This window comes from Pseudomonas idahonensis (assembly GCF_037903935.1).
Lineage (GTDB): Bacteria > Pseudomonadota > Gammaproteobacteria > Pseudomonadales > Pseudomonadaceae > Aquipseudomonas > Aquipseudomonas danubii.
The window spans coordinates 1,779,393-1,837,063 of the sequence record NZ_CP149586.1 but is presented as its reverse complement, the minus strand read 5'-3'; the positions used below and the strand labels follow the sequence as shown (position 1 = coordinate 1,837,063).

Annotated in this window: 48 protein-coding genes; 29 read left to right on the top strand and 19 right to left on the bottom strand. The window is 62.1% G+C overall.

Features of this window, described 5'->3' with window-relative positions; all coding sequences use genetic code 11:
* Positions 1-2: 2 nt before the first annotated feature.
* Together flgG and WIN67_RS08325 are read right to left on the bottom strand one after the other, a co-directional pair.
* Positions 3-788, bottom strand: a complete 786-nt coding sequence (flgG, locus tag WIN67_RS08330; protein ID WP_102864053.1) for a flagellar basal-body rod protein FlgG — start codon at positions 786-788, stop codon at positions 3-5.
* 45 nt (positions 789-833) lie between these two features.
* Positions 834-1,574 (bottom strand): flagellar basal body rod protein FlgF, encoded by a 741-nt coding sequence (locus WIN67_RS08325; protein WP_102864054.1) that lies wholly within the window; start codon positions 1,572-1,574, stop codon positions 834-836.
* A 332-nt stretch (positions 1,575-1,906) separates the two neighbouring features.
* On the opposite strand from WIN67_RS08325, the gene WIN67_RS08320 reads away from it, so the two are divergent.
* Together WIN67_RS08320 and WIN67_RS08315 are read left to right on the top strand one after the other, a co-directional pair.
* Entirely contained in the window at positions 1,907-2,773 is an 867-nt protein-coding gene (locus WIN67_RS08320; RefSeq protein WP_102878839.1) for a hypothetical protein, read from the top strand.
* The gene (locus WIN67_RS08315) at positions 2,770-3,492 is read left to right on the top strand and encodes a TylF/MycF/NovP-related O-methyltransferase (RefSeq protein WP_047302638.1); all 723 of its coding nucleotides are present in this window, start codon (positions 2,770-2,772) and stop codon (positions 3,490-3,492) included. Before WIN67_RS08320 ends, WIN67_RS08315 begins: the two co-directional genes overlap by 4 nt.
* A 54-nt stretch (positions 3,493-3,546) precedes the next feature.
* Here WIN67_RS08315 and WIN67_RS08310 read toward each other — a convergent pair whose 3' ends face one another.
* Positions 3,547-5,109 carry a sigma-54-dependent transcriptional regulator gene (locus tag WIN67_RS08310; protein ID WP_306398678.1) on the bottom strand — a complete coding sequence of 521 codons (1,563 nt, stop codon included), beginning with the start codon at positions 5,107-5,109 and terminating at the stop codon, positions 3,547-3,549.
* On the opposite strand from WIN67_RS08310, the gene WIN67_RS08305 reads away from it, so the two are divergent.
* The 7 genes from WIN67_RS08305 to WIN67_RS08275 all read left to right on the top strand — a co-directional run bounded on the left by WIN67_RS08305 (position 5,092) and on the right by WIN67_RS08275 (position 9,746).
* Positions 5,092-5,418: a hypothetical protein gene (locus WIN67_RS08305; protein WP_339070919.1), complete on the top strand. Its 327-nt coding sequence runs from the start codon at positions 5,092-5,094 to the stop codon at positions 5,416-5,418. The two genes, WIN67_RS08310 and WIN67_RS08305, sit on opposite strands and share 18 nt — an antisense overlap.
* The gene (gene phhA / locus WIN67_RS08300; protein WP_102864057.1) at positions 5,415-6,206 is read left to right on the top strand and encodes a phenylalanine 4-monooxygenase; all 792 of its coding nucleotides are present in this window, start codon (positions 5,415-5,417) and stop codon (positions 6,204-6,206) included. The genes WIN67_RS08305 and phhA overlap by 4 nt, the downstream gene beginning before the upstream one ends.
* A 69-nt stretch (positions 6,207-6,275) precedes the next feature.
* Entirely contained in the window at positions 6,276-6,632 is a 357-nt protein-coding gene (locus WIN67_RS08295; protein WP_007930096.1) for a 4a-hydroxytetrahydrobiopterin dehydratase, read from the top strand.
* Positions 6,632-7,822 (top strand): amino acid aminotransferase, encoded by a 1,191-nt coding sequence (locus WIN67_RS08290; RefSeq protein WP_102864059.1) that lies wholly within the window; start codon positions 6,632-6,634, stop codon positions 7,820-7,822. The genes WIN67_RS08295 and WIN67_RS08290 overlap by 1 nt, the downstream gene beginning before the upstream one ends.
* Positions 7,823-8,024: 202 nt before the next feature.
* Positions 8,025-8,156, top strand: coding sequence for a hypothetical protein (locus tag WIN67_RS08285; RefSeq protein ID WP_258009278.1), 132 nt, complete (start codon positions 8,025-8,027; stop codon positions 8,154-8,156).
* Between the two features lie 90 nt (positions 8,157-8,246).
* On the top strand, positions 8,247-8,429 hold the full coding sequence (locus WIN67_RS08280; RefSeq protein ID WP_102864060.1) for a hypothetical protein: 183 nt from the start codon (positions 8,247-8,249) through the stop codon (positions 8,427-8,429).
* A gap of 117 nt (positions 8,430-8,546) precedes the next feature.
* Complete coding sequence (locus WIN67_RS08275; protein ID WP_123392026.1) at positions 8,547-9,746, top strand: MFS transporter; 1,200 nt, start codon at positions 8,547-8,549, stop codon at positions 9,744-9,746.
* Here the strand turns inward: WIN67_RS08275 and arfB are convergent.
* On the bottom strand, positions 9,743-10,156 hold the full coding sequence (gene arfB, locus WIN67_RS08270; RefSeq protein WP_170001285.1) for an alternative ribosome rescue aminoacyl-tRNA hydrolase ArfB: 414 nt from the start codon (positions 10,154-10,156) through the stop codon (positions 9,743-9,745). The genes WIN67_RS08275 and arfB overlap by 4 nt on opposite strands.
* A gap of 201 nt (positions 10,157-10,357) precedes the next feature.
* Entirely contained in the window at positions 10,358-11,779 is a 1,422-nt protein-coding gene (locus tag WIN67_RS08265; protein ID WP_102864062.1) for an amino acid permease, read from the bottom strand.
* 1,027 nt (positions 11,780-12,806) lie between these two features.
* Here WIN67_RS08265 and WIN67_RS08260 point away from each other — a divergent pair.
* Together WIN67_RS08260 and WIN67_RS08255 are read left to right on the top strand one after the other, a co-directional pair.
* Positions 12,807-12,944 carry a hypothetical protein gene (locus WIN67_RS08260; protein WP_162884115.1) on the top strand — a complete coding sequence of 46 codons (138 nt, stop codon included), beginning with the start codon at positions 12,807-12,809 and terminating at the stop codon, positions 12,942-12,944.
* Between the two features lie 63 nt (positions 12,945-13,007).
* Positions 13,008-13,973, top strand: coding sequence for a leucyl aminopeptidase (locus tag WIN67_RS08255; RefSeq protein WP_102878834.1), 966 nt, complete (start codon positions 13,008-13,010; stop codon positions 13,971-13,973).
* A 156-nt stretch (positions 13,974-14,129) separates the two neighbouring features.
* Here the strand turns inward: WIN67_RS08255 and rluB are convergent, their stop codons facing one another.
* The 5 genes from rluB to WIN67_RS08230 form a co-directional block, all read right to left on the bottom strand.
* Positions 14,130-15,320, bottom strand: coding sequence for a 23S rRNA pseudouridine(2605) synthase RluB (gene rluB / locus WIN67_RS08250; protein WP_102878833.1), 1,191 nt, complete (start codon positions 15,318-15,320; stop codon positions 14,130-14,132).
* Between the two features lie 259 nt (positions 15,321-15,579).
* Positions 15,580-16,587, bottom strand: a complete 1,008-nt coding sequence (scpB, locus tag WIN67_RS08245) for an SMC-Scp complex subunit ScpB (RefSeq protein ID WP_265074364.1) — start codon at positions 16,585-16,587, stop codon at positions 15,580-15,582.
* 12 nt (positions 16,588-16,599) lie between these two features.
* Positions 16,600-17,298, bottom strand: a complete 699-nt coding sequence (locus WIN67_RS08240; protein WP_170001339.1) for a segregation and condensation protein A — start codon at positions 17,296-17,298, stop codon at positions 16,600-16,602.
* 120 nt (positions 17,299-17,418) lie between these two features.
* The gene (locus WIN67_RS08235; RefSeq protein ID WP_102864113.1) at positions 17,419-18,048 is read right to left on the bottom strand and encodes an L-threonylcarbamoyladenylate synthase; all 630 of its coding nucleotides are present in this window, start codon (positions 18,046-18,048) and stop codon (positions 17,419-17,421) included.
* Positions 18,049-18,061: 13 nt separating this feature from the next.
* The gene (locus WIN67_RS08230; protein WP_102864067.1) at positions 18,062-18,922 is read right to left on the bottom strand and encodes a PHP domain-containing protein; all 861 of its coding nucleotides are present in this window, start codon (positions 18,920-18,922) and stop codon (positions 18,062-18,064) included.
* Between the two features lie 87 nt (positions 18,923-19,009).
* Here WIN67_RS08230 and WIN67_RS08225 point away from each other — a divergent pair, with 87 nt between their 5' ends.
* The 6 genes from WIN67_RS08225 (at position 19,010) to WIN67_RS08200 (ending at position 23,102) form a co-directional block, all read left to right on the top strand.
* Positions 19,010-19,606, top strand: coding sequence for a septation protein A (locus WIN67_RS08225; RefSeq protein ID WP_102864068.1), 597 nt, complete (start codon positions 19,010-19,012; stop codon positions 19,604-19,606).
* Position 19,607: 1 nt separating this feature from the next.
* On the top strand, positions 19,608-19,907 hold the full coding sequence (locus tag WIN67_RS08220) for a YciI family protein (RefSeq protein WP_102864069.1): 300 nt from the start codon (positions 19,608-19,610) through the stop codon (positions 19,905-19,907).
* A 110-nt stretch (positions 19,908-20,017) separates the two neighbouring features.
* The gene (locus WIN67_RS08215) at positions 20,018-20,428 is read left to right on the top strand and encodes a translation initiation factor 2 (protein ID WP_102864070.1); all 411 of its coding nucleotides are present in this window, start codon (positions 20,018-20,020) and stop codon (positions 20,426-20,428) included.
* Positions 20,429-20,435: 7 nt separating this feature from the next.
* The gene (locus tag WIN67_RS08210) at positions 20,436-21,113 is read left to right on the top strand and encodes a response regulator transcription factor (RefSeq protein WP_110652182.1); all 678 of its coding nucleotides are present in this window, start codon (positions 20,436-20,438) and stop codon (positions 21,111-21,113) included.
* Positions 21,114-21,256: 143 nt separating this feature from the next.
* Positions 21,257-21,694, top strand: a complete 438-nt coding sequence (locus WIN67_RS08205) for a Spy/CpxP family protein refolding chaperone (protein WP_102864072.1) — start codon at positions 21,257-21,259, stop codon at positions 21,692-21,694.
* A gap of 67 nt (positions 21,695-21,761) precedes the next feature.
* On the top strand, positions 21,762-23,102 hold the full coding sequence (locus WIN67_RS08200; RefSeq protein ID WP_213664921.1) for a sensor histidine kinase: 1,341 nt from the start codon (positions 21,762-21,764) through the stop codon (positions 23,100-23,102).
* A gap of 81 nt (positions 23,103-23,183) precedes the next feature.
* Here WIN67_RS08200 and WIN67_RS08195 read toward each other — a convergent pair whose 3' ends face one another.
* A complete protein-coding gene (locus WIN67_RS08195; RefSeq protein WP_102864074.1) occupies positions 23,184-23,750 on the bottom strand; it encodes a nitroreductase family protein in 567 nt (188 codons plus the stop codon).
* A gap of 122 nt (positions 23,751-23,872) precedes the next feature.
* On the opposite strand from WIN67_RS08195, the gene WIN67_RS08190 reads away from it, so the two are divergent.
* The gene (locus WIN67_RS08190; RefSeq protein ID WP_102864075.1) at positions 23,873-25,327 is read left to right on the top strand and encodes a TrkH family potassium uptake protein; all 1,455 of its coding nucleotides are present in this window, start codon (positions 23,873-23,875) and stop codon (positions 25,325-25,327) included.
* On the opposite strand, the gene WIN67_RS08185 is transcribed toward WIN67_RS08190, so the two are convergent.
* Entirely contained in the window at positions 25,284-26,345 is a 1,062-nt protein-coding gene (locus tag WIN67_RS08185; RefSeq protein ID WP_339070917.1) for an AraC family transcriptional regulator, read from the bottom strand. The two genes, WIN67_RS08190 and WIN67_RS08185, sit on opposite strands and share 44 nt — an antisense overlap.
* Positions 26,346-26,503: 158 nt before the next feature.
* Here WIN67_RS08185 and WIN67_RS08180 point away from each other — a divergent pair, with 158 nt between their 5' ends.
* Positions 26,504-26,815: a DUF962 domain-containing protein gene (locus WIN67_RS08180; protein ID WP_102878828.1), complete on the top strand. Its 312-nt coding sequence runs from the start codon at positions 26,504-26,506 to the stop codon at positions 26,813-26,815.
* Positions 26,816-26,954: 139 nt separating this feature from the next.
* On the opposite strand, the gene WIN67_RS08175 is transcribed toward WIN67_RS08180, so the two are convergent.
* The gene (locus tag WIN67_RS08175; protein ID WP_102878827.1) at positions 26,955-27,776 is read right to left on the bottom strand and encodes a UDP-2,3-diacylglucosamine diphosphatase; all 822 of its coding nucleotides are present in this window, start codon (positions 27,774-27,776) and stop codon (positions 26,955-26,957) included.
* Between the two features lie 132 nt (positions 27,777-27,908).
* Here WIN67_RS08175 and WIN67_RS08170 point away from each other — a divergent pair, with 132 nt between their 5' ends.
* Complete coding sequence (locus tag WIN67_RS08170; RefSeq protein ID WP_339070916.1) at positions 27,909-28,718, top strand: AraC family transcriptional regulator; 810 nt, start codon at positions 27,909-27,911, stop codon at positions 28,716-28,718.
* 229 nt (positions 28,719-28,947) lie between these two features.
* Positions 28,948-29,841 (top strand): DMT family transporter, encoded by an 894-nt coding sequence (locus WIN67_RS08165; RefSeq protein WP_110595137.1) that lies wholly within the window; start codon positions 28,948-28,950, stop codon positions 29,839-29,841.
* Here the strand turns inward: WIN67_RS08165 and WIN67_RS08160 are convergent.
* The gene (locus WIN67_RS08160; protein ID WP_102864080.1) at positions 29,835-30,122 is read right to left on the bottom strand and encodes a SelT/SelW/SelH family protein; all 288 of its coding nucleotides are present in this window, start codon (positions 30,120-30,122) and stop codon (positions 29,835-29,837) included. The two genes, WIN67_RS08165 and WIN67_RS08160, sit on opposite strands and share 7 nt — an antisense overlap.
* 72 nt (positions 30,123-30,194) lie before the next feature.
* On the opposite strand from WIN67_RS08160, the gene WIN67_RS08155 reads away from it, so the two are divergent.
* Positions 30,195-32,384, top strand: coding sequence for a patatin-like phospholipase family protein (locus WIN67_RS08155; RefSeq protein WP_102864081.1), 2,190 nt, complete (start codon positions 30,195-30,197; stop codon positions 32,382-32,384).
* 96 nt (positions 32,385-32,480) lie between these two features.
* On the opposite strand, the gene WIN67_RS08150 is transcribed toward WIN67_RS08155, so the two are convergent.
* Positions 32,481-32,915: a MarR family transcriptional regulator gene (locus tag WIN67_RS08150; RefSeq protein ID WP_102864082.1), complete on the bottom strand. Its 435-nt coding sequence runs from the start codon at positions 32,913-32,915 to the stop codon at positions 32,481-32,483.
* Between the two features lie 119 nt (positions 32,916-33,034).
* On the bottom strand, positions 33,035-35,161 hold the full coding sequence (gene recQ / locus WIN67_RS08145) for a DNA helicase RecQ (RefSeq protein ID WP_102878823.1): 2,127 nt from the start codon (positions 35,159-35,161) through the stop codon (positions 33,035-33,037).
* Between the two features lie 274 nt (positions 35,162-35,435).
* On the opposite strand from recQ, the gene WIN67_RS08140 reads away from it, so the two are divergent.
* Both WIN67_RS08140 and WIN67_RS08135 read left to right on the top strand, forming a co-directional pair.
* On the top strand, positions 35,436-36,023 hold the full coding sequence (locus tag WIN67_RS08140) for a YecA family protein (protein ID WP_102864084.1): 588 nt from the start codon (positions 35,436-35,438) through the stop codon (positions 36,021-36,023).
* A gap of 10 nt (positions 36,024-36,033) precedes the next feature.
* On the top strand, positions 36,034-36,429 hold the full coding sequence (locus WIN67_RS08135) for a YbaN family protein (RefSeq protein ID WP_102864085.1): 396 nt from the start codon (positions 36,034-36,036) through the stop codon (positions 36,427-36,429).
* A 52-nt stretch (positions 36,430-36,481) separates the two neighbouring features.
* On the opposite strand, the gene WIN67_RS08130 is transcribed toward WIN67_RS08135, so the two are convergent.
* On the bottom strand, positions 36,482-47,287 hold the full coding sequence (locus tag WIN67_RS08130) for a retention module-containing protein (RefSeq protein WP_339070915.1): 10,806 nt from the start codon (positions 47,285-47,287) through the stop codon (positions 36,482-36,484).
* A 578-nt stretch (positions 47,288-47,865) separates the two neighbouring features.
* On the opposite strand from WIN67_RS08130, the gene WIN67_RS08125 reads away from it, so the two are divergent.
* From WIN67_RS08125 to WIN67_RS08115, 3 genes are read left to right on the top strand one after another with little or no spacing between them, the layout of a single operon-like run.
* Positions 47,866-49,242: a TolC family outer membrane protein gene (locus WIN67_RS08125; protein ID WP_102861704.1), complete on the top strand. Its 1,377-nt coding sequence runs from the start codon at positions 47,866-47,868 to the stop codon at positions 49,240-49,242.
* A gap of 18 nt (positions 49,243-49,260) precedes the next feature.
* The gene (locus WIN67_RS08120; RefSeq protein ID WP_102878820.1) at positions 49,261-51,420 is read left to right on the top strand and encodes a type I secretion system permease/ATPase; all 2,160 of its coding nucleotides are present in this window, start codon (positions 49,261-49,263) and stop codon (positions 51,418-51,420) included.
* Positions 51,421-51,431: 11 nt separating this feature from the next.
* Positions 51,432-52,787 carry an HlyD family type I secretion periplasmic adaptor subunit gene (locus WIN67_RS08115; RefSeq protein WP_102878819.1) on the top strand — a complete coding sequence of 452 codons (1,356 nt, stop codon included), beginning with the start codon at positions 51,432-51,434 and terminating at the stop codon, positions 52,785-52,787.
* 102 nt (positions 52,788-52,889) lie between these two features.
* Here the strand turns inward: WIN67_RS08115 and WIN67_RS08110 are convergent, their stop codons facing one another.
* On the bottom strand, positions 52,890-53,489 hold the full coding sequence (locus tag WIN67_RS08110) for a tRNA-uridine aminocarboxypropyltransferase (RefSeq protein WP_102878818.1): 600 nt from the start codon (positions 53,487-53,489) through the stop codon (positions 52,890-52,892).
* Between the two features lie 9 nt (positions 53,490-53,498).
* Positions 53,499-54,392: a LysR family transcriptional regulator gene (locus WIN67_RS08105; protein ID WP_102878817.1), complete on the bottom strand. Its 894-nt coding sequence runs from the start codon at positions 54,390-54,392 to the stop codon at positions 53,499-53,501.
* Positions 54,393-54,750: 358 nt separating this feature from the next.
* Between WIN67_RS08105 and speB the strand changes: the two genes are divergently transcribed.
* Together speB and WIN67_RS08095 are read left to right on the top strand one after the other, a co-directional pair.
* A complete protein-coding gene (gene speB / locus WIN67_RS08100; protein ID WP_011059912.1) occupies positions 54,751-55,701 on the top strand; it encodes an agmatinase in 951 nt (316 codons plus the stop codon).
* 335 nt (positions 55,702-56,036) lie between these two features.
* Positions 56,037-57,425, top strand: a complete 1,389-nt coding sequence (locus WIN67_RS08095; protein ID WP_102878816.1) for a sodium:solute symporter — start codon at positions 56,037-56,039, stop codon at positions 57,423-57,425.
* Positions 57,426-57,671: the final 246 nt, after the last annotated feature.

Below are 57,671 nucleotides of genomic sequence, written 5' to 3'. Positions count from 1 at the left end.
GATTACAGCTTCTGCGTAATGAACGAGAGCATCTGGTCCGCAGTGGAGATCACCTTGGAGTTCATCTCGTAGGCCCGCTGGGTGGTGATCATGTTGACCATTTCCTCAACGGTGCTGACGTTGGACGCTTCCAGGGTGTTCTGCAGCGTGGTGCCGAAGCCGTTAAGGCCTGGAGTACCAATTTGCGGCGCGCCACTGGCGGCGGTTTCCAGGAACAGGTTGTTGCCCTGGGACTGCAGGCCAGCCGGGTTGATGAAGTCGGCGGTCTGCAGGTTGCCGATCACCTGGGAAGCCGGGTTGCCGGCGATAGTGATGGATACGGTGCCGTCCTGACCCACGGTGAAGGTCTGTGCGTCGTTGGGCACAACCACCGCAGGCTCCAGGGCAAAACCGCTGGCAGTGACGATCTGACCATCGGAATTGAGGTGGAACGTACCGTCACGGGTATAGGCCGTGGTGCCATCGGGCTGCAGGATCTGGAAGAAACCACGGCCATTGATGGCCAGGTCCAGAGGCTGCTCGGTGGTCTGCAGGCTGCCGGCAGTGAAGTTCTTCTGGGTCCCGACAATGCGCACACCGGTACCGACCTGCAGGCCGGTTGGCAGTTCGCTGTCCTGGGTCGACTGGGCACCGGGCTGGCGCTTGATCTGATACAGCAGGTCCTGGAACTCGGCGCGATCACGTTTGAAACCCGTGGTCGAGACGTTCGCCAGGTTGTTGGAAATAACACTCAGGTTGGTGTCCTGGGCGGACAGACCGGTTTTGGCAACCCATAGAGCCGGAAGCATTCGATTCTCCTCTCGCGCCTGTTTTACGGCGCTAGATACTGGTAATTAGCTGATCTGCAAGACCCGAGCCATGGCCTGGTCGTCTTCTTTGGCGCTGTTCATCATCTTGACGTGCAATTCGAACTGGCGGGACAAGGCCAGCACCGCGGTCATTTCTTCCACGGCATTGACGTTGCTCGACTCCAGGAACCCCGAGACCAACTGCACATTGGCATCGGCAGGCGCCGGCTGGCCGTCCTTGGTCTTGATCGACCCATCCAGGCCCTTGGTCAGGTTCTTGATATCCGGATTGACCAGCTTGATGCGATCGACCTCGGCCATGACCCGCGGACCTTCACCCATGGCACGAATGCTGATGGTGCCGTCCTGGCCGACTTCGATCTTCTGCTCTGGCGGCACGGCGATAGGACCGCCATTGCCCATGACCGGCATGCCATTGCCTGCACGCAGCACGCCCAGAGCGTCGACATTCAAACTGCCGGTACGCACATAGCTTTCGCTGCCATCGGGGCTCTGCACGGCGATCCAGCCCTTGCCGCTGACGGCCACGTCCAGGTCACGACCGGTTTCCACCATGGAGCCGGGAGTAAAATCCGTTGCCGGCCGCTCCCCCATGGCAAAGGCCCGCGCCGGAAAACTGTCACCAAACACCGGCATCGCGCGCGCCTGCTCCAGGTCGCGCTGAAAACCGTTGGTGGAGATGTTCGCCAGATTGTTGGCATGAGCCTTTTGCGCCAGAGCATTCTGGCTGGCGCCGGTCATTGCCACATAAAGGTACTTGTCCACAATCGTTCCTCATCTGCCGGACGTTTGCCGCCCCACACTGTACTGAGCATGGCGTAAGCAATTTCTACACCAACTTTAACTTCCAACAGCGCTCCCCATGCAGGCCGGGGCTTTGCCGCGAGCAACGGGTTTTTCAGGGCAGAATGAGAGACGAAAAAACGGCGGACTTATGCCGCTAACGGCAAGTCTCGGTCGCACGCCCTGGCTTCGTTCCGCACTCGGACCGGACACTTTGTGAACGGATCTTGCTAGGCACAGTGACTGGCTATCGCAACTTCAGTTTGCGCAGGGGTGGCCGACACCTAAGCCAGTGACTGCCAAGGAGAACCACTTTGAACCTGTACCTCAATCAGCTGCGCAAGACAGCTGACTTCAAGGAAGCCATCTATTCCGGGGATATCTTCCTGGACACTGACCTGGCCACCGCAAAAGAACTCTGCGGGTACGCCAAGGAAAGCATCACCGCGGCATTCGATGGCGAAACCAACCACCAGGCTCTGCACACGATGATGCCGGTAGAAGAGTTCGTCAGCCGGGTTACCCGACTCAAGGGCCAGTTCACCAACAGCCAGCGCGTCAAGGATCTGATCCTTGGCTTCATTCACGAGATCGGCATCGATCCTCGGGACTACATTTTCGACGTACCGCGCCTGCGGGTCGTGCCCAACTACGACTACCTGCACGCTGGCGTCAGCTACGCCTACAAGCCTCATCGCGACAGCTGGTACGGCAGCGTGGATTGCCAGATCAACACCTGGATGCCGGTCTACACCATCACCCCGGACCAGACCATGATGATCAACCCCAGCTACTTCGAGAAGCCGGTGGCCAACACCTCGAAGGACTGGAGCCTGAAGGACTGGATCAGCAACCAGCGACACAAGGCCAAGGACAACCTGACCGAAGAAGTACGGGTCCACCCGGTGCCCCTGGGGGAGATCGACGACAGCTCTGAACTGCGCATCGCCGGCAACTCAGGCGAGATGCTGGTGTTCTCCGGCTCGCACCTGCACGGCACTGTCCCCAACCGTACCGACCGCACCCGCTTCAGCGTGGACTTCCGCCTGATGCACCTCGAAGACCTGAAACACAACCGCGGAGCCCCCAACGTAGACAGCGCCTGCCCCGACGTCGGCTCCGGCTTCAAAGACTACTTCCACGCCCACGACTTCTCGAATTTCCAAGGATTCAAACCATGACCAAACGTCGCCTTACCCCCGCCGAAGCCCAATACAACGAAACCCGCGCTGGCGTACTCAAGCGGGTCGACGCCGAGTACGTTGCCGATGCACCCTTCGTCTTCGCCAACCGCATCAACGTCACCGCCGCGCTGTCGCGCATGGAGCTGTTCAAGAAGGTCATGGATGTGCCCGGGGCGATCATCGAGTGCGGCGTGTACAAGGGCAACTCGCTGATGCTCTACATGCACCTGTCGATGATCCTCGAGCCTTATGCCATCAACCGCTCCATCGTCGGCTTCGACACCTTCGAAGGCTTCACCAGCATCAACAAGGACGAGGACCCGGCCGACATCAACGAAAGCATGTTCTCCGACACCGACCAGTCGCTGATCCAGGACATGATCGATGCCAACGACCTGCTGCGTCCGGTGAACCGCATCCCGCGCTGCGAGCTGGTCAAGGGCGACATCTGCAAGACCGTGCCGGAATTCGTCAAGTCGCGTCCGGACCTGGTAGTGGCCATGCTGATCCTCGACACCGACCTGTACGAGCCCACCAAGGTCGCCCTGGAAACCTTCCTGCCGTACATGCCCAAGGGCGCTATCGTGGTTCTCGACGAAGTCGCCTACCGCAACTTCCCGGGCGAAACCAAGGCCCTGCGCGAAGTGTTCGACATGAACAAGATCGAACTCAAGCGCCTGCCTTTTGACTCCTGTGTCGGCTACTTCCATATCTGAAGACAGCCAGCCCCGAGCCAAACGAAAAGCCCCGCTTCATAAGCGGGGCTTTTTTCATTCCAGCGACTCCTTGCCGACCTCGTACTGGCGCAACTTGTTGGCGATGGTGGTATGGGAAACCCCCAGGCGCTTGCCCAGTTGCCGACTGCTGGGATGCTCGGCATAAAGACTTTCCAGCACCGCCTTTTCAAAGCGACCGACAATCTGCTCCAGGCCGCCTTCCAGGGAAAAGTCCCCCAGGGGCTGGCGCGCGCCATAGTCCGGCAGACGGATATGCTCGGCCTTGACCATGCCGCCATCACACAGCGAGACCGCCTGGAACAGCACGTTCTCCAACTGCCGGACATTGCCCGGCCAGTGATAGTGACTGAGGCGCTCCATGGCCGCCGGAGCCAACCGTGGCAGCGGACAGCCGATCTGGCGACTGGCCTGATCGAGGAAGTGCTCCACCAGGGGCGTCAAACCGTCGAGGCATTCGCGCAGCGGCGGAATATGCAGGGACAGCACGTTGAGTCGGTGGTACAGGTCCTGGCGAAACTCGCCCCGGGCACAGAGTTCGGACAGATCCACCTGAGTCGCACAGATCACCCGCACATCCAGGTACACCTCCTCGTCACTGCCGACACGACGGAAGCAGCCATCCTGAAGGAAGCGCAGCAACTTGACCTGCAGGCGCGGGCTCATTTCCCCCACACCATCGAGAAACAGCGTGCCGCCGGCCGTCAGTTCCAGCAGCCCGAGCTTGCCCTCGGCCCGAGCCCCTTCGAAGGCCCCGGGGCCATAGCCGAACAGCTCGGTCTCGGCCATGGATTCCGGCAGCCCGGCGCAGTTCAGAGCCATCAGCGGCGACTGGCCCCGAGGGCTGGCCAGGTGGCAGGCGCGGGCCAGCAACTCCTTGCCGGTGCCGGTCTCGCCTTCAATCAACAGAGGCGCATCCAGGGGCGCCATGCGCCGGGCTTCCCGCACCACCGCTGCCATGACTTTCGAGCTCTGGAAAATACTGTCAAAGCCCCGCAGCTCCTGCTTGCGCACATTGTAGATACGCTCACCAACCCGATCCGCCCGATGCAGAGTCAATACCGCACCGGCCATGGCCTCGCTGTCATCGTGCTCGGATTGCAGCGGGGCGATGTCCGCCAGAAACACGTCGCCCTTGACCTTGACCCGCAGCCCGTTGATCCGCGACTGGTTGGCCCGCACCAACTCCGGCAAATCGAAGTCCTCGGCGTAGCGTGACAGCGGAATCCCCGGCACCTCATCGACCCGCACGCCCAGCAACTGCGCTGCCGCTCGGTTGGCGGCCACGATGGAGCCGCCCATGTCGATGGACAGCACCGGGAACTCCAGGGCACCCAGCAGCGCATTGAGCTCCATGTGCCGACGCTCGCTGGGCATCAGCCCGACCCTTTTGACGCCAAACACTCCGGCGATGGATTCGAACTTGGGGCGCAATGCCTGGAACTGCAGGTTGATCAGGTTCGGACAGTGCAGATAGATGGCGTTGCCATGCTCGCCCCCCACCTCGCCCCGGGCCACGTTGATCCCGTATTCCACCAGCAGATTGAGGATGTCCCGCAGGATGCCGATGCGGTTCTGGCAGTGAACTTTGATACGCATGAAGAAAGGCCCGAAGCGGATAATGGAGGGCATAAACGCCGAAAACCGACGCTTTTGACGCCAGCATTTGCAAACTTTCTGCTGGATGGCGCAGATAATCGTCAAGATTATGTGACAGCAAAGGGCTTTTTCAAACCTGAAAACCCACAATACTTGGGAGCCCCGGGCAAAACCGTAACGATTAGTTTACAAATTGGCGTCCTAACCCCCTCCATCAGCGCCAGTCAGCTGCTGCAAAGCGTCGCACCCTGGGGTATCACTGGAGTCACACATAACAAGAACGCATCCCCTGGCAGGAGAGCAGCATGAAGCAGACGCAGTACGTGGCCCGCGAGCCCGACGCGCAAGGTTTTATCGACTATCCACCCGAAGAACACGCGGTGTGGAACACCCTGATCACGCGCCAGTTGAAAGTGATCGAGGGGCGCGCGTGCCAGGAGTACCTGGACGGCATCGACAAACTCGGACTGCCCCACGACCGCATCCCGCAGCTGAGTGAAATCAACAAGGTCCTCGGCGAAACCACGGGCTGGCAAGTGGCCCGGGTGCCGGCACTGATTCCTTTCCAGACCTTTTTCGAACTGCTGGCCAGCAAGCGCTTTCCGGTGGCGACCTTCATTCGTACTCCTGAAGAGTTGGACTACCTGCAGGAACCGGACATCTTCCACGAGATTTTCGGCCACTGCCCGCTACTGACCAATCCCTGGTTCGCCGAATTCACCCACACCTACGGCAAGCTCGGCCTGCAAGCCACCAAGGAAGAGCGCGTATACCTGGCGCGTCTGTACTGGATGACTATCGAGTTCGGCCTGGTGGACACCCCGGACGGGCGACGCATCTACGGCGGCGGCATCCTCTCCTCGCCCAAGGAAACCGTCTACAGCCTGTCCGAAGAGCCGGAGCACCAGGCCTTCGATCCGCTGGAAGCCATGCGCACGCCTTATCGCATCGACATCCTGCAACCCATCTACTTTGCCCTGCCCAACCTCAAGCGCCTGTTCGACCTGGCCCATGAAGACATCATGGCCCTGGTTCACCAAGGCATGCAGCTGGGCCTGCACGCCCCCAAGTTCCCGCCAAAACCCAAGGCGGCCTGAGCAGCCCGCCCTCGCGGGCGGCTGCGAAAGATAGTAACTTCCAACAAGAATCGAACTCAGGAATACACCATGACCGCTCTGAACCAAGCCCATTGCGAAGCCTGCCGCGCCGATGCCCCTCAGGTCAGCGACGAAGAACTGCCGGTACTGATCAAGCAGATCCCCGACTGGAACATCGAAGTTCGTGACGGCGTGATGCAGCTGGAAAAAGTCTTCCTGTTCAAGAATTTCAAATTCGCCCTGGCCTTCACCAATGCCATGGGCGAGATCTCCGAGGCCGAAGGCCACCACCCGGGCCTGCTCACCGAATGGGGCAAAGTCACCGTGACCTGGTGGAGCCACTCGATCAAGGGCTTGCACCGCAACGACTTCATCATGGCCGCCCGCACCGACGAAGTGGCCAAGACCGCAGAAGGACGCAAGTAATGCATTTCGATGCCATCGGTCGCGTACCCGGCGATCCGATTCTCGGCCTGATGGAGGCCTACGCCAACGATCCCAATCCGCGCAAATTCGACCTCGGCGTGGGGGTCTACAAGGATGCTCAGGGCCTGACGCCGATCCCGCAATCGGTGAAGCTGGCGGAGCAGCGCCTGGTGGATCGCCAGACCACCAAGACCTACATCGGAGGCCACGGTGACGCGGCCTTCGGCAAGGTAATCAATGAACTGGTACTGGGCAGTGATTCGCCACTCATCGCCGCGCAGCGCGCCGGTGCTACCCAGACCCCGGGCGGCACCGGCGCCCTGCGCCTGAGCGCCGACTTCATCGCCCAGTGCCTGCCGGGCCGCGGCGTTTGGTTGAGCAACCCGACCTGGCCGATCCACGAAACCATCTTCGCCGCAGCCGGGGTCAAGGTCAGTCACTACCCCTACGTGGGCAGCGACAACCGCCTGGACGTCGAGGCCATGCTGGACACCCTGAACCGGGTGCCCGAAGGCGACGTGGTGCTGCTGCACGCCTGCTGCCACAACCCCACCGGCTTCGACCTGAGCCAGGCCGACTGGCAACGGGTGCTGGAGGTGGTGCGCAAGCGCAACCTGCTGCCGCTGATCGACTTCGCCTACCAGGGCTTTGGCGACGGCCTGGAACAGGATGCCTGGGCGGTGCGGTTGTTCGCCGCCGAAGTGCCGGAAGTACTGATCACCAGTTCCTGCTCGAAGAACTTCGGCCTGTACCGCGATCGCACCGGGGCCCTGATCGTCTGCACCCGGGACGCCGAAAAGCTCCTCGACGTGCGCAGTCAGCTGGCCCATATCGCCCGTAACCTGTGGTCCACACCACCGGATCATGGGGCCGCAGTAGTCGCCACCATCCTCGGCGACCCGGAGCTGAAAAGCCTCTGGGCCGACGAAGTGGAAGCCATGCGCCAGCGCATCGCCCAACTGCGCGCCGGCCTGCTGGAAGCCTTGCAGCCCTATGGACTGGCCGAGCGTTTCGCCCACATCGGCGTGCAACGCGGCATGTTCTCCTACACCGGCCTGAGCCCGTCTCAGGTCAAGGAACTGCGTGAACACCACAGCGTGTACATGGTCAGTTCCGGCCGGGCCAACGTGGCCGGAATCGACGCTTCGCGCCTGAGCCTGCTGGCTGAGGCGATCGCTCGGGTCGTCTAAAAGCAGAGCGCGTGCTTGCCGGCGCGGGAGGCCCTGAGGGTGCCTTCGCTGGCAAGCCGGTTCCTGCCGCCGCTTTGTCCTTTCATCCCGAAATCGCGATAAAAATCTTTTTGTCATTTCCAGTGCTGTATCCTGCCCAGGCTTTTTAAAAGCGCGGACCTACCCAGCGATTTAAAAAACAGACTTTGCGAGGAGCAACGACATGCATGAGATCCCGAATCTCCCCTTCCCAAGCCTGCACGAAACTGAGCAGACAACCACGCCACAAGCCAGTGCCGAAAAGCCTGTAGTGCAAGAAGCCGCCGACAGCCGCAAGGCCGACAGCGAAGACTGAAAAGAGCTGTAACCAGACCGTGTGGAAAGCGCTACTCAAGCGCTTTCCACACCGCCTGAATCTCCCCCCCCCCCGAGCCCCTGCCGAACCATGACCGACTCCTTCAGCGAAACCCAAGCCAGCGTACTGCTGGGTACTGCGGAAAAAATGATCGAGATCTGGAATCGCCTCAGCCCGGAAAAACAGGCCGCCCTGCTGGCCCGTTTCGGCACCCAGGAAAATGCCCTGGCCGCTCTGGTCACCACTCAGCTGCTGAGCGCCAAAGACGCCTGACTCAATCCCTCAACCAGGGACGTTCTGAACAACGCGTCGATTTCTGCCCCTGCATCCCCGTCCACATCGGTATCATAAGCAGCCTATCTATTTAGCTGTCGCAGTGGACCCATCCCCATGCCAGATACCCAGCGCCCCTTGACGGTCACGCTGCAAGTCGTCTCCATCGTCCTGTTCACCTTTATTGGCTACCTGAATATCGGCATTCCCCTGGCGGTACTGCCAGGCTACGTCCATAGCGACCTGGGGTTTGGCGCAGTGATCGCCGGCCTGGTGATCAGCGTGCAATACCTGGCCACCCTCCTCAGCCGTCCCTACGCCGGACGCATCATCGACAACCTGGGCTGCAAGCGCGCTGTCATGTACGGCCTGGCCGGCTGCGGCCTGAGCGGCGTGTTCATGCTGCTTTCCGCCTGGCTGCAGGGTCAGCCGACCCTGAGTTTGATCAGCCTGCTGATCGGCCGCCTGGTACTGGGCAGCGCGGAAAGCCTGGTGGGCTCGGGTTCGATTGGCTGGGGCATCGGCCGGGTCGGCGCACAGAACACCGCCAAGGTGATTTCCTGGAACGGCATCGCCAGTTATGGCGCCCTGGCCATCGGCGCGCCCCTGGGGGTTTGGCTGGTCAATCGACTGGGCCTGTGGAGCATGGGGGTGAGCATCATTCTGTTGGCGGTGCTCGGCCTGCTGCTGGCCTGGCCAAAACTCGCCGCGCCGATAGTCGCCGGGGAGCGCCTGCCATTCATCCATGTGCTGGGCAAAGTCTTCCCCCACGGTTGCGGCCTGGCCCTGGGCTCCATCGGCTTTGGCACCATCGCCACCTTCATCACCCTGTACTACACGACCCAGCACTGGTCCAACGCGGTGCTGTGCCTGAGCCTGTTCGGCGCCAGTTTCATTGGTGCACGCCTGCTGTTCGGCAACCTGATCAACCGCCTCGGCGGCTTTCGCGTGGCCATTGCCTGCCTGTCGGTGGAAACCCTCGGCCTGCTCCTGCTGTGGCTGGCCCCCGATGCCCACTGGGCCCTGGCCGGCGCGGCCTTGAGCGGCTTTGGCTTCTCCCTGGTGTTCCCGGCACTGGGCGTGGAAGCGGTCAATCTGGTGCCGGCCTCCAGCCGTGGCGCGGCGGTGGGCGCCTACTCGCTGTTCATCGACCTGTCTTTGGGCATCACCGGACCACTGGCCGGGGCGATTGCCGGCGGTTTCGGCTTTGCCTCGATCTTCCTGTTTGCCGCCATCGCCGCGTGCTGCGGCCTGCTGCTAAGCCTGTACCTGTATCACCAGGCCCCCAAGCAGCGTAAGGAACGTTCGAACCGCTAGAAGTCCACTTTGCCGCGGCCAGCCTTGATGCTGCCGCGCTTGGCCTTGCTCTCCAGGCGGCGCTTCTTCGAGCCCAGGGTCGGCTTGGTGGGGCGGCGCTTCTTTTCCACCTTGACGGCGCTGAGGATCAGCTCGGTGAGACGCTCCAGGGCATCGGCGCGATTCTGCTCCTGGGTGCGGTACTGCTGGGCCTTGAGAATGATCACGCCGTCACTGGTGATGCGACTGTCGCGCAGCGCCAGCAGGCGCTCCTTGTAGAAAGGTGGCAGGGACGAGGCCGGAATATCGAAGCGCAGATGCACTGCGCTGGACACCTTGTTGACGTTCTGACCACCGGCGCCCTGGGCGCGGATGGCGGTCAGCTCGATCTCGGCATCCGGCAGATGCACGTTGTTGGAAATCACCAGCATGGAACAGGAATCCGTCTTCAGGGCGCACAGGATACCCCCATTCCCCACGCTCTTGCGGACCTGTTCGCTAGCAAGCCAGCGCCTGCAACAGGCAGCTCCCACGCAGGAGCCGACTGGCCGACGAAAGCGATCTCGCTCCCACAAAGATCACAGGCATGAAAAACCCGGCCGGAGCCGGGTCTGTCATGGCCAAGGCCGCGCTTACTTCAGCGCAGTGCTGGCTGCTTGCAGCGAGTGCTGAGCGCTGCGCTTGTTCTTGATCAGGTAGCAGACCCACATGAACACCACCCACACCGGGATCGCGTACACCGAGATCTGAATGCCTGGAATCATAAGCATGATGCCGAGGATGAACACCACGAACGCCAGGCAGACATAGTTGCCGTAGGGGTACCACAGCGCCTTGAACAGCGAGGTCTGACCGGTACGGTTCATGTGCTGGCGGAACTTGAAGTGCGAGTAGCTGATCATGGCCCAGTTGATCACCAGGGTTGCCACCACCAGGGACATCAGCAGCTCAAGGGCGTGCTGGGGAATCAGGTAGTTGAGCACCACGGCAACGAAGGTCACCACCGCCGAGGCGAGGATCGACAGCACCGGCACGCCGCGCTTGTCGATCTTGGCCAGGACTTTCGGCGCATCGCCCTGCTCGGCCATGCCCAACAGCATGCGGCTGTTGCAGTAGGTGCCGCTGTTGTACACCGACAACGCTGCAGTCAGGACCACGAAGTTGAGGATGTGCGCTGCCGTGTTGCTGCCCAGCATCGAGAACACCTGGACGAACGGACTGCCGCTATAGGCATCGCCAGAGGCATTCAGGGTCACCAGCAGGGTGTCCCACGGGGTCAGCGACAGCAGCACCACCAGGGCGCCGATGTAGAAAATCAGGATGCGGTAGATCACCTGGTTGATGGCCTTGGGGATCACGGTTTTCGGCTTGTCGGCCTCGGCTGCAGTGAAGCCGAGCATTTCCAGGCCGCCGAAGGAGAACATGATGATCGCCATGGCCATCACCAGTCCGCTGACGCCGTTGGGGAAGAAGCCGCCATGGGACCAGAGGTTGCTCACCGATGCCTGCGGGCCGCCGTTACCGCTGACCAGCAGGTAGCTGCCCAGGGCGATCATGCCGACGATGGCCACCACCTTGATGATGGCGAACCAGAACTCGGCCTCGCCGAACACCTTGACGTTGGCCAGGTTGATGACGTTGATCATCACGAAGAACACCGCCGCCGAGGCCCAGGTCGGCACCTCCGGCCACCAGTAATGCACATACTTGCCGACCGCGGTCAGTTCCGACATGCCCACCAGGATGTAGAGAATCCAGCAGTTCCAGCCGGAAAGGAAACCGGCAAAGCCGCCCCAGTACTTATGGGCGAAGTGACTGAAAGAACCGGCCACCGGCTCTTCAACGATCATCTCGCCCAGCTGGCGCATGATCATGAAGGCGATGAAACCGCAGATGGCGTAACCGAGGATCATCGACGGACCGGCGGATTTGAGCACCCCGGCCGACCCCAGGAACAAACCGGTACCGATCGCGCCACCCAGGGCGATCAGTTGAATATGGCGATTTTTCAGGCCGCGTTTCAGCTCGCCCGAATGCGAGTTTTGTCCACTCATGAAAAGGTTCTCACGCAAGGTTTGATGATGTTTGCAAGACGTTGCCGCCCGGTGAAGGCTTAAGCGGCGCGGAGCAAACCCCAGCGCAGGCACCCGAAGTTCAGCGTTTTTCTAACGGTCATGCGTCACCTGTTTGTTTTTATCTGTGACGAAATCGAACCCACCACGCTCGTGACGCGGCGGAGTGAACAAGGTGGATAACCTTGAGTTTATTGGCCCGGCAGCAGTGTCTTCAGCGCCCTGTGAGCAGGCTGAAACATGCGGCGCAGACGCAAAGTGCGCGGGTACGCAGTTGGGTCACAGTTAAAACGCCGCGCATTGTACACCCCTGACCCCCTGCCGCCAGACACCGCTGTATCAGCGTGCCGGTAACCGGGATCCTGAGGGGCCTGCTCGATGCTCGGCATCGGCGGCGCAACGTTGTACGGACCGAGTGGGGTCGTCGATGAAGGTGCGATGACCATCGCCCTTCGAAGGGTGTCGGTGAAAGTCGGTTACGGCGTTCATTGCGCCTCCTTCTTGTTATGCACCTGTACGCAGGCAGGTGTGCATCTCACCTGCCTTGGCGCCCTGGAACAAGCGGGCCAGAGCTCTGGCGAGCGGATTAACCGATGCCCGGCGGCAGCTTTTCCTTACAGCGTCCGGGCCTTGGCCGATTCAGGGCGAAACACGGAGGATTTCGTAAAACTTTATTTACAGTGCGTAACGTTAATTTGCCAAACCAGATCAACCAGCGCGGCGACTGCAAATTGACGCGCACGCCATCCCACATCGGAAAAAGCCTTAGCTTTTTGTTTTCAGGTGATAAATTTCCGCCCTTAAAATAGAAAATAAAGTTCAGTAGAAAATAATCTAATTATTTTTTTGCACTTCAAAATCCCCTGAACTAGGTTTCCAGCCACTTGCCGGATGCCTCATCCGACAAGTACGAGGAGTGGATGAGCAGCCCTCGCAACCATCCCGTTCGCCGCTGTTGATCCGTTCCGCCAATGGACTGCTGTGCCCTATGTCATCTAGGAGAGTCACCATGCAAACACTGGAACAAGACCTGGAAACCGAACTGCAACTGGACGATTGGTTCGAAGCGGCAACCCACGATGCGGCCGTGGAAATGATGCAGGCCGAGGCGGTGGTGCCGTTCGGCACGGCGATGTGGCCGATGTAAGGCGCCCGGACCGGAGCAGGCCTCGCGCCTGCCTCGGTCACCTTTGTCCTCCAGGGAGGTTTTATGGACCAGACCCGCGCCATCCGCCATTTCCTGTACTACCTCGAACGCCATCCGGCCTTGAGCGGTGCCCAGGCATCGAATGTGGTGATCGGTCATACCGCCGACTACCAGGCCATGGCCAACGCCATCATCGAACAATCGCGCCAGGCCACACCCCTGACTGTCAGCGCCCTGCGCCTGGACCTGGAGCCGGCCGAACGCCTCGCCCAGGCGATCATCGACTGTGACCTGTACATCTTCTTCTACGACTCCTCGACCCTGCCCCAGCCACGCCCCGATGGCCCGGAATTCCTCCGCCCCCTGCATGGCCTGATGGCCGAACACTGGAAGAAGTCCCTGCTGTTCAAGGATTACGGCGACTATTTCTACGACACCTTCAGCGTCGAGCCACAACGTATCGCCGACCTCAACGCCACCTTGATCCGGCGCCTGTCCCACGCCAGCACCCTGAGCTTCAGCGATCCCCAGGGCTCGTATTTCGAGGCGCCCCTGAACAGCGTGAAGAAGTGGACCGACATCAACGGCGTGGGCAATTACGACCTGGCACCGGGTGAGATCGCCACCCACAGCGATGCAATCAATGGCCATGTGAAATTCCTCGGCACCTTCCTCAGTACCATCCCCTTTGCTCGCAAATACGGGGTGCTGCAGACTCCGCTGGAGCTGTGGATCGAGAACTCCAGCATCCGCCAGGTCGCCACCCAGGTGCCCGGGCTGGCCAATGACTTCAACAAGTACCTGGACGCCAACCCGTCGAACCGACGCATCGAAGAGCTGGGGATCGGCACCAACGAAGGCATCAAGTCCTTGTACGGACGCAACTCCGGCTTTGAAGAGCGTCATTGCGGCCTGCATCTGGGGCTGGGAGGTGGAGCCAAGGGCAGCCACCACCTGGACCTGATCTTCAGCGCCGGCGTGCTGGCGGTGGACAACAAACCAGTGTTCGACGGCCAGTTCGCCTTTTAACCCTCCTTGATGCAGGAACCGACTTGCCGGCGAAGGCGATCATGAGCCTTGCCCAAGGCTTGAGAGCCTATTCGCTGGCAAGCCGGCTCCTACGAAGCACCGGGCAAAAAAACGCCAACCCGAAGGTTGGCGTTTTTTTTGTCTGCGGGCCGGAGCTTATTCCGGCTTGCGACGACCGAAGCCAGGACGCTGGCCGCTACCGGCCGGGGCACCACGGCGCTTGCCGGACGGTGCGTCCTTGTCCAGCACCAGGCTTGGGCGCTTGGACTTCGGTGCCGGCTTGGCTGGACGCTTGGTGTCCGCCGGACGCTCGGCTACTGGAGTACCACGGCCGCTGGCCGGACGCGGTGCACGTGGCGCGCGCTCGCCATCCTGACGGGCCGCCGGCTTGCGCCCTGGACGCTCGCCCTCGATCTGCGGCTCGCGGGACACCCGCGGATTGGCCGGTGCGCCATTGGCCGGACGCAGGGTGCGTACACGCTCGCTTTTGCCCACCGGACGCGAGGATTTACGCTGCATGCGCTCCAGCTTGTCCTTGGACTTGGCGTTGAGCTGTGGCAGCGCCACCGGCGTCAGGCCGACTTCGGCGCTGAGCACGTCGACTTCGTACTGGCTCATTTCGCGCCAGCGGCCCATGGGCAGGTCGGAGTTGAGGAACACCGGGCCGAAACGCACGCGCTTCAGTCGGCTCACCACCAGGCCCTGGGACTCCCACAGGCGACGCACTTCACGGTTGCGGCCTTCCATCACCACGCAGTGGTACCAGTGGTTGAAACCTTCGCCGCCAGGCGCCTGCTGGATATCGGTGAACTTGGCCGGGCCGTCTTCGAGCATGACGCCCGCCTTCAGGCGCTCGATCATCTCGTCATCGACTTCACCACGTACACGCACCGCGTACTCGCGGTCCATTTCGTAGGACGGGTGCATCAGGCGGTTGGCCAGCTCACCGTCGGTGGTGAACATCAGCAAGCCGGTGGTGTTGATGTCCAGGCGGCCGATGTTGATCCAGCGGCCTTCCCGCGGACGCGGCAGCTTGTCGAACACGGTCGGACGGCCTTCCGGGTCGTCACGGGTGCAGATCTCGCCGTCGGGCTTGTTGTACATGATCACGCGGCGCACCGATTCGGCGGCCTCTTCGCGCTTGATCACCTTGCCATCGATGGAAATGGCGTCATGCAGGTCGACGCGCAGGCCGAGGGTGGCCTCTTTGCCGTTGACCTTGATCCGGCCCTGGCTGATCCAGGACTCGACGTCGCGGCGCGAGCCGACGCCAATGCGGGCGAGGACTTTCTGCAGCTTCTCGCCGGCTGGACGGATTTCCTGGTCGTTCTGATCGTTATCGCTCATCTGGGCACCTCCCGGTGTATCGCTTCAGGCTAGAGCGGCCTGAAGACGTGAAAACAGGTTCTCTGGCGAAGGGATCGCCAAAGGGGCGCAAATCATACGCTCATGACGGCAGTTGCGCATCACAGACTAGTTGATAAGTCGCCGCCCAGGCTTTTTTCCGCCCACCGGCGCCCCTTCTGCGCAAGCCGGCTTGCCGGCGAACAGGCCCACACGCCTTGCACCTAAGCGGCCGACACCTTCACTGGCCAGCCAGCTACGGTCAGTCGTCCAGCAGACGGCGTTCGTTTTCGATCGCTTCGGCCAGGGCCAGGGCTTCGGCCTCTTCTTCACTCAAGTCCGGCGCCGAAGGCTCCAGGGCCGCAACGGCAGCCAGCAACTTGGCTCGGGCCTCGGCAACGCCCAGCACATCGTCCTCGGCGTCAAGCAGCGGCTCCTCTTCGGGCTCGACCGCAAGTTCATCGGTGTCATCAGAGTTGTCATCAGCGACGGCTGCCTCGGTTTGCCCCTCAGGCTGATCGAACACCGGCTCCGGGTTCTCTGGCTCAACCGCGCCATCACGATGCAGGTCGTCGAAGTCGGTCTTGATTCCCTCCTCCATGGAGTCCAGCTCCAGCAGCAGGCTATGGAAGCTGGTTTCTTCCTTGGGTTCCTCAGGCTCGGCGCTGGCATCGGCCAACTGCTGCAGGTGCTCGGGCACCGGCGCATCGTCGAACTCCAGCACCGGCTCGGCCTCGATCTCCCGCAACTCGGCCAGGGGCGGCAGGTCATCGAGGTTCTTCAGGTTGAAATGGTCGAGAAACGCCTTGGTGGTGGCGAACATCGCCGGTTTGCCCGGCACATCGCGGTAACCCACCACCCGAATCCACTCGCGTTCGAGCAGGGTCTTGACGATGTTGCTGTTGACCGCAACGCCGCGCACATCCTCGATCTCGCCCCGGGTAATCGGCTGGCGGTAGGCAATCAGGGCCATGGTCTCCAGCAGGGCACGGGAGTAACGCTGGGGCCGCTCTTCCCACAGGCGGCCGACCCAGGGCGCGAACTTTTCACGGATCTGCAGGCGATAGCCGGAAGCCACTTCCTTGAGCTCGAAAGCCCGCCCTTCGCAGGATTTGCCCAGCAGGGTCAGGGCCTTCTTGAAGACGGCCGGATCCGGTCGCTCGGCTTCTTCGAAGAGTTCGAACAGGCGCTCCAGGGACTGGGGTTTTCCCGAGGCCAACAGAAAGGCTTCGAGCAGGGGCGCCAGCTCGCGGGGTTCATTCAAATTCATGATTTAAGCTCGTTATTCGGCTCGCGCCCGTACGTGGATGGCCGCAAAGGGCTCATTCTGCACCAGCTCGACCAGGGATTCCTTGACCAGTTCGAGGATCGCCATAAAGGTCACCACCACCCCCAGGCGCCCCTCTTCTGCGGTGAACAGCTCGACAAAGGGCACGAAGCCACCGCCTTTGAGCCGCTCCAGCACATCACTCATGCGTTCGCGGGTGGACAAGGCCTCGCGGCTGACCTGATGGCTTTCGAACATGTCGCCACGGCGCAGCACCTCGGCCATGGACATCAGCAACTCTTCCAGGGCCACATCCGGCAGCAGCTTGCGCGCCCGGGCCTCAGGAGCATCGAGCTTGGGCACTACCACGTCGCGGCCGACCCGGCTCAAGCCGTCGATGCCTTCGGCAGCCGCCTTGAAGCGTTCATACTCCTGCAGGCGGCGAATCAGCTCGGCCCGGGGATCATCCTCTTCTTCCTCGATCTCAGCGGAGCGCGGCAGGAGCATCCGCGATTTGATCTCGGCCAGCATCGCCGCCATCACCAAGTACTCGGCGGCCAGTTCCAGGCGCACCGACTGCATCAACTCCACATAGCCCATGTACTGGCGGGTGATTTCCGCCACCGGGATGTCGAGGATGTTGATGTTCTGTTTGCGGATCAGGTACAGCAGCAGGTCCAACGGGCCTTCAAAGGCTTCGAGGAAGACTTCCAAGGCATCCGGGGGGATGTACAGGTCCAGGGGCATTTCCATGACCGCCTGGCCGTAGACCATGGCGAATGGCAGCTCCTGTTGGGCGCCGGCCTGCTCGTCGACGGTTTCCAGTACGGACATCTAGGCCTCGGCCATGAACGGCGCAGGGTCGCCGCAACCGACGCGAATCACTTCCGGTTCACCATCGGCCAGGCTGATCACCGTGGAGGACTCGGTGCTGCCAAAGCCGCCGTCGATGATCAGGTCCACCTGATGCTCCAGTAGCTGGCGCATTTCATAGGGGTCGCTCAGAGCCTCGGTATCGCCGGGCATGATCAGGCTGACGCTCATCAGGGGCTCACCCAGCTCGGCCAGCAGCGCCAGGGCAATCGGATTGCTCGGCACCCGCAGGCCGATGGTGCGGCGCTTTGGGTGCAGCAGCAGGCGCGGGACTTCCCGGGTGGCGTTGAGAATGAAGGTGTAAGGCCCCGGCACATGAGCCTTGAGCAGGCGGAAAGTGCCGGTATCGATCTTGGCGAACAGCCCCAACTGCGACAGGTCACTGCAGATCAGCGCAAAGTTGTGCTTGTCGTCCAGTTGACGCAAGCGCCGCACTCGCTCGATCGCGCCCTTGTCACCCATCTGGCAGGCAACGGCGTAGGACGAATCCGTGGGATAAATCACCACGCCACCGCCGCGAATGATCTCGACGGCCTGTTTGATCAGACGTGGCTGTGGGTTTTCCGGGTGGATCTGGAAAAATTGACTCACTGTCTCTACCTGTTCAGGCGGCAATAATTGGCTCATGTTTGAACCGACACCAAAGTGGCGGCAGGTCCTCCGGAACCGGACGATACTCGCCGATCTCGGACCAGCCTCCTGGGCCATGAAAGTCACTGCCAGCGCTGACCAGCAGTCCGAATTCACGAGCAAGGATAGCCAAACTGCCCACTTGCTCTGCAGGTTGGTGGCCATTGACTACTTCGATTGCATGGCCGCCGGCTTGAATATAGTCGGCAATCAAGCGGCGGCGCTTGCTGCGGGTGAAATCGTAATGCCAGGGATGGGCCAGACTGACCCAGGCCCCCGCCTCGCGAAGGGTGCCGACGGTGTCTTCCAGTGTCGGCCAATGCTGTTTGACGTCCCCCAGCTTTCCCGCCCCCAGCCATTTGCGAAAAGCTTCGGCACGATCCTTCACAAAACCGGCACGTACCAGATAATCGGCAAAGTGCGGCCGCGCCGGGGCATTGCCACTGTCCCCCAACTCCTGCTGGATCGCCCTGGCGCCTTCCAGCGCCCCGGGCATGCCCTTGAGGGCCAGCTTGCGGCTGATCTCCTCGGAGCGCAGCCAGCGCCCCTCGTGCAGTTTGTCGATGGCCGCCACCAGAGCCGGGGCCTGGGTATCGAATCCGTAGCCCAGCACATGAATAGTGGCGCCGCCCCAGGTGCAGGACAGCTCGACGCCGTTGACCAACTGCATGCCCAGTTGCGCCGCTGCCTGACGGGCCTCCGCCAGGCCTTCGAGGGTGTCGTGGTCGGTCAAGGACAGGATTCGCACGCCTCTCTCGTACGCACGCGCAACCAGAACCGCAGGCGCCAGGGCGCCGTCGGAGGCCGTGCTATGGCAGTGCAAATCAACATTCACAGGACGATAAAACCTCAAGTCAGCTGGCGCTTTCGCTACCAAGGATGTTTGTTATTATGCCGCCACATCCTGCTTCTGGCTGCCACTGTGAAACAATTCATCGACTTCATCCCGCTGTTCCTGTTTTTCATCGTCTACAAAATCGATCCCCGGATCGTCGACCTTGCCGGTCACGAAGTCAGCGTGGGCGGTATCTACAGCGCCACCGCAGTACTGATCATCAGCTCCCTGGTGGTTTACGGCGCACTGTTCATTTCCCAGCGCAAACTGGAAAAAAGCCAATGGCTGACCCTGATCGCCTGCCTGGTCTTTGGCAGCCTGACCCTGGCCTTCCATAGCGAAACCTTCCTTAAATGGAAGGCGCCGGTAGTCAACTGGCTATTCGCCCTGGCCTTTGCCGGCAGCCACTTCATCGGCGATCGCCTGTTGATCAAGCGCATCATGGGCCATGCCCTGACCCTGCCGGACCCGGTGTGGACCCGCCTGAACATCGCCTGGATCGCCTTCTTCCTGTTCTGCGGCGCCGCCAACCTGTTCGTCGCCTTCACCTTCCAGAGCATCTGGGTCGACTTCAAGGTCTTCGGCAGCCTGGGCATGACTGTATTGTTCCTGGTGGGCCAGGGCGTCTACCTGTCGCGCCACCTGCATGACGCTGATCCCACTACCCCGAAAACCGAGGACTGACATGCTTTACGCAATCATTGCCACAGACGTCGCCAACTCCCTGGAAAAACGTCTGGCCAACCGGCCGGCGCACCTGGAACGGCTGCAAGTGCTCAAGGACCAAGGGCGTGTGGTGCTGGCCGGCCCACACCCGGCGATCGACAGCAATGACCCTGGCGCCGCCGGCTTCACCGGCAGCCTGATCGTCGCCGAGTTCGACTCCCTGAGCGCCGCCCAAGCCTGGGCCGACGCCGACCCCTTCGTGACCTCCGGCGTCTATGCCCATGTGCAGGTCAAGCCGTTCAGGCAATCGATGCCGTAAATCCTCCCTGACGCGATGAACCTTCACGGTTCATCGCGTTCTCAATCGCTCATTATTCTCGTTTGACGGCCGACAACCTGCCCAACACTCGATTGGAATCAGGAGTTTCGATGCGCCAAGGTCCGCTGTGCCTGCTGTTGGTCATGTTGTCGATCGGGGCTCCGGCCCTTGCCGAGGAAACCCAGGAAACCGGCCATTCCACGCCGCTGTCCCTGAGCGCCGGCAGTCAGATCACCGAGTTGCAGCAACGCTTGAAAGAAAGCGAACGCCTGCGTGAAGAGCTGAGCAAACAACTGCAGAGTGCCGATGCCGAACGGGAAAGCCCGCAGCTGACCCGCTTGCGCCAGGAGAACCAGCGCCTCAAGCTGCAACTCAAAGAGGCCCAGGCCAACCCGGCGCCACGCCTGCTGACCGACCAGCAGCAATGGTTCGTCACCGGCGGCGGCGTGGCCCTCATCGCCCTGCTCTGCGGTATCTTTGCCAGTGGCGGACATCGCAAGCGTCGACAATGGCTAAATTGAGTGATTCATGAGCGACCTGTTACTGATTGATGACGACCAGGAGCTGTGCGAGCTCCTGAGCAGCTGGCTCGGCCAGGAAGGCTTTCAAGTGCGGGCCTGCCACGATGGCCTGAGTGCACGCCGGGCCTTGTCGGAAATGGCCCCGTCTGCCGTAGTCCTGGACGTGATGCTGCCCGACGGCAGCGGCCTGGAGCTGCTCAAGCAACTGCGCAACGACCACCCCGACCTGCCGGTACTGATGCTCTCGGCCCGTGGCGAGCCCCTGGACCGTATCCTCGGCCTGGAACTGGGCGCCGACGACTACCTGGCCAAGCCTTGCGACCCTCGCGAACTCACCGCCCGCTTGCGCGCCGTGCTGCGCCGCAGCCACCCGGTGGCAGCCTCCAGCCAGATGGAGCTGGGCGATCTGTGCTTCAGCCCAGTGCGCGGCGTGGTCAACATCGACGATCAGGACATCGCCCTGACCGTTTCCGAAAGTCGCCTGCTGGAAGCCCTGCTCAAGCAGCCTGGCGAGCCCCTGGACAAGCAGGAGCTGGCGCAGATCGCCCTGGGCCGAAAACTGACCCTGTATGACCGCAGCCTGGACATGCACGTCAGCAACCTGCGCAAGAAGATCGGCCCCCACCCCGACGGCCGCCCACGAATCGTCGCCCTGCGCAGCCGCGGCTATTACTACAGCCTGTGATTGCAATGTGCCCTGGCGCATTTGTCAGGGCCCGGAAATACCTTCTTTACCCAAGCTTTACCCTCCGCTGACTGCCGCTGACCTTGATCTGGGTAACCTGAACTCATCCGGAACTTACCGGGAATGAGACAAGGAGAGACACCATGCGCAAGACCCTGATCGCCCTGATGTTCGCCGCCGCCCTGCCAACCGTGGCCATGGCCATGCCTGAAGGCAACGGCCCGATGGGTCCGATGGACGGCCCTCGGCACAGCGAACACATGCGCGGCAAAGGCCCCTTCAGCGAACTGGACCTGAGCCGTGAACAGCGTCAGCAGATCGGCAAACTGATGGGCGAGCAAATGCACGACCGCAAGGCCGTGGTGGAAAAGTACCTGGAGAAACTCTCGCCGGCCGACCAGAAAGCCATGAAGGATGAACTGGCCGCCAAACAGCAGAAAACCCAGGCCGACATCCGCGCCCTGCTCAAGCCCGAACAACAGAAAGAGTTCGACGCCATCGTCAAGAAACAAGAGGAACGTCGCGCCGAATGGGCCCAGTTCAAGGCCTGGAAAGCGCAACAACCGCAAAAAGCGCAATAATGCGTTAGCGTTCACCCTAATAGCCCAGTGGCCTCCCCCACTGGGCTTTCGCGTTCGAGGAGTTCCTGTGCGTTCATTGTTCTGGCGCATCCTGGCCAGTTTCTGGCTGGCCATCACCCTGGTTGCAGGACTGTCGATCCTGCTTGGGCACATGCTCAACCAGGACGCCTGGATTCTCAGCCGCCATCCGGGGCTCAACAGCCTCACCGCGCAGTGGACGCAAACCTACGAGACCCAGGGCGAAGACGCCGCCCAGGACATCCTCCAGCAGCGCAAGCGCCAGTACCACATCGATGTTCAGGTACTCAACGAGAGCGGCGACCCGGTGGTACGCGGGACTTTCCCGCGCCGCGCGGCTGCCTTCGAAGCCCGGCAGAACAACGATGACCGCCACCTACCCTGGCGCCGCCTGACAGCGGAATACACCAGCCCGACCACCGGCGACACCTACCTGTTCATCTACCGCATCCCCCATCCGGAACTGGATGCCTGGCATCGCGACAGCCTGACCTGGCCCCTCAGCGCCCTGGCCATTGCCCTGGTGGTGCTGACCCTGTTCAGCCTGCTGGTGACCCTGTCCATCACCCGCCCCTTGAGCCGCCTGCGCGGCGCGGTTCACGACCTTGGCCAGGCCACCTATCAGCAGAACAGCCTGGCGCGCCTGGCCAATCGCCGTGACGAGTTCGGCGTGCTGGCCCGAGACTTCAACCGCATGGGTTCACGCCTGCAGAGCCTGATCGGCAGCCAGCGCCAACTGCTCAGGGATGTCTCCCACGAACTGCGTTCGCCCCTGGCGCGCCTGCGTATTGCCCTGGCACTGGCGGAGCGCGCCGCCCCCGAAGAACGGGAGAGACTCTGGCCACGCCTGACACGGGAATGTGATCGTCTGGAGGCCCTGATCAGCGAGATCCTGGTGCTGGCTCGGGTCGATGCGGACAACGCCAGCGCCGAAGAAGTCGACCTCAACGCCTTGCTGCAGGCCCTGCAAAAAGACGCGCAACTGGCCTGTCCCGAGCAGCAGGTCCAGATCACTGCCCAAGCGCAACTGAGCCTGCGGGGCTGGCCGACCATGCTTGAACGGGCGGTGGACAACCTGCTGCGCAACGCCCAGCGCTTCAATCCTGCCGGGCAACCGATCGAAGTCACGGCCCTGCGTCAGGGCGAGAAGATCCAGATCAGCGTGCGCGACCATGGTCCTGGCGTGGATGCCGAGCACTTGCGACAACTGGGAGAGCCGTTCTTCCGCGCCCCAGGGCAGAGTGCTCCAGGCCATGGCCTGGGGCTGGCCATCGCCCGCCGCGCAGCGGAACGCCACGGCGGCAGCCTGATACTGGGCAACCATCCCCTGGGCGGATTCATCGCCACGCTGGAGCTGCCCCTGGTCCCGGGAGCCGTGGTGCAGGCCTGAATGCAACGCGGGCAAGCCGCTGCTGCGAGGTTCGACAGCAGCGGGCTTGCCCGCAAGGTACTCAGCTTTCGAAGGGGATAATCAGGCCCGGGCCGTCCAGGCACTGACGAACTCGGCGGTGTCGACTTTCGGTGCGACCCGCGGTTCGTTCAGCGGCGTGCCCAGGTAAAGGAAGGCGATGATCTCTTCGCCGTCCGCCAGGCCCAGCCCCTTGGCCACATGGGGCGAATAGGACAACTCGCCCGTGCGCCATACCGCGCCGATACCCTGGGCATAGGCTGCCAGCAAAATACCGTGGGCTGCACAGCCCGCCGCCAGCAATTGCTCGGACTTGGGCACCTTGAAATGCTCCTGCAGCCGTGCCACGACCACGACCACCAGCGGTGCACGCAGCGGCATGGCCCGAGCCTTGTCCAACGCGGCCTGAGTCACTTCGCCGCCTTGCAGTTGTACCGCTTCGACCAGCAGTTCGCCCAACTGGTCACGGGCTTCGCCTTCAACGGTGAGAAAGCGCCAAGGGCGCAGTTGCCCGTGATCCGGCGCCCGCAAGGCGGCAGCGAACAGTGCTTCGCGTTGCTGCGCTGTGGGGGCTGGCTCCACCAGGCGCGGCACGGAAACACGGTTGAGCAAAGCGTCGAGAGCCTCCATCGGCCACCTCCTGAAAAAAATGTCCGGCTATTCTAGCGGTATCTGCCGGCCGGGTGCCGGTTTACATGCCCTGCACCGCAGGTAGAATGGGCGCCCTTCTCATACCAGCCCGAGCGGAACACATGGCGTTGCCGACCTTAAGGATCATTGGTTTCATTATCGGCATCTTCCTCATCACCCTGGCCATCGCCATGGTGGTGCCGATGGCGACACTGGTGATCTTCGAACGCACCGGCGACCTGCCGTCCTTCCTCTGGGCCAGCATGATCACCTTCATCGCCGGCCTGGCTCTGGTGATTCCTGGCCGTCCCGAACACATTCACCTGCGCCCCCGGGACATGTACCTGCTGACGGTCTCCAGCTGGGTGGTGGTGTGTATCTTCGCCGCCCTGCCGTTCCTGCTGACCCAGCACATCAGTTACACCGACTCGTTCTTTGAAAGCATGTCCGGCATCACCGCCACCGGCGCCACCGTGCTCAGCGGCCTGGACAGCATGTCCCCGGGCATCCTGATCTGGCGCTCGATGCTGCACTGGCTGGGAGGCATCGGCTTTATCGGCATGGCGGTGGCGATCCTGCCGTTGCTGCGCATCGGTGGCATGCGCCTGTTCCAGACCGAATCTTCGGACCGCTCGGAAAAGGTCATGCCGCGCTCGCACATGGTGGCGCGCCTGATTGTCGCCACCTACGTGGGCATCACCATCTTCGGCAGCCTGGCCTTCTGGTGGGCCGGGATGAACATCTTCGATGCCATCAACCACGCCATGTCGGCGATCTCCACTGGGGGCTTCTCTACCTCTGACCAATCCCTGGCCAACTGGCAGCAACCGGCGGTGCACTGGGTAGCGGTGGTGGTGATGATCCTCGGCAGCCTGCCCTTCGCCCTCTATGTGGCAACCCTGCGGGGCAACCGCAAAGCGTTGATCAAGGATCAGCAGGTCCAGGGCTTGCTGGGCATGCTCCTGGTGACCTGGCTGGTGCTCGGCACCTGGTACTGGTGGACCACCAACCTGCACTGGCTGGAGGCCCTGCGTCACGTAGCACTGAACGTGACCTCGGTGGTCACCACCACCGGGTTTGCCTTGGGTGACTACAGCCTGTGGGGCAATTTCTCACTGATGCTGTTCTTTTACCTGGGGTTCGTCGGCGGGTGTTCGGGGTCAACGGCGGGCGGGATCAAGATCTTCCGCTTCCAGGTCGCCTACATCCTGCTCAAGGCCAACCTCAATCAGCTGATCCACCCCCGGGCGGTGATCAAGCAGAAGTACAACGGCCATCGCCTGGACGAGGAAATCGTCCGTTCGATCCTGACCTTCTCGTTCTTCTTCGCGATCACCATCTGCATGATCGCCCTCGCCCTGTCGCTGCTGGGCCTGGACTGGATGACCGCCCTGACCGGCGCCGCCAGCACCGTATCCGGGGTGGGCCCGGGCCTGGGAGAAACCATTGGCCCGGCGGGCAACTTCTCCACCCTGCCCGACGCTGCCAAGTGGATCCTGTCCCTGGGCATGCTCCTGGGCCGGCTGGAAATCATCACGGTGTTCGTGCTGTGCATTCCGGCGTTCTGGCGTCATTGATTGAGCCCGGCAGCGCCAGCAACCGCGCCCGGTACTCTCCGGGCGTGACATCGAACCAGCGACGGAACGCCCGGAAAAAATTGCTCGGATCGGCAAACCCCAACAGGTAGGCAATTTCCAGCAAGGTCATGCGCGGCTGTGCCAGGTACTGTTCGGCCAGCTCGCGGCGGGTGTCATCGAGCAGGGTCTGGAAGCTGGTGCCCTCCTCCTGCAAGCGGCGTTGCAACGTACGCTGGGACAAGTGCAGGGTCTGCGCCACCATCTCGCGCTTGGGCTCGCCCTGCGGCAGCAGACGGCACAGCACTTGCCGCGCCTTGTGGGTCACCCGGCTCTCGGAGAAACGCGCCAGGTATTCGCCGGCGAAACGATCGTGCAACAAGGCCATGGCCTCGTTGGCAGTCGGCAGTGGTGCTTCCATGTCGGCCCGCTCGAAAATCAGCGCATCAAAAGGCGCAGCGAACACCAGCGGCGCATGAAACATGTCCTTGTAAGGCTGCACATCCTGCGGTTGCGGCCCTTGCAACAGCACTTTGCGCGGCTGCAGGGCGCGCCCCGTCAACCAGCCACACAAGGCCAGGGCGCAGGCAAGCGAGGCTTCGGAGCTTTGCCGGGTAGGGGGCAGATGATCGCCATGCACCGTCAGAATCAGCGCATAACCCTCAGGTAAAAGACGGAAACTCAGGTCAGCACTTTCAGCAATGATCCGTTGATAACGCACCAGGCGCTGAAAGCCCTCTACCAGGGTGCGGCTCGACATCAGTGCATAACCGGCCACATGGAAGGACGCCGGGCGAACCAACTTGCCCATGTTCAAGCCAATCGCCGGGTTGCCGGACAACTCGACCGCACGCTGCCAGAGCCGTGTCATCGAGTCCTGGGTGAAACGCGCGTCGGGGTCGTCGAGGGCGCCATAGTCGAGCCCTAACTGCAGGAACAAAGCGCGGCAATCCAGGCCGTCCATCTCCAGGGCCTTGACTATTCCCAAGGTCCAGCTTGCAGAAGTCGTTCGTTCGCTCATGAGGGTTTCTTACATGATGAGCCGCATGCTACGGCCAATTTCACAAGGATACTAAAGTGGCGCCTATTGTCACTGGCCAGCGCTGCCAAGGACTCTAGACTCAAATAAGCTCCCCGCAGAACATCCGCTCACGAACAACAAGCACAGAGATCGCGGCCATGGAAAACATCCGACAGTTCAACAGCTTCGCCGAGTTCTACCCCTATTACCTGAGTGAGCACAGCAACAGCACCTGCCGTCGCCTGCACTTCATCGGCACCAGCCTGGTGATCTTCCTCCTGGCCTTTGCCATCGGCAAAGGCGCCTGGCTGCTACTGCTGGCCTTGCCGGTTGCCGGCTATGGCTTTGCCTGGATCGGGCATTTCTTCTTCGAGAAAAATCGCCCGGCCACCTTCCAGCATCCGCTGTACAGCCTGCTGGGGGACTTCGTCATGTACCGCGACATGATTCTCGGCAAGGTCCCCTTCTAGGCCCGGCCGGACAGCAAGCCGCCCCCTACAGCCACTGTGGTGACGGGACGCAGGCATAGACTCCAGCCCCAAGCGTCGCTGTACAAGGCGGCGATGGAACAGGCCAGCCCCACCTGAAGCCTGATCGATAACCCATCGCTCAGGCCGGCTCCGCCATCTTCATGCGCTCGGCCTTGAGCTGGGCTTCCCGGGCCTGGGCCTCGGCCAGGCGATAGAGTTCGATGCTGCCGTCCCAGTGCTCGATCAGGGCTGTGCAGGACTCCACCCAATCGCCGCAATTGAGGTAATCCACCTCGCCCACCTTACGGATCTCGGCATGGTGAATGTGACCACAGACCACCCCGTGCAACTCACGCTTGACGCACTCGTGGGCAATGGCCTCCTCGAAGTCGCTGATGAAGCTCACCGCAGTCTTGACCTTGTGCTTGAGGTAGGCCGACAGCGACCAGTAACCGTAGCCATAGCGCGCCCGCCAATGATTGAGCCAACGATTGAGGGTCAAGGTGAACTCGTAGGCCGAGTCGCCGAGAAAGGCCAGCCAGCGGTGATATCGCGTGATGACGTCGAACTGGTCACCGTGAATCACCAGCAGATGACGGCCGTCAGCCGTGACGTGCACGGCCTCGTCCACCAGTTGGATGTTGCCCAGGATCAGCTTGGAGTAACGACGCAGGAATTCATCGTGATTGCCGGTGACGTAGATCACCTCGGTGCCGCGCTTGCTCATGGTCAGCAAGCGGCGGATCACGTTGGTATGGGCCTGGGGCCAGTACATGCCGCCCCGCAGTTTCCAGCCATCGATGATGTCGCCAACCAGATAGATACGGTCGGCCTGATACCCCTTGAGAAACTGCGCCAGGTGTTGCGCCTGACAATCCCGGGTGCCCAGATGCACATCGGAAATCCATAAGGTCCGTACCCGTTGCTTGCGGCTGGGCTTGGCGAGTTCGGCATGGGTCATGGACGCTCTCCGGGATTTTTTGCGAGCTTGCGCCGCAGCGATTAATAGCCCATGACAAAAATGCGGCAGTGCGATGACAACGCGAGCCCTCCGACCGCCGGTGTACACTGGCCGCCTGCCAAGGAGACCGTGATGGGATCTATCCTCACCCTACGCCACTACACCCATGACCTAATCGCCCATAGCCACGAGCATGCGCAACTGGTGTTCGGCCTGCGTGGCCAGCTCCAGTTCGAAGTCGAAGGCCAGGGCAGCCAAGTGCAGCAGCAGAGCTTCGTGGTGGTGCCGGCCGGCGCCCGGCATGTCTGCGGCAGCCCCAGCGGAAGCCATTGCCTGGTGTTGGACATACCCGGTGAACGCTGGGTGCAACAGTCTTTGGGCGAACATGCCGAGGCCAGCCGACGTTTGCTCGATGCGCCCCGACATCAGGTCTTGGGGCCGAGCCAGAGCCGCCTGGTCAACTGGCTGGCGGACAGCCCGGTGGACGACCCCTTGATTGCCCAACAAGGCGCTGTCCTGCTGCTGACCAGCCTCAACCATTGCGCCGACAGCCAGCCTGGCGAGCGCCGCCTGCCCTATGCCGCCCTGAATGCCCATATCGATCGTCACGCCGCCCACCCCTTACAGGTGGCCGACCTGGCCCGCATCGCCGGGCTGTCCGCTGCCCGTCTGCACGCACGGTTCATCGCCGAGTGCGGGGCCAGCCCCATGGAATACGTGCGACGCCGGCGCCTGCACATGGCCCTGGAACTGTTGCGCGGATCAGCCTTGCCCATGGGCGAAATCGCCAGCCGCGTGGGTTATAGCTCCCAGAGTGCCTTTGCCGCAGCGATACTGCGGCAGTACGGCCACTCGCCGCGCCAACTGCGCCAAGGAGCAGACGCTAGTCCCTCGACAAAAAACGCCAGGATCGCGACAGACCAACAGATCGCCCGCCCCTAGACTGAGCCCATTGCCGCCTAGGCTCTGTACGAAAAGTGTTGAGGCGAAGGTCAGGCAAGGCGAAAACGGTCGAGGAACGGCCGGGGTCGCGTTCGACTTTACGGGGTGTAAATGAGCATTCCGATCGGACTCGCGCACGAGACCGTTTTCAACGCAGCATCACCGAGTATCAAGGCTTTTTGTACAAAGCCTAAGGCCATTACTGCCCGTCTTGTGGCTAAGGATAGAGATGACTCCGCGTACCGCCCTTGGCGCCCTGCATATCGGCGCCCTGATGTTCGGCCTGACCGGTGTATTCGGTAAGCTCGCCGCCGCTTCGCCCGCGGTCATCGTCTTCGGCCGCGCCGCCTTCGCCGTACTCGCCCTGGGCGTCTTTGCCCGGCTGGCCAGCAATACCCCCTGGCAGAAACTGGCCGCCACCGATGGGCGGCGCCTGCTGGTCAGCGGCCTGCTGCTGGCCGGCCACTGGGTGAGTTTCTTCGTCGCGGTAAAAGTTGCCGGGGTGGCCATCGCCACCCTGGGCTTCGCCAGCTTCCCGGCCTTTACGGTGATTCTCGAAGGCCTGATCTTCCGCGAGCGAATCCGCTTTAACGAGATTCTGCTGGTGATCCTCGTGAGCATCGGCCTGGTGCTGGTGACCCCGGACTTCGATCTGGCCAGCCAGGCCACCACCGGTTTGCTCTGGGCCGTGGGGTCGGGCCTGCTGTTTGCCCTGCTGTCCTTGAACAACCGCGCCAGCTCCGGACGTATTCCTGCGGTGCAGGCGGCCCTCTGCCAGAACGTGGTGGTAGCCCTATGCCTGTTACCGGTGGCGGCACCGGAGCTTGGCCAGGTCCGGGCCATGGACTGGCTGTGGATCAGTCTGCTGGGAATCTTCTGCACCGGCCTGGCCCACAGCCTGTTTGTCGCCAGCCTGGCAGTGATCAAGGCACGCACCGCGGCAGTGGTCTTCGCCCTGGAGCCGGTCTACGGGATTACCGTGGCCTGGCTGCTGTTCGGCGAGAATCCGACGCTGCGCATGCTGATGGGCGGGGCCTTGATCATCGTTGCCATCGTGGTTTCAAGTCGCCTGTCGATAGGCTCAGGCAGCAAGGCAGCCACGGCTGAAGCCGGCTCTCACTGAGTACGATCGTTGTGGCCCAGGTTGCGCTCCGGATCGATCTGGTCACGCACCCGTTGCTTGAGTACCTTGGCCTCGGGAAAACCGCCATCGGCCTTGCGCTCCCAGATCTGCACGCCATCGCAGGAAATGCGGAACGTGCCACCGGTAGCAGGCTCCAGAGACACTTTGCCCAAGTCATCGCTGAACGTGCTCAGCAACTCCTGGGCCAGCCAGGCGGCTCGCAACAGCCACTGGCATTGGGTGCAATAGGTGATGACCACTTCGGGTTTACGTTCAGTCATGGTACGGCCGACTCCTGAGTTCAAGGGCGTCGCTATAATAGCCGGCTTTATCGTCCGTCCCCGAGAACCACGATGCGCCGCCTGCTGTCCTGCCTGTTCCTCTGCCTGCTGCCCCTGCTCGCTCAATCCAGTGAAGCGCCGCGACCGAAAATCGGTCTGGTGCTGTCCGGAGGCGCTGCCCGTGGCATGGCGCATATCGGCGTACTCAAGGCCCTGGAAGAGCAAGGCATCCGCATCGACGCGATTGCCGGCACCAGCATGGGCGCGGTGATCGGCGGGCTCTATGCCTCGGGCTACAAGATCGACGAACTGGAAAAACTCGCCCTGAACATCGACTGGAGGCAAGCGCTGTCCGACGCTCCGCCCCGGGAAGACGTACCCTTCCGGCGCAAGCAGGACGATCGGGATTTCCTGGTCAAGCAGAAACTCAGCTTCCGTGACGACGGTAGCCTGGGCCTGCCACTGGGGGTGATCCAGGGCCAGAACCTGGCGTTACTGCTGGAAAGCAAGCTGGCGCACGCCAGCGATACCCGGGATTTCGACAAGCTGCCCATACCCTTCCGGGCCGTGGCCACCGACATCGCCAGCGGCGAAAAGGTGGTGTTCCGCAAGGGCCACCTGCCCCAGGTGATCCGCGCCAGCATGTCGATTCCGGCAGTGTTTGCGCCGGTGGAGCTCGATGGCCGGCTACTGGTGGACGGCGGCATGACCGACAACATTCCCCTGGACGTCGCCCGGGACATGGGGGTCGACATCGCCATTGTGGTGGACATCGGCACGCCGCTGCGCTCGCGCAAGCAACTCAACACCGTGGTCGACGTGCTCAACCAGTCCATTACCCTGATGACCCGGCGCAATTCCGAGGAACAATTGGCGACGCTGCACAAGGACGACGTGCTGATCCAGCCGTCGCTGTCGAGCTTCGGCGTCACCGACTTCGGTCGAGCCCAGGAGGTGATCGACGCCGGTTATCGCGCCACCCGCATCCTCGACGCCCGCCTGGCGCGCTTGCGTGCGACCCAGCCTCAGGATGCGCAACTGGCCGCCGCGCGCCTGCCCAGCCAGCGCACGCCGATCATCAGCGCAATCAAGGTGGAGAACGACTCCAAGGTCAGCGATGAGGTCATTCGCTACTACATCCGCCAACACATCGGCGAACCCCTGGACCTGGGTCGCCTGGAAACCGACATGGGCACCCTGTACGGCCTGGACTTCTTCGAACAGGTGCAATACCGCGTGGTGCACAAAGGCCAGGACAACACCCTGGTGATCAGCGCGCGGGGCAAGCGCAGCGGCACTGACTACTTGCGCCTGGGCCTGAACCTGTCCGATGACATGCGCGGCGACAGCGCCTTCAACATCGGCGCCAGCTATCGCATGAACGGTATCAACAGCCTCGGCGCAGAATGGCTGACCCGGGTGCAGATCGGCGACCGGCAGGAAATCTACAGCGAGTTCTATCAACCCTTGGATGCCGGTTCACGCTATTTCATTGCGCCGTTTATCGCTGCCCAAGCGCAGAATGTCGAGGCGGTGCTGGATAACGATCCGATCGCCGAATACCGCCTGGAACGCTACGGCCTGGGCCTGAATCTGGGGCGGCAGATCGGCAACAGCGGCGAAGTGCGTTTCGGTGTGGGCGAGGCCTGGGGCAAGGCCGATGTGCGGATCGGCGATCACGACCTGCCCAGCGAGAACTTCAATGAGGGTTATTACCAGCTGCAGTACTCCTTCGACTCCCTGGACAACGTCTACTTCCCCCACTCCGGTGAAGACATCGGCCTGACCCTGCGCCAGTTCGAACCGAGCCTGGGTTCGGACAATCGCTACCGCCAGTGGGAGTTCAAGCTCGACAAGGCCTTGAGCAGCGGCCCCAATACCTTCGTACTGGGAGGGCGCTATGGCCGAACCCTGGACAATGCCGATGTCGTGACCTCCAGTTTCCTTCTGGGGGGCGCACGACAGTTGTCCGGCTTCCGTCAGGATGCCCTGTCCGGGCAGAACATCACCCTGGCCCGCGCCGTGTACTTTCGCCGACTCACACCACGCTCCTACCTGCCACTGGATTTCCCGCTCTACCTGGGCGGCTCACTGGAACGCGGGCGGGTGTGGAACAACGACAACGCCTTCGACAGCGGCTATATCAATGCCGCGAGCATCTTCCTGGGCTTCGACACCCCGCTGGGCCCATTGAACTTCAGCTACGGCTTCAACGACGACAACCAGAAGGCCCTGTCGCTGAACCTTGGCCAAACCTTCTGACAGGCGCACAAATGCCGCACCGGACGGCGCAATCAGCAGGATTCAAGGGAAGCGAAAATAGGACGAACCGGGGTCAGGCAACCCCGGCTGAAGGCATCAGGATTTTTCCAGATTAGCCAGGATGCGCCCATGAACGCGCATGCAGACCCGCAGGTCTTCGTCGTCGACGCCAATGAACAATTCATGGCGCAAGGCAGTGGCGATGGTCTCGATCTGCTCGATCAAGGGCCGCGCGGAAGGACAGAGGACGATCTTCTTCGCCCGGCGATCTTCCACCACCGATTGGCGCTGGACCAGGCCCTGGGTTTCCAGGCTATCCAGCAGCCGAGCCAGGGTTGGCCCTTCTACGCCAACGCTTTGCGCCAGCTCACGCTGGGTTGGCGCGTCTTCAAAACGGGCCAGGTGCAGCAGCACCAGCCAGCGGGCCTGGGACAGGCCAAGCCCGGCCAGGCGGCGGTCCAGTTCGGCACGCCAGCCGCGAGACATATGCGCCAGCTGCATACCAAAACGGTGTTCATCGGTTAACGGCATAAAACACTCATGATCAGACTGAAAATAAAGAAAAACTAATTATTAGTCAGCTAAGCATGACCCTTGCCAGGAGGCAAGGCCTCTAAGGGACTGAATCGTTACAACATTGACGCACCCCTTCACATTTCAAACTCCGACTGCAGCGCGGCACGCACGCAGTACAAAACACCTTCGGGGACTCGTCCGGCAAACACTTGGCTGATCTCGACCACTGGCGGTAGTTCGCCCTCACCGTCGAGGAAAGCGTCCTGGATTTCCCCCAGCAAGTCTTCTGGAAGATCCAGCGCCTGCTCCAGGGACAGTTGCTGCTTGCCAATGGCTTCAGCCAGCAAGGTGTAGACGTTCTTTTCCGTGCACTGCAGTTGCCCGGCGATCTGCACCGGGGTCATCCCGGCACGGGCCAGGGTAATCAGCTCGTGGCGGATATCGGCGACCACCTTCGGCGCCTCGACACCGCCCCCCAGCACTTCGAGGAACGCCGCGCCATAACGCTCCAGCTTGCGCGCACCGACACCACTGACCTCGGCCATTTCCGCCATGGAGCCGGGCTGGCTGCGAAGCATCTCCAACAAGGTTGAGTCGGGGAAAATGACATAGGGCGGCACCCCATGTTCTTCCGCCAGCTTGCGCCGCAGGGCTCGCAGCGCCTCCCATTGCTCGCGCTCCTCGCCCCGTACCAGTTGACTGGCCTGGCTGGTGCTGCTCTTGGGAGTGCTTTGCGGCTTGAGATCGCGTCGCAGCTCCAGGGTTACCTCGCCCTTGAGCAAGGGCCGGCACGTGTCGCTCAGACGCAGACCGCCATAACCTTCAAGGTCGATGTCCGCCAGCCCGCGAGCCACCAGTTGGCGAAACAGAGAGCGCCATTCGCCTTCGCTACGGGCCTTGCCGACCCCAAACACCGACAAGTGCTGATGACCGAAGCTGCGGACCTTTTCGGTGTCCTTGCCCAGCAACACGTCCACCAAGTGACCGACACCATAACGCTGACCAGTGCGATAGATGGCCGACAGTGCCTGGCGCGCCGGCTCGGTGGCGTCCCAGGTTTGCACGCCATCGACGCAATTGTCGCAATGGCCACAAGGCTGGGGCATGTCCTCATCGAAATAGGCCAGCAATGTCTGGCGCCGGCAGCGGGTTTCCTCGCACAGGGCCAGCATCGCATCGAGCTTGTGCTGTTCAAGACGCTTGTGGCGTTCGTCGCCTTCGGAGTTCTGCAGCATCTGCTTGAGCATCAGCACATCTTGCAGTCCGTAGGCCATCCAGGCGTCCGCCGGCAGGCCGTCACGGCCGGCACGACCGGTCTCCTGGTAGTACGCCTCCAGGGACTTGGGCAGGTCCATGTGGGCCACAAACCGCACGTTGGGTTTGTCGATGCCCATACCGAAGGCAATGGTTGCCACCATGATCAGGCCTTCCTCATTGAGGAAGCGTTTCTGGTGATAGGCGCGCAACTCGTTGGGCAGGCCAGCGTGATACGGCAGCGCGGTAAAGCCCTGTTCACAGAGGAAGGCCGCCACTTCGTCAACCTTCTTGCGCGACAGGCAATAGACGATCCCGGCATCGCTGCGCCGCTCGTTGAGGAAGGCCTGCAACTGCTTGCGCGGCTGTTCCTTGGGCACGATGCGATAGAAGATGTTCGGTCGGTCGAAGCTGGAAAGAAAACGCTCGGCGTCCTGCAAGTGCAGGCGATTGACGATCTCTTCCCGGGTACGCTTGTCGGCGGTGGCGGTCAGGGCAATGCGCGGCACGTTCGGGAACATTTCCGCCAACTGCCCCAACTGCAGGTATTCAGGACGGAAGTCATGCCCCCACTGGGACACGCAGTGAGCTTCGTCAATGGCGAACAGAGCAATATCGAGGTTCTGCAGGAACGCCAGCATACGTGGCTGAACCAGGCGCTCCGGTGCCAGGTAGAGCATTTTCACCTCGCCGCGACGAATACGCGCCGCCAGGTCACGCTGCTGCTCGGCGCTCAAGGTCGAGTTCAAGGCGGCGGCCGCAACACCGAGTTCCTCAAGGGTGGCCACCTGATCGTCCATCAACGCGATCAAAGGCGAGACCACCACCGCCAGGCCTTCGCGAAGCAGGGCCGGAACCTGGAAGCACAGCGACTTGCCACCGCCGGTGGGCATCAGTACCAAGGCATCGCCGCCGCTGGCAACGCGCTCAATGATCGCACCTTGGCGACCACGGAAACTGTCGTAGCCGAAGATGTCCTTGAGGACGCGTTGAGCCTGTTCGAGCATGAAAAACTCCAAAAATCGCCGATTTCCCTGGATGCAGACTGGCCGAAAAGTCGGCGTGGTTCACCGACAAATGCGTTAGCGGACTTGTCCGCACTTGCCGTCGGGCCTGCAGGGCATCACAAAACGCGCGAGTATACCCGAGCCCTTCCCGGCAGAGGGCGCCGACAATGGACCGCTGGTAACCTTTAGAACCGCTCAAATCTGCCCCGTGGCTGGCTTGAGCGCTCAAGAAAGCCTAGAATTCAGCATCGTTTATTCCCCAAGGTAGCCGTCAATGTCCTTCGCTGAGCAACTAACCCGCCTGCAAGTCTTCCTCGACGCAGATGATCTGCACGACGAGGCGCTGGACTACGTGGCCGCTCACGGCTACTTGACCGCGCTGTCGATCTGCTCGGAAAGCGTTCCCGACCGTGAATGGATCGACGCCCTGTTCGCCGAAGAGCCGCATTACAGCGACGACGCCGAACGCGAAGCCATCGAGTCCACGCTGCTGGCCCTCAAGGCGCACATCGCGCGCCAACTGGCCTCCGATGAAGAGTTCGAGCTGCCTTGCGAACTCGATCTGGGCGACGACCCGGACGACTCCGACCTGCGCGGCTGGTGCATCGGTTTCATGGAAGGCGTGTTCCTGCGTGAAGCAGCCTGGTTCGAAACCGCAGAGGAAGAAGTCAGCGAGATGCTGCTGCCGATCATGGTGGGTTCCGGCCTGTTCGACGAGCAGCCGGAATTCTCCGACATCGCCAGCGATGCCAACCTGATGGACGACATGATCGTGCAGATCCCCGAAGCACTGACCGCGCTGTACCTGCTGTGCAACGCACCCGACGAAAAACCGGCGCTGCTCAAGCCTCGCCACCACTGAGTCGGCGCCTATGGCCAAGCCCATAGGCCAACGCCCCCTGGTATTGCGTTACGTTCTGCTGGCCATCGGCTGGCTGAGCGTAGCGCTGGGGGTACTCGGCATCTTCCTTCCGGTATTGCCCACCACCCCTTTCCTACTGCTGGCGGCCGCCTGTTTCGCCCGCAGCTCTCCACGCTTCTACCAATGGCTGGTGCAACACCCGCGCCTGGGTCCGTGGATCCGCGACTACCTGGATGGCAATGGCATTCCGCTCAAGGGCAAGGTGTATGCGATCGGCCTGATGTGGCTGAGCATTGGGCTCTCGTGCTACCTGGTGCCACTGCCCTGGGCGCGAGGCTTCATGCTGACCAGCGCGGTGCTGGTCAGCATTTACATCCTGCGCCAGAAAACCTTGCGGCGCCCTTGAGCAGCCCCAGCAGCCGCTGCCTGGGCAGCGGCCTCAAGGACCGTGACAACCATCAGACGGTATCCACCTTCAACGAGTGATCGTTGAGCATGCCGTTGATGATGGTGGCCGTGTCCGCCCCTCCGGCAATCACCCCGCCCGCCCCTGGCGTGACTCCGTAATGGCTGGCCAGGTCGACCCCCGCCAAGTCAATGGTCTGGGTCGGCGTCGCCCCTGCCACCGCGCTGACATCGATGCTGGTGACCAGGGTTGCGCCACTGCCAGTGACCTTGAAGTGCAGGTAGTCATCCAGGGAAGCGGAAGTCGCATTCTCTCCCTGTAACAACTGCGACAGGTCCAGCTTGTCGGTGCCCGGCGTAAAGTCGGTCACCACATCGTGCCCATTGTTGCCCTGCAGCCACTGGAAGGTATCGCTGCCGCCGCCTCCGGTCAGGGTGTTGTTGCCCATCCCGCCGATCAGCAGGTCATCGCCACCACCGCCATTGAGCACATCGTTCCCCAGCCCGCCGGTAATGACGTTGGCGTTGCCATCGCCGGTCAAGGTGTCGTTGTAGTTGGAGCCCACCAGGTTCTCGATGCCGGTCAGGGTGTCGGTGCCCGCGCCCAGGGTGTTCTGCGCCCCCGCCAGGCCGAGATTGACCGTCACCGCCGCCGTGGCATGGGCGTAACTGGCGGTATCGATACCCGCACCGCCATCCAGCAGATCATTGCCCGGTCCGCTGAACAGCAGGTCATTACCGCTGCCACCATTCAGGGTGTTGTTGCCCGAGCCTGCGGTGAGCACATCGTTGCCATCGCCGCCATTGAGGATGTTGTTACCACTGCCCGCCACCAGCACATCGTCACCGGAAGTGCCGGTCAGGGTGTTGCCATCCTGATAGGAGATGCTCACCGCCGCCACATCGCTGCCACCGTGACCATCGCTGGCGGTGTAGGTGCCGTGGTAATCCGGGGTGACGTCCTGCGCCCCGGAGTAATTCACGGTCATGGTCAGCTGATAGTTTTCCGCTGCCGTGGTGTTGCCGCCGCTGGTGTTGGTGATGTTGACGATATGGATCTGGTAAGGCCCATCCGCCGCCGCCGTGAAGGTGCCGCCATCAGCGATCGCCGTGTAGGCTCCACCGTTAAAGGCATATTCCATGGAGACGCGGCCGGCGGCCAGATTGTGATTCAGATTCAGGGTTTCCCCCTGTTTGAGATTGACGGTGATCACGTCCTCATCGTTGGCATTGGCGTTAGTGACGGCTCCCAGGTAACCGCTGACCAGCACCACCGCGGTCATGGTCGCGGCGTTGGCATTGAACGAGGCGCGATCGATGGTGATGGCCTGGTTGGCGCCATTGTTGCCATTCCCGGCAAAGCCGATGGTCTGCTGACTCGCCGCCGTGAACGCCGCGCCCTTGGCCGCCCAGCCGGTGTTGAAAGTGGTGGGCGCCGCATTCAGAGGATCACCATTGACGTCACTGTCGTTGGCCAGCAGTGCATCCTCGGGAATCGCCACACTGCTGGACAATACGTTGGTGATGATGTGGTCATCCCCGGCGACCGGAGACGCATTGGGATTGACCTTGACCACCAGAGTCGAGCTCGCCAGGTCACCGTCGTTGTCGCTCACCGTATAGCCGAAGGTCTCGGTGATTACGGCGTTTGTGACCTTTTGCGAGCTGTAGCTGAAGTCCCCGGTATCGAGGTTCACCACCAGGGTACCGCCATTGCTGGTGGCAATGCTGATGCTGTTGTTGACGGTATTGAAGGTACCGTTGTTGGTGGTGCCGCTGAAGGTCAGCGAGCCCTGGTTGCTGTTGCCTTTGGGGTCGTAGGTGTAGGTTCCGCCATCCACCACGATCGACTTGATGAACCCGCCGTCGGCACCAAAGCTGCCGCCATCCCCCAGCAAGCTGCCGGTGACCGGAGAGCCTTGCACCGTACCGGCCAGCACCGAATTGAGCTGGTTCAGGTCGGTGACCACCACCGCATTGGTGTTGACGTGAGTACTGCCGTCATAGGCCAGCGGATCGAGGTTGCCATTGCTGACCCCGCTGCCCAGGCCGATCGCATAGTTCTTGATGCCATTGGCATCGAGGAAGGCTCTCCAGGCCGTCTCGTCTGCGGTGCCGATTTCCTGACCCGAGGTCGGTGCGCCGTCGGAGAAGAAGTAGCCGACATTCTGCGCGCCACTGAGCTGGCCACTGGTGACAAAGGCCAGCTTCGCCGCCGCCACCGCCGCGTCGTAGTTGGTCCCGCCTCCTGCCACCAGCGTGGCGACAATTGCCTTGGCCGTGGCCACGTCTACCCACACCGGAGTCTGGGCGGTAGCGGAGCTGCTGAAAGTGACGAGCTGGACTTTGACATCGCCCATGTTGTCGTACTTGTCGAGCAAGGCGCTGATGGCCTGCTTGGCCAGGCCCAGCCGCGTCAGGCCGGAAACACCTGAAGGATCAGCCATGCTGCCCGACACGTCGATCACCAGCAGCAGGTTGGAGTCCACCTCCACCGCCGTGACCGAACGCTCGCTGGCCACTGCCTTGGGCACATCATCGACAATGCTCACCAGGATGCTGCCGGTGGTGCTGTTGCCCAGGGCATCGGTGGCCTTGTAGGTGAAGCTCTCACTCAAGGTATTGGCGCCATCGTTGGCGTTGGGGGTGGTTTTCGGCGCCGAGGTCAGGGTGTAGGTGTAGGTGCCATTGGGGTTGAGCAGAATCTGCCCGTAGCTGCCCGTGGCACTGCCCACCAGACTGAAGGTGATACCTCCAGAGCCGCCGGTGACCGAGCCCACCAAGGTACCGCTGGCGGTTTCCGCGGTGGAGCCCGGATCGCTACCAGCCACGGTGCCAGCAGCCAGGTCCTGACCATCCTTATTCAGGTCCAGGGCTTTTTCATAGACAGTGACGTCCTGATCGGTCACTGCCTGGAGGCCGCTGTCAGTGACATTGATGGTCAGGGTGGTGGTGCTCTCATCACCATCTCTGTCGCGGATGGTGTAGGTGAAGACATCACTGGCCCCGGGCGGGCTCACCGAGTTCGGATTGCTGTGGTACACCGCGTTGCCGGCGGCATCCAGGGTCAGGGTGCCGTAGGTGCCGGCGATGCTGCTGCCCAGCCCGCCGATGGCCGAGGTGGCGGTATTGCTGCCGGCGCGCACGCCGACCACCGCGCCACCAACGGCTGCACCATCGGCGCCCAGCACATCATTGCCCAGCACACTGACATTGATGGTGGCGCCTTCCGTGCCGCTGGCCGTATCCGCCACGGCGCCGGGCAGGTCATCGACGATGTTGACGTCTATCACCCCGGACGCGGTACTGCCGTCGCCATCGGTGGCCACCACATTGAATTGTTCAGCAATGCTATTGGCGCCCAGCGCCGTTGGATGGGCTTCGTTGTCCAGCAAGGTGTAGCTGTAGCTGATGACTCCGGTGCCGGCGTTGTAGCCGGTGATGGTCAGGGTGTTGCCCAAAGCAGTGGTGACGCTTTGCGGGAAGCCCGCGGCCACACCACCGCTGACCACATTGATGCCGCCCACAGTCAGGGTTTGCAGGCCGTCCAGAGCGGTCACGGTAAACGTGCCGCTCTGGGTCAACGCTGGGGTATCCGGGTTGCTGCCGTCGCTGAGATTTTTCTCATAGACCGTCAACTCGCCACCGTTGACGTTAAGGCCGTTCAAGGTCACCGGGTCGTCATTGTTATGGATCTGCAGCACCAGGTTCGCCGTGCTCGGGTCGCCATCGGAGTCAGTGACGGTATAGGCGAAGGTTTCTGTACCGTTGCCATTGCCACGCAGGGCTTTGAAGTCGGCATCCGCAGTGTTCAACGTGTAGGTGTAGGAACCGTTGGCATTGAGCACCAGGGTGCCGTAGGTGCCGGTGAACGTACCGGCAGTCACCGGCCCGCTGGGCACTCGGTCTGCCCCTTGAGTGTCGTTGGTTAGCACGTTGCCCGTCAGGGTCAGTTGGCTCTCCGAGGCAGTAGTCGGATTGCTGTCGTTGACCGCAGTCGGCAGGTCATCCACCACATTCACGTCCAGGGTTCCGGTGGCACTGCTGCCATCCACATCCGTAGCCACCACATTGAACTGTTCGCTGAGGCCGTTGGCACCGTTGGCGCTCGGGTGGGCCTCGTTGTCCAGCAGGGTGTAGCTGTAGCTGATGACTCCGGTGCCGGCGTTGTAGCCGGTGATGGTCAGGGTGTTGCCCAAAGCAGTGGTGACGCTTTGCGGGAAGCCCGCGGCCACACCACCGCTGACCACATTGATGCCGCCCACAGTCAGGGTTTGCAGGCCGTCCAGAGCGGTCACGGTAAACGTGCCGCTCTGGGTCAACGCTGGGGTATCCGGGTTGCTGCCGTCGCTGAGATTTTTCTCATAGACCGTCAACTCGCCACCGTTGACGTTAAGGCCGTTCAAGGTCACCGGGTCGTCATTGTTATGGATCTGCAGCACCAGGTTCGCCGTGCTCGGGTCGCCATCGGAGTCAGTGACGGTATAGGCGAAGGTTTCTGTACCGTTGCCATTGCCACGCAGGGCTTTGAAGTCGGCATCCGCAGTGTTCAACGTGTAGGTGTAGGAACCGTTGGCATTGAGCACCAGGGTGCCGTAGGTGCCGGTGAACGTACCGGCAGTCACCGGCCCGCTGGGCACTCGGTCTGCCCCTTGAGTGTCGTTGGTTAGCACGTTGCCCGTCAGGGTCAGTTGGCTCTCCGAGGCAGTAGTCGGATTGCTGTCGTTGACCGCAGTCGGCAGGTCATCCACCACATTCACGTCCAGGGTTCCGGTGGCACTGCTGCCATCCACATCCGTAGCCACCACATTGAACTGTTCGCTGAGGCCGTTGGCACCGTTGGCGCTCGGGTGGGCCTCGTTGTCCAGCAGGGTGTAGCTGTAGCTGATGACTCCGGTGCCGGCGTTGTAGCCGGTGATGGTCAGGGTGTTGCCCAAGGCGGTGGTGACGCTTTGCGGGAAGCCCGCCGCGACGCCGCCGCTGACCACATTGATGCCGCCCACGCTAAGGGTTTGCAGGCCGTCCAGCGCGGTCACAGTAAACGTGCCGCTCTGGGTCAACGCAGGGGTATTCGGGCTGCTGCCATCGCTGAGGTTTTTCTCATAGACCGTCAACTCGCCACCGTTGACGTTAAGGCCGTTCAAGGTCACCGGGTCATCGTTGTTATGGATCTGCAGCACCAGGTTTGCCGTGCTGGGGTCGCCATCGGAGTCGGTGACGGTGTAGGCGAAGGTTTCTGTGCCGTTGCCATTGCCGCGCAGGGCTTTGAAGTCAGCATCCGCAGTATTCAGCGTGTAGGTGTAGGAACCGTTGGCATTGAGTACCAGGGTGCCGTAGGTGCCGGTGAACGTACCGGCAGTAACGGGTCCGGAAACCACCCGATCCGCGCCTTGTACATCGTTGGTCAACACGTTGCCCGTCAGGGTCAGTTGGCTCTCCGAGGCAGTAGTCGGATTGCTGTCGTTGACCGCAGTAGGCAGGTCATCCACCACGTTCACATCCAGAGTTCCGGTGGCACTGCTGCCATCCACATCCGTAGCCACCACATTGAACTGTTCGCTGAGGCCGTTGGCACCGTTGGCGCTCGGGTGGGCCTCGTTGTCCAGCAGGGTGTAGCTGTAGCTGATGACTCCGGTGCCGGCGTTGTAGCCAGTGATGGTCAGGGTGTTGCCCAAGGCGGTGGTGACGCTTTGCGGGAAGCCCGCCGCGACGCCGCCGCTGACCACATTGATGCCGCCCACAGTCAGGGTTTGCAGGCCGTCCAGCGCGGTCACGGTAAACGTGCCGCTCTGGGTCAGGGACGGTGTATCCGGGCTGCTGCCGTCGCTGAGGTTTTTCTCATAGACCGTCAACTCGCCACCGTTGACGTTAAGGCCGTTCAAGGTCACCGGGTCATCGTTGTTATGGATCTGCAGCACTAGGTTCGCCGTGCTGGGGTCGCCATCGGAGTCAGTGACGGTATAGGCGAAGGTTTCTGTGCCGTTGCCATTGCCGCGCAGGGCTTTGAAGTCGGCATCCGCAGTGTTCAGCGTGTAGGTGTAGGAACCATTGGCATTGAGCACCAGGGTGCCGTAGGTGCCGGTGAACGTACCGGCAGTAACGGGTCCGGAAACCACCCGATCCGCGCCTTGTACATCGTTGGTCAACACGTTGCCCGTCAGGGTCAGTTGGCTCTCCGAGGCAGTAGTCGGATTGCTGTCGTTGACCGCAGTAGGCAGGTCATCCACCACGTTCACATCCAGAGTTCCGGTGGCACTGCTGCCATCCACATCCGTAGCCACCACATTGAACTGTTCGCTGAGGCCGTTGGCACCGTTGGCGCTCGGGTGGGCCTCGTTGTCCAGCAAGGTGTAGCTGTAGCTGATGACTCCGGTACCGGCGTTGTAGCCAGTGATCGTCAGGGTGTTGCCCAAAGCAGTGGTGACGCTTTGCGGGAAGCCCGCGGCCACACCACCGCTGACCACATTGATGCCGCCCACAGTCAGGGTTTGCAGGCCGTCCAGAGCGGTCACGGTAAACGTGCCGCTCTGGGTCAACGCTGGGGTATCCGGGTTGCTGCCGTCGCTGAGATTTTTCTCATAGACCGTCAACTCGCCACCGTTGACGTTAAGGCCGTTCAAGGTCACCGGGTCGTCATTGTTATGGATCTGCAGCACCAGGTTCGCCGTGCTCGGGTCGCCATCGGAGTCAGTGACGGTATAGGCGAAGGTTTCTGTACCGTTGCCATTGCCACGCAGGGCTTTGAAGTCGGCATCCGCAGTGTTCAACGTGTAGGTGTAGGAACCGTTGGCATTGAGCACCAGGGTGCCGTAGGTGCCGGTGAACGTACCGGCAGTCACCGGCCCGCTGGGCACTCGGTCTGCCCCTTGAGTGTCGTTGGTTAGCACGTTGCCCGTCAGGGTCAGTTGGCTCTCCGAGGCAGTAGTCGGATTGCTGTCGTTGACCGCAGTCGGCAGGTCATCCACCACATTCACGTCCAGGGTTCCGGTGGCACTGCTGCCATCCACATCCGTAGCCACCACATTGAACTGTTCGCTGAGGCCGTTGGCACCGTTGGCGCTCGGGTGGGCCTCGTTGTCCAGCAGGGTGTAGCTGTAGCTGATGACTCCGGTGCCGGCGTTGTAGCCGGTGATGGTCAGGGTGTTGCCCAAGGCGGTGGTGACGCTTTGCGGGAAGCCCGCCGCGACGCCGCCGCTGACCACATTGATGCCGCCCACGCTAAGGGTTTGCAGGCCGTCCAGCGCGGTCACAGTAAACGTGCCGCTCTGGGTCAACGCAGGGGTATTCGGGCTGCTGCCATCGCTGAGGTTTTTCTCATAGACCGTCAACTCGCCACCGTTGACGTTAAGGCCGTTCAAGGTCACCGGGTCATCGTTGTTATGGATCTGCAGCACCAGGTTTGCCGTGCTGGGGTCGCCATCGGAGTCGGTGACGGTGTAGGCGAAGGTTTCTGTGCCGTTGCCATTGCCGCGCAGGGCTTTGAAGTCAGCATCCGCAGTATTCAGCGTGTAGGTGTAGGAACCGTTGGCATTGAGTACCAGGGTGCCGTAGGTGCCGGTGAACGTACCGGCAGTAACGGGTCCGGAAACCACCCGATCCGCGCCTTGTACATCGTTGGTCAACACGTTGCCCGTCAGGGTCAGTTGGCTCTCCGAGGCAGTAGTCGGATTGCTGTCGTTGACCGCAGTAGGCAGGTCATCCACCACGTTCACATCCAGAGTTCCGGTGGCACTGCTGCCATCCACATCCGTAGCCACCACATTGAACTGTTCGCTGAGGCCGTTGGCACCGTTGGCGCTCGGGTGGGCCTCGTTGTCCAGCAGGGTGTAGCTGTAGCTGATGACTCCGGTGCCGGCGTTGTAGCCAGTGATGGTCAGGGTGTTGCCCAAGGCGGTGATGACGCTTTGCGGGAAGCCCGCAGCCACACCGCCGCTGACCACATTGATGCCGCCCACAGTCAGGGTTTGCAGGCCGTCCAGCGCGGTCACGGTAAACGTGCCGCTCTGAGTCAACGCAGGGGTATCCGGGCTGCTGCCATCGCTGAGGTTTTTCTCATAGACCGTCAACTCGCCACCGTTGACGTTAAGGCCGTTCAAGGTCACCGGGTCGTCGTTGTTATGGATCTGCAGCACCAGGTTCGCTGTGCTCGGGTCGCCATCGGAGTCAGTGACGGTGTAGGCGAAGGTTTCTGTGCCGTTGCCATTGCCGCGCAGGGCTTTGAAGTCGGCATCCGCAGTGTTCAGCGTGTAGGTGTAGGAACCGTTGGCGTTGAGTACCAGGGTGCCGTAGGTGCCGGTGAACGTACCGGCAGTGACGGGTCCGGAAACCACCCGATCCGCGCCTTGTACATCGTTGGTCAACACGTTGCCCGTCAGGGTCAGTTGGCTCTCCGAGGCAGTGGTCGGATTGCTGTCGTTGACCGCAGTAGGCAGGTCATCCACCACATTCACGTCCAGAGTTCCGGTGGCACTGCTGCCATCCACATCCGTAGCCACCACATTGAACTGTTCGCTGAGGCTATTGACGCCATTGGCCGTCGGATGGGCATCGTTGCCATTGAGGGTATAGCTGTAGCTGACTACCCCGGTGCCTGCGTCATAACCGGTGACGGTCAAGGTGTTGCCCAGGCCGGTGGCGATGGATTGCGGAAAACCCGCCACCACCCCGCCGCTGATCACGCTGATGCCGCCCACGTTCAGGCTCTGCAGACCATCAAGGGCCGTTACAGTAAAAGTGCCGCTCTGGGTCAACGCCGGAGTATCCGGGCCGCTGCCAGTGGTCAGGTTCTTCTCGTAAACAGTGAGTTCGCCACCATTGACCTCCAGGCCGTTCAAGGTCACCGGGTCGTCATTGTTGTGCACCTGCAGCACCAGATTGGCCGTACTGGGGTCGCCATCGGCGTCGGTCAGGGTGTAGGTGAAGGTGTCGGTAGCATTGCCGCCCCCGCCCAGCGCGAGGAACGCAGGGTCGGTGGGATGCAAGGTATAGGTGTACGAACCATCCGCTGCCAGCACCAGGGTGCCGTAGGTTCCGGTGAAGGTGCCGGCCGTGATCGGCCCGGAAGCGACCCGGTCGGCGCCCTGTACGTCGTTGCCCAACACATTGCCAGTCAGGCTCAACAGGCTTTCCGAAGCGGTCCCGGGATTGCTGTCGTTGACCGCCGTGGGCAAGTCGTCCACCACGTTCACATCCAGTGAGGCGCTGGCACTGCTGCCATCCACGTCAGTGGCCACTACATTGAACTGCTCGCCAAGGCTATTGGCGCCATTGGCGTTCGGATGGACATCGTTGCCATTGAGGGTGTAGCTGTAGCTGACCTCGCCGCTGGCCAGGTTGAAACCGGTGATGGTCAGGGTATTGCCCAGGCCAGTGGTGACACTTTGCGGAAAGCCCGCCGGTACGCCGCCGCTGACCACGGTGATACCGCCGACAGTCAAGGTTTGCAGGCCGTCCAGGGCGGTCACCGTGAAGGTGCCGCTCTGGGTCAGGGCCGAGGTGTCCGGGCCGCTGCCGGTGGTCAGGTTCTTCTCATAGACAGTGAGCTCGCCTCCCTCGACCTCCAAGCCTCGCAGCAGCACCGGGTCGTCATTGTTGTTCACCTGCAGCACCAGGTTGGCGGTGCTGGCGTCGCCATCGGAATCAGTCAGGGTATAGGCGAAGGTTTCAGTGCCGCTGCCGCCGCCCTTGAGCGCCAGAAAAGCCGGATCGCTGGTGTTCACGCTATAGGTGTAACTACCGTCCGCCGCCAGCACCAGGGTGCCGAAGGTGCCATTGAAGGTGCCGGCGGTAACAGGTCCGGCCGCCACCCGATCAGCGCCCTGCACATCATTGGTCAGCACATTGCCGCTCAGGGTCAGTTGGCTTTCCGAGGCGGTACCTGCGTTGTTGTCATTGACTGCCGTCGGCACATCGTCAGTGATATTGACGTCAAGGGTGTTGCTGGCCGAGTCGCCATTGCTGTCGATGGCAACCACGCTGAACTGCTCGCTCAGGCTGTTGGTGCCATCCGCCGCGGAGTGCAGATCATTGCCATTGAGGGTGTAGCTGTAGCTGACCACCCCGGTGGCCGCGTTGAAGCCGGTGATGGTCAGGGTATTGCCCAGGCCGGTGGCGATGGATTGTGGAAAAGCCGCCGCCACGCCGCCGCTGACCACATTGATGCCACCGACATTCAGACTGAACAGCCCATCCGGGGCCGAGACTGTGAAAGTGCCACTCTGGGTCAGGGCCGCCGGATTGCTAGCCGAGCCCTGCTCCAGGTTGGCTTCATTGACCGTGAGTTCACCACCCTCCACCGCAAGCCCACTCAGGCTCACCGGGTTGTTGGGGGTTGCACCATTGATCGGAAGCAGGCCATCGATGCGCTCAGGGACAAATTCGGGGATGCCATTGAAGCCCGCTGTCGGAAAGCCGATCACCGGCTCGACCCGGCCCCCGACTTCTTCCAGCAGAACAAAGCTGTGACCGCCGCCCTCGGCACCCGGCGCGCCACCGGTACCGGTGGGGCCCGCCGCAGTGGCTTCAGCGGTTTGGGTTGGGTCATCACCGGCGGCAATGGCTTGTTGCAGTTGTTCGACATCGCTCAGTTGCGCATCGCTGGGTGCCAGCACTTGCGGGGTATCGACCTGAGTGGCCTGCTGGTCAAGCAACTGCGCCGTCAGTTGCTGGCTGCTGTCACGGCCCAGGGTCAGATCCTGGCCATTTTGCAGATGCACTGCCACCGCACCTTCGGCTCCAGTGACCAACTGCTCACCGACAAACAGCCGGTCCCCTTCCACCAGGAGACGACGGGCGCCATCCGCGCCTACCGCGTAAACCTGCCCGATCACCTTGGTCACAATGCCGATTAACGTTGCCATGTGCACTCCTCCGATGCCGAGAACAATCGGCATCCGCTTGCTAGCGGCAGCGCAGACAGCGTTAACCCGTGGTTGAACAGACCCTGTGTCTGGCCGCTCCGCCCCCATGGCGAAGCGCGCCAGTCTTGATGTCCCGCCCTCCCTTGCTACCAGTCGGACGGCTGATACCGCAGGGCACCGGACAAAACAGCCTCATCCGTGCCTTCGGATCGCTCACCAACTACATTGTGCGAAACAGGTCAAAAGGCGAAATCGCCAAAAAAATGCCGCCATATCCTGTTCCGTACCTTCTTCCTTGTAACCACTTCCCCGCCCTGAACTACCTGAAATTTGAACGTCCCCAGAAATTTCAGAAAATGCCTCAACGCCTGAAAAGTCCGGGCCTGCGATTGGAACAATGTCTTGCTTTGACAAACATGCATAAGTTTTTTTTGGCATAAAACTTATGAATTTTTTTTCTTAGCTATCCTTCTGGATGTTCTTAGCTCTGTTGTAAACAAGATGAGACGGTTAAGTCTCAATTTTTTAGTCATATTTTTGACGAAAACACTGTTTCACTGGATCAGGGAGAGACACCCATGCGCGTTTTCACCCCCCTCAGCGGTGCAATTCTTTTGGCCTCAATCTGCGTCAGCCCGGCTCAGGCCATGTCTTTGACTGAAGCGATCCAGAGCACTCTGGACAACCACCCTGAACTTCGCGCCAGCCAGAACAACCGGCTGTCTGCCGACGAGGATGTGAAGGTGGCCAAGGGTGGCTTCTATCCCAGCCTGGACCTCAATGCCGGCTATGGCCGCGGCTACAGCGACAACAGCACCACCCGCGGCTACGGGGTGGCGCGCGGCACCGGCAACCACAACACCGAGACCCTGAATTACACCCAGTCGGAACTGCGCCTGCGGCAGATGCTCTTCGACGGCTTCAACACGGCCAATGAAGTGGGCCGCACCCAGTCGGTGGTCAACTCCCGGGCCTACTTCACCCGCGGCACCGCCGAAAGCCTCGCCCTGCGCACCATCGAGGTGTACCTGGAGGTGCTCAAGCGCCGTGAACTCTTGACCCTGGCCAAGAACAACCTGCAGGCCCACCTGCGAGTCAACGACCAGATCGGCCTGCGCAGCCAGCAAGGCGTGGGCAGTACCGCCGACCTCGACCAGTCCAAAGCCCGGCGTGCCCTGGCGGAGAACAACTACGACACCGCTCAGGTCGACCTGGCCGATGCCGAGGCCAACTTCTACAGCGCAGTCGGACGCTTGCCCGACGAGCTGGAAAGCCTGCCGTCGATCCGCGGCGAAATCCCGCAGAACCTCAACGACGCCAAGCAGAGCATGCTGCTGAACAACCCCTACCTGAAGTCCGCCCAGGCTGACATCCAGGCGGCGGAGAGTCAGTACGAAGTGGCCAAGTCGCCCTTCTATCCACGCTTCGACGCCGAGGCCGCAGTCAACGCCAACGACAATGTGCAGGGCGACCTGGGCCACGACAACGAATGGCGGGTCGGGGTGATCATGAACTACAACCTGTTCCGCGGCGGCAGTGACAAGGCCCGCCTGCAGTCCAACGCGCACAAGATCAACCAGGCCATGGACATCCGCAACAACGCCCTGCGCATGCTCAACGAAAACATCACCCTGGCCTGGAACGCCATGCTCAACGCCAAGAAACAGACCCCCACCGCCCGGGAATATGCGGAAACCACCACCCGAGTGCGGGCCGCTTATCAGGACCAGTTCGGCCTCGGCCAACGCACCCTGCTCGACGTTCTGGACAGTGAAAACGAGCTGTACAACGCCAACCGCCGCTACACCGAAGTGCGCTACACCGAAGAGTTCTCCATGTACCGGGTACTGGCCAACATGGGCGAACTGCTGAGCAAGGAAAAAGTCGTGGTACCGGCCGAAGCCATCGCCCAAAGCGAAGTGAAAAGCGAGGCGCGCCTGCCGGAAATGAAGTAGTCCCGTGGAGGACTCGATTTGACCAGCCTCGAACCCGGGAGCCCGCACGCCGATCCGCGTGCCAGCTTCGATGACCCGCTGTTGGACGGATTACTGATCCTGTGCCGACTCCACGGCTGCAACGTCAGCCGGGGCAGCCTCAGCGCAGGCCTGCCCCTGGACAAGCAACGCCTGAGCCTCGACCTGCTGCCCCGGGCCGCGGCCCGGGCCAGCCTTCAGGCTCGCCTGCTGCGCCGGGAACTGGGGGCGATATCCGCTCTCAACCTGCCGGTGCTGCTGATCCTCCAAGGCGGTCGTTGCGCGGTGCTCAGGCGCTGGGGCGAGGATGGCCAGGCCCTGATCCTGCCCAGCGAGGCCGAAGGTGGCGAGCAGTGGGTGAGCCGCGAGGAACTGGCCCGGGAATACAGCGGCCAGGCCCTGTTCGCCCGCCCCCGCCATGAACTCGAAGACCTGCGCAGCCCCCTGGTGCCCAGGGTCGACGCCTGGTTTCGCGACACCCTGAAGCTCTCGCGCTGGCTCTACAGCGACGCCATTCTCGCCAGCCTCCTGATCAACCTGCTGGGCCTGATGGTGCCGCTGTTCGTGATGCAGACCTACGACCGGGTGGTGCCCAACCAGGCCACCTCGACCCTCTGGGTGCTGACCCTGGGCCTGCTGCTGGGCACCGGGTTCGAGCTGGTGTTACGGGTGGTACGGGCCCACCTGCTGGACCAGGCCGGGAAAAAGACCGACGTGATCCTCTCCGCCACCCTGTTCGAACGCATCACCGGCATGAACATGAAGGCCCGACCAGCCACCATCGGCGGCTTTGCCCAAAGCATCCACGACTTCCAGGGCCTGCGGGAGTTTCTGACGGCCGTGACCCTGACCAGCCTGATCGACCTGCCCTTCGCCCTGCTGATGCTGGTGGTGATCGGCCTGCTCGGGGGCTGGCTGGTGGTGATCCCGATACTCGCGTTCCCCATCACCATCGTCTTCGCCATGCTGATCCAGGTGCGCCTGCGGGACACCGTGCAAAAAAGCCTGGCCCTGGGCGCCGAACGTCAGGCGCTGTTGATCGAGACCCTCGGCGGCCTGGAAACCCTCAAGGCCTGCAGCGCCGAAAGCGAACGCCAGCACAAGTGGGAAAGCACCCACGGCGCCCTGACCCGCCTCGACAGCCACGCCCGCAACCTCTCGGCCCTGGCCACCAACGGCACCCTGTTCATTCAGCAGTTGTCCGGCATGGCCACCATCGTCGCCGGGGTCTACAGCATCATCGCCGGCAACCTCAGCGTCGGCGCCCTGGTGGCCACCTATATGCTCGGAAGTCGAGTCCTGGCGCCATTGGGACAGATCGCCGGGCTGATCACCCGCTACCAACAGGCGCAGTTGACCATGCGCAGCACCGACGCCTTGATGGCCCTGCCCCAGGAACGCGATGCCCGTCAGCGGCCTCTGGAGCGCACTCAGTTGCACGGCGCCCTGGAAGTCAGCCGAGTGAGCTTTCGCTACCCCGGGCAAAGCACCCCGGCGCTGAACAACATCAGTTTCAGCCTCAAGCCCGGAGAGCGGGTCGGCATCATCGGCCGCAGCGGCTCGGGGAAAAGTACCCTGGCCCGGTTGCTGATGGGTTTTCTCGCCCCGGAGGAAGGCCAACTGCTGCTGGACGGCCTGGACCTGCGGCAACTGGACGTGGCCGACCTGCGTCAGCAGATCGGCTACGTCGCCCATGACCTGCCGCTGCTGGCCGGCAGCCTGCGGGACAACCTGACCCTGGGCGCGCGCTACATCAGCGATGCCCGAATGCTCGAAGTCGCCGAGCTCACCGGGGTCACCGAACTGGCCCGCGCCCACCCCCAAGGCTTCGACCGACCGGTGGGTGAACGTGGGCAACTGCTGTCCGGCGGCCAGCGCCAAGCGGTGCTGCTGGCCCGTGCCCTGCTGCTGGACCCGCCGATCCTGCTGCTGGACGAACCCACCAGCGCCATGGACAACAGCAGCGAAGACGCTCTGCGTCAGCGCCTGCACGCCAAGGTCCAGGGCAAGACTCTGCTGCTGGTGACCCACCGCACTTCGATGCTCAGCCTGGTGGACCGCCTGGTGGTTCTGGACGAAGGACGGATTGTCGCCGACGGACCGAAAGACGCGGTTATCGATGCACTGCGCAAGGGCCGTGTTGGCTCTGCAGCCGTCTAGGAGTGCCGAGCATGTCGACACCATCGTCACCCCGCAGTTACCTGGGCAGTTTTCGCCGAAGCGCGGAAAGCGAATTCATGCCGGAAACCGCAGAAGCCTCGTTGCAAGACTCGCCCCGCAGATCACGGTTGACGGTCTGGATCGCCGCCGCGCTGATCCTCTGCGCGCTGGTATGGGCCAGGTTCGCGGTGCTCCAGGAAGTCACCACGGGCGAAGGCAAGGCCATTCCTTCAAGCAAGATCCAGGTGATCCAGAACCTGGAAGGTGGCATTGTCACCGAGATTTTCGTCCGCGAGGGGCAGATGGTGGACAAGGGCCAGACCCTGCTGCGCCTGGATGACACGCGCTTTCGCTCGAACAAGGGCGAGAGCGAGGCGGATCGCTTCGCCTTGATGGCCCAGGTCGAGCGTCTGTCCGCCGAAGCCGAAGGCAAGCCCTTCACCCCATCCGCCGAAGTGCTGAGCAAGGCGCCGCAAGTGGCGGAAGACGAACGCTCGCTGTACGACCAGCGCCAACGGCGCCTAGCCAGCGAGCAGCGCACCCTCAGCGAACAGTTGCGGCAGAAGACCCAGGAACTGGCGGAATTTCGCTCCAAGCAGGGGCAATACAGCTCCAGTCTGGCCCTGCTCAATCAAGAGATGAACATGTCGGCCCCCCTGGTGGGCACTGGCGCCGTGTCACCGGTGGAAATCCTGCGGCTCAAGCGCAGCGCGGTAGAGATTCGCGGCTCCCTGGACGCCACCACCCTGGCCATTCCACGGGCCGAATCGGCCATCAACGAGATCAAGAGCAAGATCGATGAATCGGTGCAGACCTTCCGCTCCGATGCCGCCAAGGAACTCAACGAGAAACGCACTGACCTGTCGAAGATCACCGCGTCGGGGATCGCCATCGATGACCGGGTCAACCGCACCACGGTGGTATCGCCCGTGCACGGCGTGATCAAGCTGCTCAAGGTCAACACCATCGGCGGCGTAGTCCAGCCCGGCAGCGACCTGGTGGAAATCGTGCCCATGGAAGACAACCTGCTGATTGAGGCCAAGGTCCGGCCTCAGGACGTGGCTTTCCTGCACCCCGGACAGAAAGCCATGGTCAAGTTCAGCGCCTATGACTACACCATCTACGGCGGCCTGAGCGCCAAGCTGGAGTTGATCGGCGCCGACACCATCACCGACGACAAGGGCAACAGCTTCTATCTGATCCAGGTACGCACCGACAAGAACCACCTGGGGGGCGACGCCAATCCACTGCTGATCATCCCCGGCATGGTGGCCACGGTGGACATCATCACCGGCGAGAAAAGCGTGCTGGACTACCTGCTCAAGCCCGTGCTCAAGGCCCGCACCGAAGCCATGCGCGAACGCTGACTGCCGGCTACGTAGGAGCCGGCTGACCGGCGAAGAGGCCCTCTGACTTTGCCGCAGACTTGAGAGTGCTTTCGCGGGCAAGCCCGCTCCTACAGAAAAAACTCAGGGTTTGGCGCCGTGGTTGCGTTGGTAGGTGTCTTCGCCCATCGCCGCGATCTGCCCTTCGATCAGGGCCTCGAAGGGGCGCAGCAAGGACTCGAAGGAGGCCGGCGCCTCCAGTACCTGCAACGCCTGGACAATGGCTTCCAGGGTCGACAGCGCACCCGGTCCCGGGGCTTTGCGCAGGCGATAGCGCGAGGGCGTCGCGGCGGCCAGGGTCACTCGCGGCAAGGCCGCCAGCAGCGGATTGAGGTGCAACAGCTTGCGGGCCTTGCGCCAGGTGCCGTCGGGCACCACCAGCAGCAACGGTTCATCGGTCTCGGCATAGGCCTGCAGCGGCTGGGCATCGTCCGCCGGGAACAACAGGCAGGCCCGGTATCCGGGTTGAGCGAGCAGCGTCGGCAGATCCTCGAACACCTCACCCACCCGCAACTGCGCATTGTTCAGCCCCAGGGCCGCCAGCCGCGCCGTGTTCAAGGCGTGGTTGACCTCACTGGGATGCTGCAGCAGCAACACCCGGGTGCGGCTGGGCAAATCCGGGATCAGCGGGCACAGACAATGGCCTGTGGGACGCAAGCAACGCTCGCAGCGTGCTCTGGACATGGGAATTCCTTATGACTGGTTGAGCTGGGCCTTGAGCAGATCGCGAAAGGTCTGGATCAGGGGTTCACGGCCCCGGCCACGACGCATGATCATGGAGAACGGCGCCTGGTAGCCGAAGGTTGCCGGCAGCAGCACCCGCAGGTCGCCCTTGTCGGCCCAGGCCTGGGCATAGTGTTCCGGCAGGTAGCCGATGTAAGCGCCGGACAGCACCAGGATCAACTGCGCCTCCATGCTCTCCACGGTCGCCGCGCTGTGCTTGAAACCGTGCCGAGCCAGTTCCGCCTGGCTCCAGTAGCCACGGCCGACCATGCGCTGCTGGGTGATGACCTGCTCCGGAATGCGCCGCTCGCTGTACAGCGGATGCCGGTTGCTGCAATACAACCAGTGCTGCTCGCGGTACAGCGGCATGTACACCAGGCCGCTCATGCGCGTGGAAAAGGCGCCGATGGCCAGGTCCAGGCGGTTGTCCTGGACCCCCAGTTGCAGTTCGTGGGGGCTCATCACCGACAGGTGCAAATGCACCGCCGGATGCTCCTGGCTATAGGCGCCGATGGCCTCGGCGAACGGCAGGGCCTTGTCGCTGACGGTGGAGTCGATCACCCCCAGGTTCAGGGTGCCGCGCAACTCGCCCTTGAGGGCCGCGGCGTACTGTTCGAAGCCCTCCAGCTCCCCCAGCAGACGCAAGGTCTCCTGGTGGAACAGCTCCCCCTTGCTGGTCAGGCTGAACCCGCCACGGCCACGGTGGCAGAGCACCAACCCGAGGGCGCCTTCGAGCTGGCTCATGTAGGTGCTGATGGCTGACGTCGAGAGATTGAGTTCGTGCTGGGCATTGGCGAACCCCTGATGTCGCACCACGCTGACGAAGATGCGCAATAGTTTCAGATCAGGTAAAGCGTTGGCCATGACAGGCTCCGATAACAGGCAAAACAACCACTTCCCTGTGCCAAGAGAGCGTACTGACGCCGGGCGACCAAGCAGCCCCGATGACCTCCATGCGCACTTTCAACCAGACCCTGCAACCCGGATAACGGTGGCTACGCCACCGAGCGGATGCTCGCTCACTCACCACGCAGGGCCCTGGAAGCCGTGCGGGAGTCTAGCGCGACCCCGGCCATTAGTTTAGAAAAATCTGAACTAAGTATTTGTTCGTAGCGATTCTTTCCCCTCACTACATTTCGCAGAATCGGCCCAATCGGTTGAACGGGCGATACCTGCTGCGCCCTCAGCCCCATAAATATAAAACAACGATGAGGCCTATCCCGTGGACAAGATTCTCCACCAACCACTGGGCGGCAACGAAATGCCGCGCTTCGGCGGCATCGCCACCATGATGCGTCTTCCCCATCTGCAATCCGCTGCCGGCCTGGACGCTGCGTTCGTCGGCGTGCCTCTGGACATTGGCACCTCGCTGCGCGCCGGCACCCGTTTCGGCCCGCGGGAAATCCGCGCCGAGTCGGTGATGATCCGCCCTTACAACATGGCCACCGGTGCCGCTCCGTTCGACTCGCTGTCGGTGGCCGACATCGGCGACGTGGCGATCAACACCTTCAACCTGCTGGACGCGGTGCGCATCATCGAAGAAGCCTATGACGGCATCCTCGAACACAACGTGATTCCCCTGACCCTGGGCGGCGACCACACCATCACCCTGCCGATCCTGCGGGCCATCCACAAGAAACACGGCAAGGTCGGGCTGGTGCACATCGATGCCCACGCGGACGTCAACGACCACATGTTCGGCGAGAAGATCGCCCACGGCACCACCTTCCGCCGCGCAGTGGAAGAAGGCCTGCTGGACTGCGACCGCGTGGTGCAGATCGGCCTGCGCGCACAGGGCTATACCGCCGAAGACTTCAACTGGAGCCGCAAGCAGGGCTTCCGTGTGGTCCAGGCCGAAGAGTGCTGGCACAAATCCCTGGAACCGCTGATGGCCGAAGTCCGTGAAAAGGTCGGCAACGGTCCGGTGTACCTGAGTTTCGACATCGACGGCATCGACCCGGCCTGGGCTCCAGGCACCGGCACCCCGGAAATCGGCGGTTTGACCACCATACAGGCCATCGAGATCGTCCGTGGCTGCCAGGGCCTGGACTTGGTGGGCTGCGACCTGGTGGAGGTTTCGCCGCCTTACGACACCACCGGCAACACCTCGCTGCTGGGTGCCAACCTGCTGTACGAAATGCTCTGCGTACTGCCCGGCGTGGCCCACCGCTGAGTCTCGGCCCTGGGAGGGCTGGTGCCGCGCTCAAGCACGAGCGCGGCCATGGAACCGTCATGCAAAGGAGCGCAACACCTTAGCCAACGTGGTCGGAGCAGATCATGAATAACAATAAAGAAAACAGCCTTAACGACATGAACAACGGGGACGCCCAGATTCCCGCCCCTCGACGCAGCACCTTGTACGACCTCTCTCGAAACAGGCCCCCCTTGGCCTGAACTGCCCCAGCAACCGCAGCTCTTCCGGAAGACCGGCCTCCACTGGTCAACGGGGTGACCGTCCGCATCGGCGGGTGGCAACAACAATAACAACTTGCTTGTGAGGACCCGAACATGGGCTTGGATATTCTCGTAGTACTGATTTATGCCGCCGGCATGATCACCCTGGGCTGGTACGGCATGCGCCGGGCCAAGACCCGTGATGACTATCTGGTAGCCGGCCGCAACCTCGGGCCGGGCTTCTACCTGGGTACCATGGCGGCCACCGTACTGGGCGGCGCCTCGACCATCGGCACCGTACGCCTGGGCTACGTCCACGGTATTTCCGGCTTCTGGCTTTGCGGCGCCATCGGCCTGGGCATCGTCGGACTCAGCCTGTTTCTGGCCAAACCCTTGCTGAAACTGAAGATCTACACCGTCACCCAAGTGCTGGAGCGCCGCTACAACCCCGCGGCACGCCACGCCAGCGGACTGATCATGCTGGTCTACGCACTGATGATCGGCGCCACCTCCACCATTGCCATTGGGACAGTGATGCAAGTGCTGTTCGGCTTGCCGTTCTGGGTATCGATCCTGGTGGGCGGCGGTGTGGTGGTGCTCTACTCGACCATCGGCGGCATGTGGTCGCTGACCCTGACCGACATCGTGCAATTCCTGATCATGACCATCGGCCTGGTGTTCCTGCTGATGCCGCTGTCCATCGTCGATGCCGGCGGCTGGGATACCCTGGTGGCCAAACTGCCCGCCAGCTATTTCGACTTCACCGCCATCGGCTGGGACACCATCCTCACCTACTTCCTGATCTACTTCTTCGGCATCTTCATCGGCCAGGACATCTGGCAACGAGTGTTCACCGCCCGCAGTGAAGGGGTAGCCAAGGTTGCCGGGACCGCCGCCGGCATCTATTGCGTGCTCTACGGCCTGGCCGGCGCGCTGATCGGCATGGCCGCCAAGGTGGTCCTGCCGGATCTGGATAACGTCAACAATGCCTTCGCCAGCATCGTCCAGACCAGCCTGCCCAACGGCGTTCGCGGCCTGGTGATTGCCGCGGCTCTGGCAGCCCTGATGTCCACCGCCAGCGCCGGCCTGCTGGCGGCCTCCACCACCGTGACCCAGGACCTGTTGCCGCGGCTGCGCGGTGGCCGTGAAAGCGGCAATGGCGACGTGCATGAAAACCGCATCGCGACGTTGCTGCTGGGGGTTGTGGTGCTGGGTATCGCCCTGGTAGTGAGCGACGTGATCAGTGCCCTGACCCTGGCCTACAACCTTTTGGTGGGCGGCATGCTGATTCCGCTGATCGGCGCCATCTACTGGAAACGCGCCACCACGGCCGGGGCCATCACCAGTATGTCTCTGGGCTTCATGACCGCGCTGTTCTTCATGTTCAAGGACGGCCTGGACGCCAACACACCGATTTACTACAGCCTGGCCGTGGGCCTGGTGAGTTTCGTGGTGGTGAGCCTGGTCTCCCGGCGCTCGGTGCCTCTGGCCAACGCGATCTGACCTGAAGTCAGACGCCTGAAGCTTTCTTCGACGGGTGCGGCGTCGGTGGCCGCACCCGTTTTTTTCGTCCACGAAAAAGTGCCACAACGCCGGATGACGCTCGCTTCAGCCCGACCCAGGAAGCCGCCCACTGGACGAGCGGTCACCACCGCCGGAAAAAACCTCTGCTGTAATCTGATTCAGCGACGACTGTTACTGAACAGTACAAGGATCGCTGGCAGCCTCAGGGCACGCTATCGCTTCACC

Coding starts and splice junctions, on each gene's coding strand:
- WIN67_RS08310 (WP_306398678.1), bottom strand. CDS start 5,109: ATGCGTATCAAAGTTCACTGCCAGAACCGCATCGGCATCCTGCGGGAC.
- WIN67_RS08295 (WP_007930096.1), top strand. CDS start 6,276: ATGACCGCTCTGAACCAAGCCCATTGCGAAGCCTGCCGCGCCGATGCC.
- WIN67_RS08205 (WP_102864072.1), top strand. CDS start 21,257: ATGCGCAAGACCCTGATCGCCCTGATGTTCGCCGCCGCCCTGCCAACC.
- scpB (WP_265074364.1), bottom strand. CDS start 16,587: ATGAATTTGAATGAACCCCGCGAGCTGGCGCCCCTGCTCGAAGCCTTT.
- WIN67_RS08265 (WP_102864062.1), bottom strand. CDS start 11,779: ATGAGTGGACAAAACTCGCATTCGGGCGAGCTGAAACGCGGCCTGAAA.
- WIN67_RS08255 (WP_102878834.1), top strand. CDS start 13,008: ATGGACCAGACCCGCGCCATCCGCCATTTCCTGTACTACCTCGAACGC.
- WIN67_RS08165 (WP_110595137.1), top strand. CDS start 28,948: ATGACTCCGCGTACCGCCCTTGGCGCCCTGCATATCGGCGCCCTGATG.
- WIN67_RS08140 (WP_102864084.1), top strand. CDS start 35,436: ATGTCCTTCGCTGAGCAACTAACCCGCCTGCAAGTCTTCCTCGACGCA.
- WIN67_RS08290 (WP_102864059.1), top strand. CDS start 6,632: ATGCATTTCGATGCCATCGGTCGCGTACCCGGCGATCCGATTCTCGGC.
- WIN67_RS08125 (WP_102861704.1), top strand. CDS start 47,866: ATGCGCGTTTTCACCCCCCTCAGCGGTGCAATTCTTTTGGCCTCAATC.
- WIN67_RS08275 (WP_123392026.1), top strand. CDS start 8,547: ATGCCAGATACCCAGCGCCCCTTGACGGTCACGCTGCAAGTCGTCTCC.
- rluB (WP_102878833.1), bottom strand. CDS start 15,320: ATGAGCGATAACGATCAGAACGACCAGGAAATCCGTCCAGCCGGCGAG.
- recQ (WP_102878823.1), bottom strand. CDS start 35,161: ATGCTCGAACAGGCTCAACGCGTCCTCAAGGACATCTTCGGCTACGAC.
- WIN67_RS08220 (WP_102864069.1), top strand. CDS start 19,608: ATGCTTTACGCAATCATTGCCACAGACGTCGCCAACTCCCTGGAAAAA.
- WIN67_RS08130 (WP_339070915.1), bottom strand. CDS start 47,287: ATGGCAACGTTAATCGGCATTGTGACCAAGGTGATCGGGCAGGTTTAC.
- WIN67_RS08315 (WP_047302638.1), top strand. CDS start 2,770: ATGACCAAACGTCGCCTTACCCCCGCCGAAGCCCAATACAACGAAACC.
- phhA (WP_102864057.1), top strand. CDS start 5,415: ATGAAGCAGACGCAGTACGTGGCCCGCGAGCCCGACGCGCAAGGTTTT.
- WIN67_RS08175 (WP_102878827.1), bottom strand. CDS start 27,776: ATGACCCATGCCGAACTCGCCAAGCCCAGCCGCAAGCAACGGGTACGG.
- WIN67_RS08135 (WP_102864085.1), top strand. CDS start 36,034: ATGGCCAAGCCCATAGGCCAACGCCCCCTGGTATTGCGTTACGTTCTG.
- WIN67_RS08215 (WP_102864070.1), top strand. CDS start 20,018: ATGCGCCAAGGTCCGCTGTGCCTGCTGTTGGTCATGTTGTCGATCGGG.
- WIN67_RS08195 (WP_102864074.1), bottom strand. CDS start 23,750: ATGGAGGCTCTCGACGCTTTGCTCAACCGTGTTTCCGTGCCGCGCCTG.
- WIN67_RS08180 (WP_102878828.1), top strand. CDS start 26,504: ATGGAAAACATCCGACAGTTCAACAGCTTCGCCGAGTTCTACCCCTAT.
- WIN67_RS08095 (WP_102878816.1), top strand. CDS start 56,037: ATGGGCTTGGATATTCTCGTAGTACTGATTTATGCCGCCGGCATGATC.
- WIN67_RS08115 (WP_102878819.1), top strand. CDS start 51,432: ATGTCGACACCATCGTCACCCCGCAGTTACCTGGGCAGTTTTCGCCGA.
- WIN67_RS08160 (WP_102864080.1), bottom strand. CDS start 30,122: ATGACTGAACGTAAACCCGAAGTGGTCATCACCTATTGCACCCAATGC.
- flgG (WP_102864053.1), bottom strand. CDS start 788: ATGCTTCCGGCTCTATGGGTTGCCAAAACCGGTCTGTCCGCCCAGGAC.
- WIN67_RS08190 (WP_102864075.1), top strand. CDS start 23,873: ATGGCGTTGCCGACCTTAAGGATCATTGGTTTCATTATCGGCATCTTC.
- WIN67_RS08185 (WP_339070917.1), bottom strand. CDS start 26,345: ATGAGCGAACGAACGACTTCTGCAAGCTGGACCTTGGGAATAGTCAAG.
- WIN67_RS08110 (WP_102878818.1), bottom strand. CDS start 53,489: ATGTCCAGAGCACGCTGCGAGCGTTGCTTGCGTCCCACAGGCCATTGT.
- WIN67_RS08260 (WP_162884115.1), top strand. CDS start 12,807: ATGCAAACACTGGAACAAGACCTGGAAACCGAACTGCAACTGGACGAT.
- WIN67_RS08170 (WP_339070916.1), top strand. CDS start 27,909: ATGGGATCTATCCTCACCCTACGCCACTACACCCATGACCTAATCGCC.
- WIN67_RS08105 (WP_102878817.1), bottom strand. CDS start 54,392: ATGGCCAACGCTTTACCTGATCTGAAACTATTGCGCATCTTCGTCAGC.
- WIN67_RS08150 (WP_102864082.1), bottom strand. CDS start 32,915: ATGCCGTTAACCGATGAACACCGTTTTGGTATGCAGCTGGCGCATATG.
- WIN67_RS08155 (WP_102864081.1), top strand. CDS start 30,195: ATGCGCCGCCTGCTGTCCTGCCTGTTCCTCTGCCTGCTGCCCCTGCTC.
- WIN67_RS08285 (WP_258009278.1), top strand. CDS start 8,025: ATGCATGAGATCCCGAATCTCCCCTTCCCAAGCCTGCACGAAACTGAG.
- WIN67_RS08210 (WP_110652182.1), top strand. CDS start 20,436: ATGAGCGACCTGTTACTGATTGATGACGACCAGGAGCTGTGCGAGCTC.
- arfB (WP_170001285.1), bottom strand. CDS start 10,156: ATGCTGGTGATTTCCAACAACGTGCATCTGCCGGATGCCGAGATCGAG.
- WIN67_RS08280 (WP_102864060.1), top strand. CDS start 8,247: ATGACCGACTCCTTCAGCGAAACCCAAGCCAGCGTACTGCTGGGTACT.